Source organism: Pseudomonas sp. PDM10, assembly GCF_014852295.1.
Lineage (GTDB): Bacteria > Pseudomonadota > Gammaproteobacteria > Pseudomonadales > Pseudomonadaceae > Aquipseudomonas.
Map to the genome: position 1 here is coordinate 403,003 of NZ_JACVBJ010000006.1, position 57,671 is coordinate 460,673.

Here is a 57,671-nt window from a genome sequence, read left to right on the forward strand (position 1 = left end):
CGCGGCAGGAACTCACCCAGAGAGCTGTAGCCCAGGCGCAAGTCGAAAGGACCGGCACCGGGATAGCGAATGGCATCGCTGGGACCGGGTTTGAGCTCGTAGCTCAGGGTGGCGGCGTATTGGCTGAGTTCCCGGGATTGAAACTTCGACGTGCGCATTTCCTTGGCCGCAGCCAACCCCAGGACAATCAGGATAATCAGCAACAACAACCAGAACGCCCACCAGCCGTGCTTTGTGCGACTGCTTCGGGGTTTTTCAGGTAAAGGCGTTTCGTCCATACGTCCAGTCGGAACCACATTTTTACTCGAATCGGTTTGCCACAAAACGCCCATAGTCGACTGATCCATTTACGCAGATTGAGAGGACTTGTCTGAAGCTTAGACGGTGGTTGGCGTTGGTGAAAAAATTGTGGATACACAAATATCATGGATCCACTTTGACTTGTGGCGAGGGCGCTTTTGTGGCTCGGGAATTGGTGAGGGGCTTTATGTGGTGAAGGGATTGGTGAGGGGATTTATGTGGTGAAGGGGATTTATGTGGCGAGGGGATTTATCCCCGTTGGAGTGCGAAGCGCTCCCTTTTACCCTTTCAGTCATACCGCATCCACAGGTTTTACGGTCGCTGCGCAACCGAACGGGGATAAATCCCCTCGCCACATAAATTTCCCTCACCACATAAATCCCCCTCACCACATAAAATCCCCTCACCACAGGGAGTTCGGTAGCCACAGAAGAGGAGTGACGTTACAACCAGCAGACATCCCATAGCGGGTAATCGCCGATTTTGTCTACGAGCCCTGCTCTCAAGGGATTTGCAACGATGTATCGAGCGAACGGCAGGAGTTCTTCTCCATCGCGGATTGCCCGGTCGTGATAGCCGGTTTGCCACAAAGAGCCACTTCGGCCTGTCGTTTTGTTCACTGCCTGGGCGCATCGGGATTTGGTAGCACCAATGACATTCCCTAAATTGTCGTCTTGCAATTGCATCAGCCAATGAAAGTGATCAGGCATAACCACCCAAGCGATTGAATTCACCAGCCCGGAGTCGTGAGCCCGGCGCAGTTCTGCGACAAGCAAACGCCCCAACCGCCAATCAGAAAATAGGGGTTGTCGATCGTGAACAACTGCGGTGATGAGGTAGGCACGACCGTTTTCGGAGTTTCTGCCTAAACGCAGGCGATGGGAGTTTGGTTGAGTAGGCAATCCATTGCTTCCTTACGTGATCGTCAAGTGACGCTTTCAGGCTAGTACGCAGTGGTCTGTATCGACGCTGAGACTTTTGAGTGAAATTTCTGATTGCTACGAAAGATTCACAGCAGTGGTGGGAGCACCTCTGTGGCAAGGAGATCGATGTGGTGAGGGTATTTATGTGGTGGGGGGGATTTAATGTGGCGAGGGGATTTATCCCCGTTGGAGTGCGAAGCGCTCCCTGTGTTCTTTCAGTCATACCGCATCCACAGGTTTTACGGCTGCTGCGCACCCGAACGGGGATAAATCCCCTCGCCACATTAAATCTCTCCTCACCACATCAATCCCCTCACCACAGAGGTTGGGGAGTCTGAAAGACCTGAACTAGAGCCATCGGCCGGTAACTTCTGCGCAGGCAGGGGCATGACGATGCACCATTACCGTGCAATACTCCGCGCCGTTTCATTGGCGAATAATCCTACGTAATGCAGGTAATGCCCCTCCGTAAACCGGACTTTTACCGAGAGTTCTCGCTAAATGTTGTGGTTTATAGAGTGAAAAACCCTATAGGAAGCTTTTTATACTGCACGCCCCGCTGATCTTGCAGGTTTTGTCCTACAAGACGGGTTTGCCCACGAAGCAGGCCTGGTTTCAGAAAAGCATTGGCTTACCGGTCAGCGCTTCGACACTCGGTGGTCATATCCAATAACAAGACGAGGTTGTACCCCTATGCCAGGCAATCACCTGTCCAATGGCGAGACCGCTCAAGGCGGCCCGCTCAAACGCGAACTCGGCGAACGGCATATTCGTTTGATGGCGCTCGGTGCCTGTATCGGCGTCGGCCTGTTCCTCGGTTCGGCCAAAGCCATCGAGATGGCTGGTCCGGCAATCATGCTTTCTTACATCATCGGCGGTCTGGCGATCCTGGTGATCATGCGCGCCCTCGGCGAGATGGCGGTGCACAACCCGGTCGCCGGCTCCTTCAGCCGGTATGCTCAAGACTACCTCGGCCCATTGGCGGGCTTCCTGACCGGTTGGAATTACTGGTTCCTGTGGCTGGTGACCTGCGTTGCGGAAATCACTGCGGTGGCGGTGTACATGGGCGTCTGGTTCCCCGATGTGCCGCGCTGGATCTGGGCGCTCGCCGCGTTGATCAGCATGGGCTCGATCAACCTGATCGCGGTGAAAGCCTTCGGTGAGTTCGAATTCTGGTTCGCCCTGATCAAGATCGTCACCATCATTGCGATGGTGATCGGCGGTATCGGCGTGATCGCGTTCGGCTTTGGCAATGACGGCGTGGCGCTGGGGATTTCCAATCTCTGGGCACACGGCGGCTTCATGCCCAACGGCGTGCAAGGCGTGTTGATGTCCCTGCAAATGGTGATGTTCGCCTACCTCGGCGTCGAGATGATCGGCCTGACCGCGGGTGAAGCGAAGAACCCGCAGAAGACCATTCCCAATGCGATCGGCTCGGTGTTCTGGCGGATTCTGCTGTTCTACGTCGGCGCGTTGTTCGTGATCCTGTCGATCTACCCGTGGAACGAAATCGGCACCCAGGGCAGCCCGTTCGTGATGACCTTCGAGCGTCTGGGCATCAAGACCGCCGCCGGTATCATCAACTTCGTGGTGATCACTGCGGCACTGTCATCCTGCAACGGCGGCATCTTCAGCACCGGGCGCATGCTCTACAGCCTGGCGCAGAACGGTCAGGCCCCGGCCGGCTTCGCCAAGACTTCGAACAACGGCGTGCCCCGTCGCGCGTTGCTGTTGTCGATCTTCGTGCTGTTATTGGGTGTGCTGCTCAACTACATGGTTCCGGAGAAAGTGTTCGTCTGGGTGACGGCGATTGCCACCTTCGGCGCGATCTGGACCTGGGTGATGATCCTGCTGGCCCAGCTCAAGTTCCGCCAAGGCCTGAGCGCCAGCGAACGTGCCGGCCTGAAATACAAGATGTGGCTGTATCCGGTCAGCTCGTACCTGGCGCTGGCGTTTTTGGTGCTGGTGGTCGGCCTGATGGCGTACTTCCCGGACACCCGCGTGGCGCTCTATGTGGGGCCGGCGTTCCTGGTGCTGCTGACGGTGTTGTTCTACATGTTCAAGCTGCAACCGACCAATGTGTCGCAGGGGGCGGCGGTGCGTGCTTCGTAAGGTGTAACGCCTGAAATGAAAAAGCCCCGGTCGTGATGATCGGGGCTTTTTATTGGCTGGCAATCATGTGTCGAGCAAGCTTTTGTGGTGAGGGGATTTATCGGAATGCCGCACCACCCCGTTGGGCTGCGAAGCAGTCGTAAATCCATAGCACTCGGTATACCTGACAAATCGCGACTGCTGGTTTTGGGGCGGCTGCGCCACCCAACGGGGATAAATCCCCTCACCACAAAATTCCCCTCACCACTGTCGATATCAAGCGGCGGCGACCTGAATCGGCTGATTCAGGCGTTTGTTGAATTCCAGCCACGCCCCCAGCAACGCCATCACCCCGGCCCCCACCAACGCGGTGAAAACCTGCATGGCAAACGCATCGTCGGTCAGGGCGTTGAGCATGTCCGCCAAGGGCGCCAACAGCACGCCGAGGCAGAAAACTTCCAGTGAGTAGCGCCCCATGCGGCAGCATTGCTGCGCGAGCCAGTTTTGCGTCCAGCCGTTGCCGGGCAAGAGCCTGGCGGTGACGTAGGCCAGCGCCAGGAAGTGCAGCAGACGGACCGGCGACAGATCGGTTTTGCTGATCGGGTACAGCAGGTTGCTCAGGCTGGCGGGCATCAGGGCATCGTGTATTTGCGGCCAGCGCAAGGAGACAGTCATCACCCCGGTCACCACCACGTACACCGCTGCGCTGACAAACAAGGGCTGGCGCAACAGCGGGCGAGTGTCGGGCAACCGTGGCCGCTGCCCGTGAATCGCCATAAAGCCGCCGAGGATAAACAGCAGTTGCCAGGTGACGGGGTTGAAGTACCACACACCGTCCTTGATGGCCGCCAGGTTCCAGCCAAACCGCGGTGCCAGCAAGTACACCGCCAATGACACCGCTACAACCGCCCACGGCTTGCGCACCAGCAACGGCAAGACCAGTGGCAATCCCGCCAGCAGCACGATGTACAGCGGCAGCGGGTCCATCAGGTTCGGCTTGAAGCGCAGCAGTAACTCATCAGTCAACGCTTGCTGGGGGTTGCTGATGAAGTGATGCATGCCCATTTCCTCCACCAGATCGCGGGTTTCCACATGGCTGTTGGCGAAGAACACGATGCCCATCAGCATGGCCAGCAGGAAAATATGGACCACGTAGAGCACCCAGGCGCGCCGCAGAATCTTCACGCAGGCGATCAGGTAACCCTCGCGCGCAAGGATTTTGCCGTAGGCCAGAACGGCTGCGTAGCCGGCGAGAAACACGAATATTTCTGCGGCATCGCTGAAACCGAGATTGCGCAGGGTGATTTGACCAAGGGGGTTGTGAGGCACGTGATCCCAAAAAATGAAGATCAGTGCCAGACCGCGAAAAAAGTCGATTCGGTGATCGCGCTCAAACGTCATGACGGCAGGCTCGTGAACGGGTGTCGGGATAAGGAGTAGCCGAAGGGGCCAAAGGAGTTGCGTGCCGCACATCGGCGGCGCGCAGGGTGGCGTGATTCGCGGGCAATTGCAAAACCGGGATATTACGGGATGTCTCCTGGCATTCAGGCAAGCCTTGACCGCTGGTCTGAAAGGTCCGCCCACCTGTGATTTCTGACAGTAGACAAGTTCAAAGTTTTATGACGTGAAACGGGAGAATCACCATGAGATTTTTGTGGAAAGGATTTTCCAGCTACACGGTAGTCGGGGTCGCCAACACGCTGATCCACTGGCAAATTTTTTTCCTGCTGAGCGTGGGGGCCGGCCTTAGTCAGGCGGTCAGCAACCTGGCTGCCTTCTGCGTTGCCGCCTCGTTTTCCTTCTACATGAACGCGCTGTATACCTTCGAAGCCAAGGCGTCGGTCGGCGGTTATCTTCTATTCTTGGGAGCTATGGGGGCGCTGAGCCTGGGCGTCGGCCATGCCGGTGACGTATGGAGACTTCATGGCCTGCTGACGGTGTTTATCTTTTCGGCATTGAGCCTGGTGCTTGGCTTTCTGTTTTCAAAGTACGTGGTCTTTCGCGAGCGCAGTGCATGAGAGTCTCGTTGATCGTTCCGGTATTCAATGAAGAACAGGCGATCAGCCTGTTTTATCAGGCCGTGCGTCGCGAGTTGAGGCTTGACCCGGCTGAGGTCGAAATCGTGTTCATCAACGATGGCAGTTCCGACCGCACGGCTGAGGAGGTCAAGGCCCTGGCGCAGGCCGATGAACAGGTCTTGCTGATCAACTTCTCGCGCAACTTCGGCAAGGAGCCGGCGTTGTTCGCCGGCCTGGAGTATGCCACCGGCGACGCGGTGATTCCCATGGACGTCGATTTGCAGGACCCGATCAGCGTCATCCCGCGGTTGATTGGCGAATGGCAAAAAGGCGCGGATGTGGTGCTCGCCAAGCGCCGGGATCGCACCACCGACAGTTACCTGAAACGCCACAGCGCTTCGCTGTTCTACCGTGTGCTGAACCGCATCGCTTACACCCGCATCGAAGAAAATGTCGGCGATTTTCGGCTGATGGATCGCAAAGTGGTCGACGTGATTCGCGCGCTTCCCGAGCACCAGTTGTTTATGAAAGGCGTGCTGTCATGGGCCGGGTTCAACACTGTGGTGGTGGAGTACGAGCGCGCCGAGCGAGTGGCGGGCACCAGCAAGTTCAATGGCTGGAAGCTCTGGAACCTGGCGCTGGAAGGCGTGACTTCGTTCAGTACGGTGCCGTTGCGCTTATGGACGTACGTCGGTGGCGGAATTTCGATCTTCGCGGTGCTCTACGCGGTGTACATGGTGCTGGACAAGATTTTCTTCGGCAACAGCGTCCCCGGTTACCCGTCGTTGATGACGGCCATTCTGTTTCTCGGCGGCGTGCAGTTGATCGGTATCGGCATCCTCGGTGAGTACGTCGGCCGCATCTACATCGAAGCCAAGCATCGGCCGCGTTATGTGGTGAAAGACATCATTGGCGGCAAAGACCGGCTCGGGTTTTAGCATGGGCAGGTTCAGCGACTTTTTCAGCAAGGAACTCGGGCGTCGGCAGGTCTGGCTGTTTTTTCTGTTGGCGACCTTGGTGTATGTGGTGCCGTTGCTCCTCGCGGACTATCCGTATATCGATGACAACTGGCGATCGTTGTCGGCCGGTTTGGCTTGGACGGGGCAGGGGCGGTTGTTCAGCGAGCTGTTCTACAACCTGCTGACGTTCAGCAATGCCGCGCCGAACATCTTTCCGCTGCCGCTGTTGATCGCCACACTGGCCATGGCCGCGGCGCTGACCAGTCTGACGTTTCATTACTACCCGCAACCGACGATTGCCTGCTGCCTGGTGACGCTACCGCTCTGGTACAACCCGTTCTTTCTGCAAAACCTGTCTTATCAATACGACGGGCCCGCCATGGCGTTGAGCGTGGTGGCGGTCATCTATGCGATCACGTTCCGTCCCCCCTCGCGCATTCAGCAGTGGCTGATGCCGTCCTTCCTGGTTGCCTTGGCGATAGGGCTGTATCAGGTGAGCTTCAATGTGTTTCTCGGGTTGTGTTGCGTGGAGGTACTCAGGGGCGCCAATGACAAACTGGCCTGGCCGCAATGGTGTGGGTTGATCGGCTGGAAAATCGCTCAGGCCTTCCTGGGCTGCCTGATTTACGCTGTCAGTGCTTATCCGTTCACTCAACACAATCGCACCCTGCTGCTGAACTGGAACGCGGAGCCGTTGCTGCAACTGCACGTCAACATCGCCAGGGTGCTGGAAAAAGTCGTGCTGCTGTTTCACGGCGGATTTACCTGGGTGTTCGCCGGGTTGTTGCTGTGCGCCATTGCAGGCGCGGTTCGCCTGGGGCTCAACGTCGTGGCGCGTCAGGACAGTACCGCGAACAAGATGCTGATCGGCCTGATCTGTGTGCTGGCATTACCGGCAGTGACCTTACTGATGTCGGGTATGGCGCTATTTTTCCGGGACTTCAATGAAGGCGCCAGGACCTTGATGGGCTTCGCGGTCCTGTTGGTGCTGTTGTTCTATTTGAGCCATCTGGCGCTGGCACGAATCCACCAGCGGCTGCCGCTGTTGTTGGTGATTCCGTTGCTGGCGATGCTTTCGCTGTCGTACGCCTACGGGCGCGTGCTGACGGTGCAGAAAGCCTTCGCGGCCAGCGCGCTATTGAGTCTTCAACACGACATCGTGTCGAATCGACAGCTGTTCGAAGCCAAGCGCATTTACATGTCAGTGACCTATTCCGATCACTGGTTGCTGGGGGCAGCAGGCTCGTTCAAGCAGATGCCGGTGTTGCACTATCTGCTGAACATCGACTTCTACATGCTGGCCGAGAACCTGCCGAAAGTGGGGATCACCAACGTCGTTGCGGAGAAGGAGCGACGTAACGCGACCCGGGTGGGTTATCAGGGTTATCCGCCGCTGGTGGAGAGCCAGTACTACCGGATTTATCTGATTGGCGATTACGGTTTTATTGTCATGAAAGAGCCAGCGCCGATTAAGAGGCTGCACTGGTGAAAGGTGAGGGGCACTGTTCGCGACGATATCGTTAGATGTGACCGTTGGTCTGGAATCCTCGCCTGCCTGTTATTTCTGTCAGTAGACCGCTACAGGGCAGTCACCTAGTTTGAAAGGCACCTGAAACAGGGATATTGGCAGGAGTCAGCATGAAAGCGTTATGGAAAGGATTCTGTAGCTACATGGTCATTGGCGTGGTCAATGCGCTCATCCATTGGCAGATTTTTTTCGTACTCACCGTCGCCGCCGAACTCAGTCAGGCGATCAGCAACCTTATCGCGTTTTGCGTCGCCGTCTCCTTTTCCTTCCATGTGCATGCGCTTTACACCTTTGACAGGAAGGCGATGGTGCTGGGCTATCTGTTGTTCAGCGCTGTCATAGGTGTCGTGAGCTATGGCGTCGGACATATCGCAGATCTGTGGCAGGTGCATGGTTTGGTGACGGTGACATCGTCTTGGTTGTTGTACCTGATTGGCGAGTTCTTCTTTTCCAGGTTTGTGGTGTTGCGTGGGTGTGAGTCATGAGGGCTTCTCAGCCGACAATCCCGATGTTTGGGCCGCTTCACGGGCGAACGGTTTCAATGTATTGGGGGTTGATGAAATCCCGAGCGATGACTTTCAGCATGCTGTCCTTCCTTGGTGTTAATCCAACCTCCCGATGAGGTTGGCGTTCAATCGTTGTTTACGCAGCAGCCAACTCATTCGGTTCAAAACTATCCGCCCGCGCCATCTGCCACATCCGCGAGTAAAACTCGCCATTCACTTCCCCGGTCAACAATTCCCCCGGTTTCAAGAACACATGCAACTGCGAGAACAATTTGATCTCGGTCGCCGACATGCGCCGTACCAGATGCTTGGCCGATAGCTGCGAAGGATGTTCCAACCCGGCAGCGGCGAGCATTTCGGCCAGGGCCTTGAGCGTGTTGCGGTGGAAGTTGAAGACGCGTTGGGCCTTGTCCGGGACGACGAGTGCGCGTTGGCGCAGTGTGTCCTGGGTGGCGACACCGGTCGGGCATTTGTTGGTGTGGCAGCTTTGCGACTGGATGCAGCCGATGGCGAACATGAAGCCACGCGCCGAGTTGGCCCAGTCGGCGCCGATGGCCAGGACGCTGGCGATGTCGAAGGCGCTGACAATCTTACCGCTGGCGCCGAGTTTGATTTTGTCCCGCAGGTTCAGGCCGACCAGCGTGTTGTGCACGAACAACAGGCCTTCGCGCATTGGCACACCAATGTGGTCGGTGAATTCCACGGGCGCGGCGCCGGTGCCGCCTTCCTTGCCATCGACCACGATGAAGTCGGGAAGGATGCCGGTTTCCAGCATGGCCTTGGCGATGCCCATGAATTCCCACGGATGCCCCAGGCAAAACTTGAAACCCACCGGTTTGCCGCCGGACAGTTCGCGCAACTGCTGGATGAAATGCATCAACTCGATCGGCGTGGAAAACGCGCTGTGCCGCGACGGCGAGATGCAATCTTCGCCCATCAGGATGCCGCGGGTTTCGGCGATTTCCCGGGTGACCTTGTGCTTGGGCAGGATCCCGCCGTGGCCGGGTTTGGCGCCCTGGCTCATCTTGATTTCGATCATCCGCACTTGCGGCGTCTGCGCTTGTGCCGCGAAGCGTTCAGGGTCGAAGCGCCCGTCAGCGGTGCGACAGCCGAAGTAGCCGCTGCCCAGTTCCCAGGTCAGGTCGCCGCCGTTTTCCCGGTGAAAGGCGCTGATGCTGCCTTCACCGGTGTCATGGGCGAAGTTGCCGAGTTTCGCCCCCTGGTTCAACGCCCGAATGGCGTTGGCGCTGAGGGAGCCGAAGCTCATGGCCGAGATGTTGAACACCGACGCCGAGTACGGCTGCGTGCACTGCGGGCCGCCGACCGTGACCCGGAAACTGCTCGGGTCGCTCAACGGCGCCGGGCGCATGGAGTGGCCGATGAATTCGAAACCCGACTGATACACATCGATCAAGGTGCCGAAGGGTTTGTCGGCGCTTTCGTTCTTGGCCCGTGAATAGACCAGCGAACGCTGAGCCCGGGAGAAGGGCAGGGCGTCGCTGTCGGACTCGAGCAGGTACTGGCGGATTTCCGGGCGAATACCCTCCACCAGATAGCGGATGTTGCCGAGAATCGGGTAGTTACGGCGCACGGCGTGAGGGCTTTGCAGCAGATCGAACAGGCCCACGAGGCTGAGAATGCCGGTGGCGACGGTGATCGGCCAGAGCCAGTCGTGCTCCAGGAAGGGCAGGCTGGCGAGGGTAAACATCACACAGACGGCAAAGAAGGCGTAGCGGCTCAGGAGTGACAGGCTCATACGGTTTCCTTGGGTTCGGACTCAATGGGTTGCAAGCCTGTGGCATGGGCTTTTGTGGCGAGGGGATTTATCCCCGTTGGGTTGCGAAGCAGCCCCAAAACTATTCACCGCGGTTTAACTGAAAGACCGCATGCATAGGTTTTACGACTGCTGCGCAGTCGAACGGGGATAAATCCCCTCGCCACAGGAAATCTATCGACACAGGAAAGCATTTCAAGGCTGTTTCAGGCATTTTGTGCCTGGAGAAAAATCGAAAACAGCTCCGACTGGGATTTGATCCCCAGTTTGCTGTACATGTGTTTCTTATGGACTTTCACGGTTTCAACAGAGATTTCCAGCTTACGGGCGATTTCTTTACTGGAGCAACCGCTGAGCATCAAGCGTCCGACATCCAGCTCCCGGGCGGTCAATTGCGCGCCTTTGAGTTGCTGCACCGACGCCTCCAGCTGCACGCGCCAGTCGACTGGCGGTGGTGCTGGCGCGAGGGCCACGACTTCGTTGATTTCGTAGGGCAGGCGCTGACGCAACAGGCCGAGCACCCAGGGCTGGATCAGCGACAGCAAGGCAATCTGCTGGCCGCTGAAACGTTGCTTGCTGCCCAGTGACAGGCACAGCGTGCGGTCGCCTTCGAGTTGGCAATTGAACTGGATTTCATCGGCCACCACATTCAGACGAAAGTAGCGCTGGTAATACTCGGTCAGCTCGAAATGCTCCGGCGCCACTTCCGACAGGCGATAAAGCCCGGTGCGCGACTGCTCGCGACAGGCGATGTAGAACGGATCGAGCAGGTACAAACCGCGCAGATAGTCCTGGAACAACTGATCAGGACTGCCGTCCGCGCCCGGGCATTCGGCGAACACTTGCGGGTGCTGATCGGCGCTGAAAAGCAGCGCCACCCAGCTGTCGAAGGTCACGTACTGATCCAGCAACCGTACCAGCTGCGTCCAGAAATTGGGCTTGTCCAGGGCGTCGATCAGTTGCCCGACCGAGCGGTGCCACGCGATGTCGTCTAACGAAAGTGTCATGCCTCTACCCCTATCGGGTTACCCCAGCGGCGTGATTTCCCGGCCGGTGGCTTGCTGCGCATACTGGCGCACAGACACCGACCGGGCAATCTTTCTGCCAGCCTGGTCAAGAACAAGGAATACCCATGAAAGTCGAACTCGCCCAGTTGGCGGGCCGTGACAACGACACGGCTTACAACCTCGACCGCGCGCTGAAGGCGATGGCGGCCTGTGCTGCCGATACGCAGCTGATCGTGTTTCCCGAAACCCACCTGATGGGCTTTCCGACCCTCGAGGCGTTGGCCGAAACCGCCGAACCGCTGGACGGTCCGACCGTCAGCGCGGTGCTGGCTGCGGCCCGTGAACGCAATATCGCCGTGGTGATCGGCATGGCCGAGAACGACAACGGCCGCTTCTACAACACCACGCTGCTGATCACCCCCGAAGGTGTCGCGCTGAAATATCGCAAGACGCACCTGTGGGCATCGGATCGCGGGGTGTTCGAGGCTGGCGACCGTTACGCCACGTGTGAGTGGAACGGTGTGCGGGTCGGCCTGCTGATTTGCTACGACATCGAATTCCCGGAAACCGCCCGGGCCCTGGCGCAATTGGGGGCCGAACTGTTGATCGTCACCAACGGCAACATGGACCCTTACGGCCCGACTCACCGCACCGCGATAATGGCCCGCGCCCAGGAAAACCAGGCGTTTGCGCTGATGGTCAACCGGGTGGAAGAGGGCGATGGCGGGTTGGTGTTTGCGGGCGGCAGTGCGCTGGTGGATCCGCTGGGGACTTTGTTGTTCGAGGCCGGGCGGGAGGAGGGGCAGTTTGCAGTGGAGCTGGACCTGAATCAGCTGACGGCGGCGCGACAGGATTATCGGTATCTGGATGATCAGCGGCTGCGGTTGCCGGGGGAAGTGGTGGAGCAGATCGGCGGTGTTCGGGAGTTATTGATTCCTGAGCGTTAAACCAAGCCCTCACCCTAACCCTCTCCCGGAGGGAGAGGGGACGGACCGAGGTGCCTGGACGATTGACTGCGAACTGCGAGAGCGAGTCGAACTCAGGATTTGAAAAGCATGGAGGTCGAGCTCCCTTTCCCCTCTCCCCCGTGGGGAGAGGGGACGGACCGAGGTGATGCGAAGCTCTACATCGACCTGAATAACCGAGTCGAACTCAGGATTTGAAAGCATGGAGATCTGCCCCCTTTCCCCCTCTCCCCCGTGGGGAGAGGGCTGGGGTGAGGGGTGGCTTTTGAAGTAGACGTAATTTTTTGCCGAACTCGGCTCTGCCATAAATCTAATAAATTCGGAGTAGTCGCTCATGGCTCATTTGCAACGCACCCTGTCATTGGGGTCGGTGGTGCTGTTCGGCATCGCCTACATGACGCCGATCATCGTGCTCGGCACCTTTGGCATCCTCGCTCAATCCACCGCCGGCATGGTCCCGGCCGCTTACCTGGCGGCGCTGGTGGCGATGTTTTTCACCGCCATGAGTTACGGCCGAATGGCCTCGGCGTTTCCCGTCGCTGGCTCGGCCTATAGCTATGTCCGCAAGGCGATCAGCCCGAAACTCGGTTTCATCGCCGGTTGGGCCGTGCTGCTCGACTACCTGTTCCTGCCGATGGCGATCTGGCTGATCGGCGCGGCCTACCTCAACTCCGCGTTCCCGGCCGTGCCGCAGTGGATCTGGGTGCTGGCGTTTATCGGCATCACCAGTGCGATCAACATCGTCGGCCTGAAACTGGCCAACGGCATCAACGCATTACTGATGCTGGTGCAGTTCCTGGTGCTGATCGCCTTCGTGGCGCTGTGCGTTCATTACGTCGGTGGTGATGCGAGTACGCCGTTGTGGTCGGTCAAACCGTTCTTCAACGGTGATATGCAGATGCCGCTGATCATGAGCGGTGCAGCCATCGCCTGTTACTCATTCCTCGGGTTTGACGCGGTCAGCACCCTGACCGAAGAAACCCGCGACCCGCGCCGCACCATCCCGCGAGCGATCATGCTGATCACCCTGATCGGCGGGTTGATCTTCGTCGGTGTGTCGTACTTCGTGCAGATCGCGCATCCGTCGTTCCAGTTCGACAGCGTCGACTCGGCAGCCTATGAAATTGCCCGCAACATTGGTGGTGACCTGTTCGTGTCGATCTTCCTGATCGGCCTGATCGTCGGCCAGTTTGCGTCGGGCTTGTCGGCGCAGGCCAGCGGCTCGCGGCTGTTGTTCGCCATGGGCCGTGACGGTGTGCTGCCAAAATCGTTCTTCGGCACCTTGCATGAACGCTTTGGCACGCCGGTCAACAGCATCCTGCTGTGCGCCGTGGTCGCGTTGCTGGCGCTGAAACTGGACGTGACCACCTCGACCTCGTTCATCAACTTCGGCGCGTTCCTGGCGTTCAGTCTGGTGAACCTGTCGGTGATCTTTCACTACTGGATCGGCGGTGAGCACAAAGGGCTGCGTGAATTCGTGTTGTTCCTGCTGTTCCCGTTTATCGGTCTGGCGGCGGATTTGTGGCTGATGGTCAGCCTCGATCACCTGGCGATCTATCTGGGGGTGAGTTGGCTGGCGATTGGCGTGGTGTACCTGGCGGTGCTGACTGGCGGCTTCCGTCGCCAGCCACCGGAGATGGATTTCCAGGAAGCCACCTGACCCCCACCCCCTGTAGGAGCAAAGCTTGCTCGCGATTGCGGTGTGTCAGTCGACATTAATAGTGAATGACACACCGCAATCGCGAGCAAGCTTTGCTCCTACAGGGGGGGTCAGAGATTGGATTGGTGAATCGGCAACTGGACCCTGAAGGTTGTGCCCACGCCCACTTCACTGCGCACCGTGATATCCCCCCGATGTTTTTTCACGATGCCATAGGACAGGGACAACCCCAGTCCCGTCCCCTGGCCCACCGGTTTGGTGGTGAAGAACGGGTCGAAGATTTTTTGCAGGCAGTCCGGCGCAATGCCGGCGCCGGTGTCTTCGACCTCGATCCACACCGTTTCCGCTTCAAGCCCGGTGCGCAAAGTGATGGTGCCGCGCTCCGGGCCGATGGCCTGAGAGGCGTTGACGATCAGGTTCATGATCACCTGATTGATTTGCGAAGGCAGGCATTCGATGTCGGGCAACGCCTGATATTCCTTGAGCACATCGGCCTTGTACTTGAGTTCGTTGGCGACAATGTTCAAGGTCGATTCGATGCCCTGTTGCAGATTGGCCCACTGCCATTCCTGATTGGAGTCCACTCGGGAGAAGTCCTTCAGGTCCTTGACGATCTGCCCGACCCGGTTGATGCCGTCCTTGGATTCCTTGATCAGCAGCGGAATGTCCTCGCGCAGGAACTCCAGCTCGACCCGTTCGCGCAGTTGGTTCAAACGCTCGATGAGCTCGCTGGAGCCGATCGCCTCTTCCGCATCGCGATAGGCGTCGAGCATTTCCTGCAGTTGTTTGAAGTAGCCGTCCAGGGTGCCGAGGTTGGAGGAAATGAAGCCGATGGGGTTGTTGATTTCATGGGCGACGCCAGCCGCGAGTTGCCCCAATGAAGCGAGTTTTTCCGATTGCACCAATTGGGTTTCCAGCTGTTTGCGCTCGTCGACTTCCCGCTGCAATTCAACGCTGGTTTCTGTCAGTTGCCGGGTTCGGCGTTCGACCATTTGCCCTAAATGGTCCATCTGCACGCTGGCCCGTTCGGTCATGTCCCATTTGGTCAACAGGGTGTTGGCCATCTGCTGGACTTCAATGTTGTCGAACGGCTTTTTCAGGATTAGCAGCCGGTCATGTGCGTTCAATCGATCGAGCAGTTCATCCCAGGAATAGTCGGAATAGGCGGTGCACACCACCACTTGCAGGCGTGGGTCGGCCTGCCACAAATGTTCGATGGTCTGCGCACCGTCCCAGCCCTCGGGCATGCGCATGTCGACAAAGGCCAGGGCGTAGGGGCGGTTTTCCTGCAAGGCCCATTTGAGTTTGCCCAGGCCTTCCTGGCCGCCATAGGCCGAGTCGAGCTCGAACAGTGCACGGGTTGATTTCACTTCGCTGCCAAACAGCTCGGCCTCCATCTCGTCCAGTTCGACGGTCTGCTCCGGCATGGGCGTGAGAATCTTGCGGAAGTCCACGTGAATGGACGGGGTGTCATCGATCAGCAGAATGCGTCGATTCGAAAGCTCGCTCATGCTTCCTCCTTGACGGTTTTCAGCGGTATCTGCAACGTGAACAGCGCACCCTTGCCCGGTCCGTCGCTGTGGGCGGTGAGGTGGCCGTTCATTTCGATGGCGGCCAGGGCGCAGCTGTGCAGGCCGAAGCCGTGGCCTTCCTTGCGGGTAGTAAACCCGTGGGAAAAGATGCGCGTCATGTTTTCCTCGGCGATGCCTTCGCCGTCGTCCTTGACGCTGACTTGCAGGATCTTGTCTTCGACGATTTTGACCCCCAGGGTCATTTGTCGTGGGCGATTGGTGAGGTCGGACATGGCGTATTTGGCGTTGCTGATCAGGTTGATCAGGATCAGCAGCAACCGGTGCTTGTCCCCCATGACCTGCGGCACATCGCCGTATTCCTTGACCACCGTGACGTGGTGTCGGGTCAGGGCGCCGGAGTTCATGCGCAGGGCGTCTTCCAGCAATTCGCTGATGTGCAGCGGTTCCATCAGGCTGTTGGCGCCTGCGTAGGACTGCTGGGTGGCGACGATGTCCTTGATGTGGTCCACGCTTTTGGTCAGCTGGGCCAGTTCGTCGGTCATGCCTTGTTGTTCCAGGGCTATCGCGTCCACCAGTTGATTCAGGTAACCGGGTAGCAACTTGCCTTTCGGGTCGTCGGTCAGAAAGGTGCCGAGGTCACCTTGATGGTCGTTGATCAGCTGCATGGCCTTGCCCAGGCCCAGCGCCTTGCTGCCGCGCAGTTTGCGGCTCACCAGGTCGGCCGAAATGTTCACGCTGTTGAGCACGTTGCCGACGTTGTGCAGCACATTGGTGGCGATCTCGGCCATGCCGGCCTGGCGCGCGGTGTCGAGCAGTTCGCTCTGGGTATCCTTGAGTTCGCGGGTGCGCTCTTCAACCCGCAGCTCCAGGTCTTCATTGGCGGTTTGCAGGGCTTTGTTGACGCGGTTGATCACCGTGAAACTGCGCATCAGGTGAATCGCCAGGTACACCAGTAACAGCACCAACAGTACGGAAAACACCAGCATGTAGAAGTGATAACGCTGATTGGCCGCGTCGGTCCGCTGCTGGTCGGTGTTCAGCAGGTTGGTAATGTCGTCCAGGCGTTCGGCCACGGGAACGGCTTCGATGTTTTCCAGTAACCGATTGACCACCGGCTGCTCACGCAGGATCAGTGAAATATGGTTGTTGAGAATATCGATCGGACTGTGGAACTGTTCAGGTAGACGCTGTTTGTTCACCCCCATTTTGTTCAGCCCCAACAGGATGTCGGCCGCCTTGTCGTCGGAGGTGACCTGAGCGAACTCCAGGCTGCTGAGCAACAAGTCATACGTATCGGTGGCGATGTTCTGAAGTTGCAGTTTGTCTTCGTCCGCCAACCGGGCCAACTGTTCCTGAATGTCGTCCTCGGCGGTGGGCAGGAACGCCAGTGAGTTGCGCAGCACGGCGTTGTGAGACTTGAACTGCTCCACCAAGCGGGTCTTTTCCTGAATGGCGCTCAGGTACGCATCATGGCTGGTGCGCCAGACGGGCGAGTCGTTGCGGCCATGGCTCGACTCCATGGTGTCGAACCGCTCCCAAAGGTCCGTTATCTCGGTCAGTGGCGAGACCAACGGATCATAGTTGTGACTGATGGCGATCCTGGCCTTGAGGATCTCGGTTTCCCATTGTGCGTTCAGCTGTTTGATCCGGCCGATCAGGTCCCGGGATTCGGCGTAGGTTATCGTCTGGTTCGAGCTGGATTTGAGGTACAGAAACAGCAGCACTGAAGCCAGCATCAGGGCCACGACGCCGAGCAACGCCAGGTTGCGGCGGTTAGACGTTTTCATAAGGGCTTGCCTCCCCATTCACCGGTCAGGGTCTTGAGGAATTTGATGATCAGCGTTTTATCGTCGGCAGAGGGAATACGACCGAGCTGGAACTTGAACATCACATCCACCGCTTCTTCAAGAGTCTTGGCCGAGCCATCGTGAAAGTACGGCGCGGTCACGGCGACGTTGCGCAGGCTCGGGACCTTGAACACGTTGCGGTCCTCTTCGTCTTTGGTGACCAGATAGCGGCCCAGGTCGGCTTCGGTGGGGTTGCCCCGAGTCTTGAAGTAGTCGCCCATGACCCCGAACTTCTGGAACATGTTGCCGCCGATGTTGACGCCCTGGTGGCAGGCGATGCAGCCGTAGTCCTTGAAACGTTGGTAACCGTATTTCTCGTCGAGGGTGAGAATGTCGGTATCGCCTTGCAGGTATTGGTCGAAACGCGAGTTGGCGCTGATCAGCGTGCGTTCATAGGTGGCCAGGGCATTCTGCACATTGTTCATGGTCACGCCGTCCGGGTAGGCGTTGGCGAACGAGGTCTGATAAGCCGCATCGGCGGTCAGCATCTGCACCACATGCTCCCAGTTACTGCCCATTTCACTGGGGCTTTGCACCACGCCGTGGATCTGGGTTTCCAGTGTGTCGGCGCGGCCGTTCCAGAATTGTCGGAAATTCAGGCTGGCGTTGAACACGCTGGGGGTGTTGATCGTCACTGGAACGCCGTTGAACCCGAGGGAAAACGCCTTGTTGTCGGCACCGCCATTTTCCAGTCGATGGCAACTGGCGCAGGACAGTGAATTGTTGACCGACAAGCGTGTCTCGTTGAACAACTGGCGACCGAGCTCGATCCGCAGCGGATTTTGCTGGGGCACCGCCGGCAGTGGTTTGAGCGGCTCATCCAGCGGTGCGGCGCCAGCGCTCAGGCAGAAGCCGAACAACGGCGCCAATAGCAGACGGTGAAAAGAAGGCGACATCTGATGATTCCTTGGCTTGGGCCTGCGCATCGCTCACGTGGCTGCGGATGAAGAGGGCTTCACCGACCCCAGATACCGGACGAAGGCGTCCGGCGCCACGGCTTTGCTGAAGTAGTAACCTTGACCCTCTTCACATTGATGTGACTTGAGGAAGTCCAGTTGTTCGAGGGTTTCCACCCCTTCGGCAATGATGGTCAGCTTGAGGCTCCGGCCCAGGCTGATGATGGCGCTGACCAGCGCGGCGTCGCTGCTGTCGCGGCTTAAGCCGCGAATGAACGACTGGTCGATTTTCAGCACGTCGATGGGAAAACGCCGCAAGTAGCTCAGGCTGGAATAACCGGTACCGAAGTCATCGATGGCCAGTCGTACGCCCATCACCTTGAGCCGGGCCAGAGCGTTTACCGTGGTTTCGACGTTCTGCATCAACACGCCTTCGGTGATTTCCAGCTCCAGCAAGGCCGGTTCCAGACCTGTTTGTTTGAGGATCTGTTCGATGCCGTCGACAAAGTCTCGCTGACGGAAATCGATGGCCGACATATTCACCGACATACAGATTTTCGGCAGCCCCGCGGCCTGCCAGGCGCAGGCTTGTCGGCATGCCTCGGCCAGCACCCATTTGCTCAACGGCACGATCAAGCCGCTGTCTTCGGCAATACTGATGAAGTCTGAGGGGTAGACCAGGCCATGCCCCGGTTTTTGCCAGCGAATCAACGCCTCGGCACCGACCACCTGGCCACTGACCAGGTCCAGTTTGGGCTGGTAATGCAGGACAAATTCGTTGCGTTCCAGCGCCAGGCGAATGCCGCTCTCGATGCTTTGCTGATCCCGGGCGCGCTGGTTCATCTCGTCGATGAAAAACCTGAAATCGTTCGGGCCGCTTTCCTTGACGTTGCGCATCGCGGTTTCGGCTTTCTTGATCAGCGCGATGGCATCGAAGCCGTCGTCCGGGTAAATGCTGATGCCCAGGCTGGCGGTCACGCTGAGGTCGTGGCCGGCAATGTGCTGGGGTGCGCGGATGGCGTTCAAGAGTTTTTCGGCGATGCCCTTGGTCTGCTGGGGATGGCGGACGTCGGCGAGGATCACCACGAATTCATCGGAACCGTAGCGAAACACCGAGTCGGACTCGCGCACCGTCGCCACCAGATTGCGCCCGACCTGTTTAAGCATTTCGTCACCGGCCGGATGACCCAGGGCGTTGTTGATGCGCTTGAAGCGATCGAGGCCCAGAAACATCACGGCCAGTTGTTTGTCATGGCGCCGGGACAGGGCCAGGGACTGGTTCAACCGGTCACCGAGCAAGGTGCTGTTGGGCAGCTCGGTCAGTACGTCGTACTGCAACAGGTGCGACACCTTGAGCAGTTCGTGGACCCGCGCCTCGATGGTTTGCTCCAGGCTCAGGACCTTCATCGCCGCGTCCTGCGCCATCTGCCATTTCCAGGTCAGTGCACTGGCCATCTGACGGATTTCCAGGCTGTCGAAAGGCTTTTTCAGCACCAGCAACTGGTCGCCGAATTCCAGTCGTTCGGCCATGTCTTCCCAGGTGTAATCGGAAAAAGCGGTGCACAACGCGATTTGCAGGTGAGGGTCGGCCTTCCACAGTTGTTCGATGGTTTCCAGGCCGTCCCAGCCCGGTGGCATGCGCATGTCGGTGAACGCCATGGCATAGGGGCGACCTTCGGCCAGTGAGCGCGTGACCAGTTCGAGGGCTTCCTGGCCCTGGTAGGCCGAGTCGAGCTGGAACGTCAGCCGATCAAGCTGCACGGTGCCGAACAGGGCTTCTTCAGCGCTGGCGAGGGTCTGTTCGCCGCCGGGTTCCTCACCTTCGATCTCGGCGCCAAGAATCTTGCGAAAATCCTCATGAATCGAGGGCGTGTCGTCGATGATCAAGATGCGCCGGTTAGTCCGCACGAAAGGCGTTTTCATCCTTTGTCCTCCGTGGAGCGCGGCGAGTTTTCCAGAATCGGCCCGATGTCATGGTTCGGGGGCACGATGCTGCCGGCCTTCAGCAGCTCGGCGGCCTGCTGGCTGCTGACCGCTTTGCTGAAGAAGTAACCCTGGGCGTTCATCGGTGAACCGGTGGCCATCAGCGAGCTGCGCTGCTCCTGGGTTTCGACGCCCTCGGCAATGATGCCGATCCCGACTTCACGGGCGAAGTTGATGATGGCGCGCAAGGTGTTCGCGCTGGCCGGATCGCGGGCGGCGGTGTCGATGAAGGCCTGAGCGAGTTTCAGGTGATTGACCTGGTAGGTCTTGAGGTAGTCGAACGAGGAGTACTCGGTGCCGAAGTCGTCGATGGCGATCTTCACCCCCAGTTCACGCAGGCGCGGCAGCACATCGTTGTGGGTCCATTTGGTCTGGGCCAGTGTCGCTTCCGTGACGTCGAAGCGCAGGTCCCAGGGGCAGAGTTCCCAGCGCGCGGTGGTGCGCAGCACGTCATAGATCAGTTCGGGACCACTTTTTAGTTGCGCCAGGGACAGCTTGATCGCAATCACCGGCGGCGCCATTCCCTCATCGCGCCATTGACGCATTTGCCGGCAGGCGCGATCCAGCACCCAGTGACCGAGCGCGACGATGGTGCCGGTCTTTTCCGCGGCAGGCAGGAACGCCGGGGCTTCCAGCAAGCCGCGCTCAGGGTGGTTCCAGCTGACTTGCGCTTCCATGCCGAGGATTTTGCCGCTGGTCAAGTCCACTTCCGGCCAGTAATGCAGTTCGAGTTCTTCGTGTTCGATGGCCGTTCTCAGGTCGCTGGCGATGGTCATGCGTTCGACCACCTCCTGATTGATCTCCTCGGAGTGGAAGTGGTACTGGTTGCGGCCCTTTTCCTTGGAGCGATACAGCGCCATATCGGCTTGGGTCAGCAAGCCGTCGGCGCTGGTGCTTTCCGGGGTACAGCTGCTGATACCGATACTCACCGAGACCCGCACATCATTGCCGGCCAGGGAATAGGGCAGTACCAACGTATCGCGGATTTTGGCGGCCAGGGCTGCGGATTGGGTCGGGTCGCTGACGTCCAGTTGCAAGATCGCGAACTCGTCACCGCCGAGGCGGGCCACTACATCGTTTTCGCGCACACAGTCCTTGATCCGGCGGGCAACCTCTTGCAACAACAGGTCGCCCACGGGATGGCCGAGGGTATCGTTGATGCGTTTGAAGTGATCCAGGTCCAGGTAAAACATGGCGAACGGTGCCGCCCCCCGACGCGCCGAGGCGAATGCCTGGTGCAACCGCTCGATCAGCGTCGCCCGGTTGGCCAGCCCGGTCAGCCCGTCGGTGCGGGCCAGCAGGGCGATTTTCTCTTCGGCCAGTTTACGTTCGGTGATGTCGATGATGATGCCTTCGACTTCCAGCAAACGGCCTTCATCGTCGCGCACCGGGATGTAGCGGTTTTCGACCCAGCGCCAGGCGCCTTCGCCAGTGCGCATCCGGAATTCGATGGAAGCGCCTGCCGCATGACGGTCCAGCACCCGGGCCATGGCGGTGTCGACCTTGGTTTGATCATCGGGATGGATCAGTTCCTGGGCCCAGTTGGTCGAGGTGACCAGTTTCGCCGCGACATGACCGTATTTGGTGATGTTGTGCGAGATGTACATCAACGGAAACGACGGTTCGCCGCGTAACCGATACAGAATGGTCGGGCTGTTTTGCACGATGATGTTGGCGTCGGACAGCTCTCGGGTGCGTTCTTCGACCGCCTGTTCGAGCAGCGACATCTTCAGCTCTGCGTCTTCGGTCATTTGCCACTTGGCCGTCAATGCGCTGGCCATCTGGCGGATTTCGATGGCATCGAAGGGTTTTTTCAGAATCAGCAGGCGATCGCCCAGTTCCAGGCGTTCGTCGATGTCTTCCCAGGAATAGTCGGAATAAGCGGTGCAAAGCGCCACTTGCAGCTTGGGATCGACCTGCCACAGCCGTTCGATGGTTTCCAGCCCGTCCCAGCCTGGCGGCATGCGCATGTCGATGAAGGCCATCGCGTAGGGCATGTCGTTGGCCAGCGCCGTCTCGACCTTGTCCAGGGCTTCGAGGCCCTGAAACGCCGAATCGAGCACGAAGCTCTGCAGCGATAGCGCCGCAGGAGTGCCGAACAGGGCATTTTCGGCGCTGATCAGGCTGTCGTCTTCGATCGATGGGGGACTAAGGATCTTGGCAAAGTCCGCATGAATCGAGGCTGTGTCGTCGACGATAAGAATCCGTCGGTTGGTCCGCGCCAGCAGCGTATTTATCGACATACGCCAGTACCGGCGGCAGCTTGATGCGGTTTTCGCATGGGGGCTTCCTTTCCAAGATCACCTGACCGAACGTGCAGATTTGGATCCGAGTCAGCTCAGCATAGTCGCCTGTCCAGCACTTCGCGCAACTCAATGAGCTGAATCATTTCTGTTGGCGGGCTGAAAATCATCTAGCCTGTAGGTCAGGCTCCGGCAATAGGGGATGTTTGCCTCGGGGCCTGCCACAACGATGTGCCCGTTTTTCTTGAGGTGACGCCATGGAAGAGCAACTCCCCACGACTTTGAACGATAAACCCAAGGTGCTGCTGGTCGATGACGAGGAGTCAATCCTCAACAGCCTGCGTCGCCTGTTACGCGGCCAGCCCTACGAGTTGCTGCTGGCCACCAGCGGTGGCCAGGCGCTGGAGATCATGGAGCAACACTCCATTGACCTGGTGATGACCGACGCACGCATGCCCAATATGGACGGCGCCACGCTGCTGGCCCGCATCCATCAGCTTTACCCGACGACCACCCGGATTCTGCTCACCGGCTACGCGGACATGCCGACGATCATCAAAGCGATCAACGAAGGGAAGATTCACCGCTACATCAGCAAACCCTGGAGCGACGAGGAAATGCTCCTGACCTTGCGCCAGTCCCTCGCTCATCAATACTCCGAGCGCGAACGCCAGCGTCTGGAGCAGTTGACCCGGTTGCAGAACGACCAGTTGAAGTCGCTCAACATCACCCTGGAAAAACACGTCGCCGCCCGCACTGCCGAACTGCAGCAGACCGCCGACATGCTCGACCTGGCCTACGAAGAGCTCAAGCACAGCTATGTCACCGGCACCGAGGTGTTCTCGCTGCTGGCCAACCTGCGCCTGCCGCCGGCCAAACAGACCAACCGCCAGATCATCGAACTGGTGCGGGTGTACTGCAAACTTCATGGCTTGGACGAGGGCACCAGTCGCGACCTGACCATGGCCGCGGCGCTCTACAACATTGGCAAGCTGAGCTGGACCGACAGCATGATGACCGCACCCGCGGACCTGCTGCACCACAGCGATCGGGAGCGTTATCGCGGTTATCCCAAGCAGAGCGAATCGCTGTTGATGACGCTCGATCCGATGAAGGACGCCGCCCGTCTGATTCTTCATCACCAGGAGCGCTGGGACGGCAGCGGCTTCCCCGACCGGCTCAAGGGCGAGGCGATTCCGTTCGGTTCGCGGCTGTTGAAACTGGCGGTGGATTTCATTGAGTTGCAGCGTGGGCTGATCCTCGAGCGGCAGATGAACAGCGATGAAGCGCTGGTCTACATCCGCAGCTATGCCGGGCGACTCTACGATCCCGAGTTGGTAGAGGATTTCATTCAGGTCTGTGCCGCCTACCTGAGCGATGTCTCGTTGGCCGATCCGTCGGTCAAGGTGCTGACCACACGGGAAGTGGCGGCGGGCATGATCCTGGCGCGCAACCTCAATGCCGACAACGGCATGCTGCTGCTCAATGCCGGCAAGGTGTTGAACGGGCCACTGGTGGAGAAGTTGATCGCCTTCGAAGCCATGGAAGGCGCGAAATACAGCATTTTCGTGAAGGTGCCGGAAGACGTTGCGGTTCTCGAGGCCAGTTAGTTTTTCCAGACTCTACAAAAATCCCTTGTGGGAGCGAGCCTGCTCGCGATAGCGGTGTGTCAGTCAATACCGCCATCGCGAGCAGGCTCACTCCCACAGTGGGCAGTGGTGCTTTGACGATGTTTTTCGGCGTGACGAGGCAGCGGAGCCATGTGATCCTTGCGCCTTTTGCCAAGGGCGATCCTGATCCATGACGCTGTCATCCGCTGCTTCACCCCGCCTCATCCGCATCGCCGCTGCCCTGTTGATCGGCCCGGACGGGCGCACGCTGTTGGTCCGCAAGCGCAGCACCGAAGCGTTCATGCAGCCGGGGGGCAAGATCGAAGCCCATGAGCAACCGGTCCAGGCGCTGGCCCGTGAACTTGAAGAAGAATTGGGCCTGGTCATCGATCCGGCACACGCCACTTATCTCGGGCAATTCTCGGCAGCGGCCGCCAATGAGCCGGGTTTTACCGTCCAGGCCGAACTCTTTCAGCTGACTATCGATTCAGACGTATCGCCGGCGGCGGAGATCGAAGAGGTGCGCTGGATCGACCCGGCCACTGACGGCAATGTCACGCTGGCGCCATTGACACGGGACCTGATCCTGCCGTTTTATCGAGCCTTGTTAACCGAACTGCCTGATTATTCCCGGACAAAGGACTGCCCATGATCCCGCTTCAAGACTTGCTGATTTTCGCCGCTGCCGCGTTGCTGATGGTGCTGACGCCGGGGCCGAACATGATTTACCTGATCTCCCGTTCGATCTGCCAGGGCCGCAAGGCCGGTGTGACCTCGTTGCTCGGTGTGGTCGCGGGGTTTTTCGTGCACCTGTTCGCGGCCGCTGCCGGTTTGACCGCGGTGTTTCTGGCGGTGCCGATGGCCTACGAAGTGCTGAAGTGGGCTGGCGCGCTGTACCTGATGTGGTTGGCGTGGCAAGCCGTCAAACCGGGTGCGCGTTCACCGTTCGAAGCACAGCAGTTGCCGCCGGACTCGTCGCGCAAACTGATCACCATGGGTTTTCTGACCAGCGCCCTGAACCCGAAGATCGCCGTGTTTTATTTGTCGGTGTTTCCGCAGTTCATTACGCCTGAGCATGGCTCGGTGTTCACGCAAAGCATCACGCTGGGGCTGACTCAGATCGGCGTCAGTTTCAGCGTCAATCTGCTGATCGCGCTGTTCGCCGCGGGCATCGCCTCCTGGTTCGTCAACAACCCGTCCTGGCTGGCGGTGCAGCGCTATTTCATGGGGTTCGTGCTGTCGGCGCTGGCAGTGCGACTGATGCTGGAACAACGACGGATGGCTTGAACATGTGGATTGAACGGCTTGATGCCAGTCATGCTCTGGATTATCGGGCGCTGATGCTCGAAGCCTATGACCTGCATCCCCAGGCGTTTACCTCCAGCGTGCGCGAACGTGCTGTGATGCCATTGAGTTGGTGGGAATCACGCCTGAGCAGCAAGCTGGACGTGGTATTCGGCGCGTTCGAAGGCGGTGAGTTGGCGGGCATCGTCGGGCTGGCCTTCGAGCCTCGGGAAAAGGCCCGGCACAAGGCGACATTGTTTGGCATGTACGTATCGGGCAAGGCCCGGCAACGCGGGGTCGGTTATCACCTGGTGCAGGCTGCCCTGGCTGAAGCGCAGGACCATAAAGGTCTGAGGCTGATCCAGCTGACCGTCACCGCTGGTAATGAGGCCGCGTTCAAGTTGTACCAGCGTTGCGGCTTCATCCAGTTTGGCCTCGAACCTTTGGCGGTACGCGTTGGCGAAGACTACTTCGACAAAGTCCACATGTGGCGGGAACTCTGAATCTGGGGATCACATACATGATCGTTCCCACGCTCCGCGTGGGAATGCCTCAACGGACGCTCTGCGTTCGGCCCTTGAAGGGACGCGGAGCGTCCCGGGCTGCATTCCCACGCGGAGCGTGGGAACGATCGGTAGGGGAGGGTGTGCTATCTAACCGCGCTGACGCCATCCAGTGTCGAGAACGATGTGTCCTTGGCCGTCAGCAGGAAGTCGCGCATGTACGGCGCATCCAGCATGTCGGCGCGAATCCCGGCGTACAGCGTCGCAAACAAACCTTTCTCGCCCAGCCGCTTGGCCTTCACATAACCCCGTGAGCTGTATTCATGCAGCGCCCAATGGGGCATGCCGCACACGCCGCGGCCGCTGGCCACCAATTGCATCATCATCACCGTCAGTTCCGACGTGCGGACCTGCGCCGGTTCGATATCGGCCGGTTCGAGGAAACGGGTGAAGATGTCCAGCCGATCACGCTCCACCGGGTAGGTGATCAGCGTTTCGGTGAGCAAATCTTCCGGGACGATGTAGGCCTTGCTCGCCAAACGGTGCTGATTGGCGACCGCGAGCATCGCTTCATAGGTGAACAACGGCACGTAAGTGATCCCGGCCAGTTCCAGCGGGTCGGAGGTCACCACCAAATCCAGATCGCCACGGGCCAGCGCAGGCAGCGGGGCGAATGAGAACCCTGAGGCCAGGTCCAGCTCGACTTCCGGCCAGGCATCGCGGAACTGGTCGATGGTCGGCATCAGCCACTGAAAGCAACTGTGGCACTCGATCGCCATGTGCAAACGCCCGGCAGTGCCACCGGCCAGCCGCGCGATATCGCGTTCGGCGCCGCGCAGCAACGGCAGAGTGGCGTCGGCCAGTTGCAGCAGACGCAAACCGGCGCTGGTGAAGCGCACCGGTTTGGTCTTGCGCACGAACAACGGCATGCCCATGCGCTCCTCCAGTTCCTTGAACTGGTGGGACAGGGCCGACTGCGTCAGGTGCAAGCGGTCGGCCGCATCCACCAGGCTATCGGCTTCGCGCAACGCGTGCAGGGTCTTCAGGTGACGGATTTCAAGCACCGGGGGCTCCATGAGGAAAACTTGTGATCAACACGAAAAGGTTGAGTTTGTCTCATGTTGGGTTGGCTGTCGACAATAGCGCCATGTTTTACAGCAACTTTTATGGGAGCAATTTCACATGGCCTTGGCACACACACTGGGTTTCCCGCGCATCGGCGCTGACCGCGAACTGAAAAAAGCCCTCGAATCCTACTGGAAGGGCGATCTGGATCAGGACGCGCTGAAAAGCGTCGGGCGCCAATTGCGCGCCACCCATTGGCAATTGCAGAAAGACGCCGGCATCGACCTGCTGCCCGTGGGCGACTTCGCCTGGTACGACCAGGTCCTGACCCACTCCTTGACCTTCGGTGTGATTCCCGAGCGTTTCGACAGCGCCAAGGACTCGCGCGGCCTGCCGACCCTCGATACCCTGTTCGCCATGGCCCGTGGCGCCACGACGGCCTGCTGCGGCGGCGAACACAGCAAAGCGCAATACGCCCAGGAACTGACCAAATGGTTCGACACCAACTACCACTACCTGGTCCCGGAGTTCACCGTTGACCAGCCGTTCAAGCTGAGCTGGGAACAGTTATTCGACGAAGTCGACGAGGCGAAGACCCTCGGCCACAACGTCAAACCGGTGATCATCGGTCCACTGACGTACCTGTGGCTGGGCAAAGCCAAAGGCAATGACTTCGACAAACTCGACCTGCTGGAACGCCTGCTGCCGATCTACGGCGAAATCCTCGGCCGCCTCGCCGCTCAGGGCGTGGAATGGGTGCAGATCGACGAACCGATCCTGACCCTTGACCTGCCTCAAGCCTGGAAAAACGCCTTCGAGCGCGCCTATCACATTCTTCAATATTCGCCGCTGAAAAAACTGGTGGCGACCTACTTCAGCGGTTTGGAAGACAACCTCGGCCTGGCGGTCAGCCTGCCGGTACAAGGCCTGCACATCGATGCCGTGCGCGCCCCGGATCAACTCGGCCAGGTGCTGGACCGTCTGCCGACCTACAAGATTCTCTCGGTGGGCCTGGTCAACGGTCGCAACGTCTGGCGCTGCGAACTGGAGCAAGTGCTCGCGCAACTGCAACCGGCCCAGGAACGCTTTGGCGACAACCTGTGGGTCAGCAGTTCCTGCTCGCTGCTGCACAGCCCGGTGGATCTGGATCGCGAAGACAAACTCGACCCGGAACTGAAAAGCTGGCTGGCATTTGCCGTGCAGAAGTGCGGTGAAATCGCCGTGCTGCGCGATGCCCTGAACGACCCGCAATCACCCAAGGTGCAAGCCGCCCTCGCCGAAAGCCGTGGGATTCAGGCCAGTCGCGCCGAGTCGCCGCGTATCCACAAAGCCGAGGTGCAGGCACGGATAAGCGCCATCAATGACAAGGACAGCCAACGGCACTCGCCATTCGCCAAACGCATCGAGCAGCAACGTGCGCGATTGAAACTGCCGGCCTTCCCGACCACCACCATCGGCTCGTTCCCGCAGACCGGTTCGATTCGTCTGGCACGCCAGGCGTTCAAGCAAGGCAAGCTGTCAGCCAACGATTACACCGACGCCATGCACAGCGAAATCCGTCACGCCGTGCAAGTCCAGGAACGCCTGGGGCTGGACGTGCTGGTTCACGGTGAAGCCGAACGCAACGACATGGTCGAGTACTTCGCCGAGCAACTGGACGGCTACCTGTTCACCCGTTTCGGCTGGGTGCAAAGCTACGGTTCGCGCTGTGTGAAACCGGCGATCATCTATGGTGACCTGAGTCGGCCGAACGCCATGACGGTCGACTGGATCACCTATGCGCAAAGCCTGACCGACAAGGTTATGAAAGGCATGCTGACCGGTCCCGTGACCATGCTGATGTGGTCGTTCCCGCGTGAAGACGTCTCGCGCAAAATCCAGGCGCAGCAACTGGCGCTGGCCCTGCGTGACGAAGTGGTGGACCTGGAAGCTGCCGGTATCAAGATCGTGCAGATCGACGAAGCCGCTTTCCGTGAAGGCTTGCCGCTGCGCCGTGCGCAATGGCAGGAATACCTTGACTGGGCGGTAGAAGCGTTCCGCTTGAGCGCCTCTGGTGTCCGGGACGAAACCCAGATCCACACCCACATGTGCTACAGCGAATTCAACGACGTGATCCAGTCCATCGCGGCGATGGACGCCGATGTGATCACCATCGAAACCTCGCGCTCGGACATGGAATTGCTGGAGGCTTTCGAGGCCTTCGACTACCCGAATGACATCGGGCCGGGCGTGTATGACATCCACTCGCCACGGGTGCCGGACACGGCGGAAATGGTGAAATTGATGAGCAAAGCCGTGAAGCGAATTCCGGCTGAGCGGTTGTGGGTGAACCCCGATTGCGGGCTGAAGACCCGGGCTTGGCCGGAGACTGAGGCGGCGTTGGTGAACATGGTGGCGGCGGCGCGGCAGTTGAGGGGGCAGTTGGCATAGGTCAGGGCACAGGCCTACTGAATGGTTACTTCATCAGCAGGCCTGTTTCATTACGGGGTGTCAGAGGTTCTGGAAGTGCTGCAAGGCTAACGGCCTGCCGATTTCACCACGCCAGATAGAGTCGACCGGCGCACCGGTTTGCGCCTGCTTTTGTTGCCATTGCAGGCCGAGCTGGCGTTGTTGCGCTGTTTTGAGATGAGCTCTGACGAACTCGTCGAAGCGCGGTTGGGGCTTGTTGTAGTGAAAATGGGCATACCACAGGGGCTGTGTCGGAGTTTGCGTCAGGTCGAGCACTTCGTATTCCTGCAGGAAGTCCCTGCGCCCGTCCTTCAGGCGTGCGAGCTCGGTCAATTCACCGTTCTTGCGAATCTGCACCGCACCCTGTTTGAGCAGATAGTCCAGATACCCTTCTGTGGGTGTCTGGCTGATGAGGGAGTGCCGGATGCGCAAGTCTTGTCCTTTGCGCGTCAGTTCGGCAGCCTTTTCTCGCAGTTGCCCGATGAGAGGGGCCTGGGGGTCGAGGCGTTCGATCTGGCTGGCGCGCAGGCGAAGCTCGGTGGCTTCAGTCAGCATCATGTGTTCAAGGTCGACGGGCAGCATTTTTTGCCTGGCATAGGCTTCGACCTTGTCCTGGTACGCCGCCTGGGTGTTCAGGCGACTCTTTGCCTCCGCCAACAAAGGCCTGACATCCGTGGGGGCATGCTGTTGGCTGACCCGCAGGGGATTGTCCTGCAGACGGTATTTGCCGTTTAACCCTGGCAACCAGTTTTCGGTATAGCCATCGATGCCCTTGAGTGTGAATCGATCCTGGCCGCTGATCACGTCACCGATCAACAATTGACCTTGTTCGGTTTCAAAGATCTGTTTCACGATAGGCCCGGTCGGCCGTGGCACAGATGTTTGCCTGATGGCCTGGCGAGCTCGTTCGGCGGTTTTTTCTATGCCGTCCAGGAGCAGCGGGACATAGGTGAGATCGAAATGTTGAGGATAGCTGGCCGTCCATGCGGTCAGCTCCTTGCGAAATTGATCGTAGGCCGCCAGACACTCTTCAAGAATCCTGGTGCGTTCCGCGGGGCGGGCGTTCACTTGGTGAAGACAGTGTTGGGTAGCCAGGACCCGATCGATCCTGGCCCGTGCGTCAGCCATCTGGGTTTGCAGATAAAACCAGGAGACATCATTAACCGCATCAAACCGACTGACGACTTGCAAGTATTGACCCGTTTTCAGGTACTGCCGGTTCTCCGGCAGCAATGCGGCTGCCATTTTGTTTTTTTCTGTCGCTACGACTCTTCGTTGAGCGTCATTGGTGATGCGTTTGCTCCATTCATCAATCTGTGCGCTGGTCGCGTCGATCAATTCGAGCGCCTTGACCATCCCTACCCGTGCATTTTTGCGCTGTTGCAGAAGGCTCAATATGGGCTTGAAGTCTGTGTTGGGCAGAGTATCCGACTGGTTTGCAAAATCGTCGAGTTCCTCCAGGTGCTGAGCGATGCGCCTGGCGCCAAACCTCAACCGGTGCAGTGAGCGGTCCACTATCACCCAGGCCATTCGGCTTTTTACGTCGTTAATACCTGCCCGTTTGTTGCCATGGCTCAACGGCAACAGTTCTTCGAGTTCCAGGTAACCGGTTTTGGCCAGTTCTATTTCTTTCAGGCAAGCGGCGTCCAGGTGCTTGATTTGTGCCATGTGGGTTTGAGGTGGGCTGATTTTGTAGCGCTCCAGCGCCTCATTTGTGCGCTTGCTCAGGGTGCTCAGTTGCTCGATCCTGGTATCGGTGCTGGCTGTCAGTGCTTGTTGGCGCCGAAAAAACCGATCGACCCACCAACGCGGCAGTCGCTCGCGGATGACCGTCGGCCAGATCGGATCAAGCCTGTTGGCCAGGTAACTTTGTACCCCACCCCCTCCCGCCAGGCCGCCATTGAAGGCCGTCCCGTAAACGGCGAAATGAGTGTTCCATTGCCCGCTCGCATCGAGAGCTACGGGTTGTTTATAGCTTTTGAGCTCAGTCCCGCTCAGCCGCCAGGCCCCGTCATGCAATTCCACCTTGTAGATGATTCCGTACCTGACAATGAAGTCACCGTCGGCGTGTCGATAGACATTGCGATAAACGCCGTCCGTACCGGGTTGAAGGCCCACCAGGGAAACAGGTTTTTCGTAGTGATAGCCAGCGAATCGGGCTGCGATATGCCGGGCCTCTCGTGCCGATATCAGCGGTGTGGACGAAGCGTCAGTGCCTCTGAACATCCTGCTCAACTGGCGATGAAACGTTCGTGTGCGGATCGCGCTGAGCCGCAAGCTGAAACCCGAAAGAAAGTCCATGCCTGCATCGATCAACGCCTGCAAAACCATGGTTATTTCAGCCATGCCTTGCACGTGATTACCTTTGCGAAAGGCCGCGACGGCTTGATTGGCGCTGTTCCAGGCATCATAGAGGCCGACACCGGTACCGATGATGGGCAAGACGCCAATGGCCATTTTCAAATAGGTGAACACCTTCTCGCCCTTGACCGCGTATTGCTCCAGAAAGAGTTCGCTGTTGGAGCGTGAGGTGTTGCGATGAGCCAGGATCAGGCGGCCCATCTCGGCATGCAATAGATGGGCTGGCAATGAAGTGCTTTTGGGCCACGGGCGCCCGACACCGATGATCCCGTCGAAGTTTTTCAGCAAGGCTTGCGTGATGCGGCCCAAGTGATTTGCCTTCAGGCCATCAAGGGCGCGCTCTGCCAGATAGTTGGCCATTTCACTGCCAAGGCACAGATCGAACAACGCCTTTCGAGCTTGCTCCAGACTGTTGTATCGGCGCAGGAACCCGCCGTCCGGGGTGTCGGGCAGGTACAGCAGCGTAAGTCCGCTGATTTTCTCCTCAATGAAGGTAATGCCCGACAGGGTGGTTGGCTTGTAATCCGTATCTTTGCCACCCGCACTCAGGAAGGCGGGCAGCAGTACGATCTGCTGGCCATTGGCGGACCAGTCCTGCGCCGTCGCAGCCTCAATCGCGACGTTGAGGATTTGCCACTCGGTGGCGTTGATTGCACCTCGCAGGAGGGCAAAGCGTCCCTGAATGGCGAGTTGCAAGCGGTAGGGTTCGAGCAGGCATTCGTGGTGGTATTCACGTTCGAACGCCGATGCTGTCGCAGGTCCGCTGTAGGTGCTGCGTATCAGCTCTTCGTAGTGCTGCGCCAGATCGAGTTCCGGCACGAGGGCGCACAGGTACGGCAGGGTGATGCCTTTGACCAGCGCATTGCGCTCGGTATCGGAGTCGGCGGTGACTTCGACACGCATGAAGCTCAAGCGCTGCTTGATGCTGTCGTCGATGTTCAGCAGCGCCAGTTCATGGATCGACAGTTTGCTGCGGCTTTGGCTGGCGACCCACACGGTTTTGGTCGGCGTTCCCGGTGCGCCTGGGGCCACGGTGAAGTGTTGTTCGGATGTCACTGCATCAGGCAGGTCCAATTGCACGGCGAAGCTGTGCTGGAGTGAGAAATCCTTGCGCAACCTGGCATCGATGCGTTTGGCGGCGAAGTCACTGACCAGCGGCAAAGTGAGCTCGTGTAACGCGTGGGCGCGTTGCAAGGCTGGCACATAGCGTTCAATCAATGCATTGAGCTGCAAGCGTTCACCCGGTGACGCCTGGGTGAGCCATTGGGGGAACTGGCGGGTCAATCGTGCGCTCAGGTTTTGCTCGACGATTTGTGCAAAAGCGAGGTCGCGGTTCTGGTGGCTGGGCACCTGCAGGGCGGCAAGCGTCTGCTCGCGTAACTGTCCCAGTGCGTTCGCGTGTTGTGCGGGTTGGGAATCGATGGGGTATTGCTGGCGGATCTCCGCTGCGCGGCGTTCGAAGGTCGAGACTTGTTGATGCAAGCTGTACTCGAAAGGGTCGGTGGCGATCGGGGTCAGGTGCAACGCCGCGTGCCCGTCGGCGGCATGCAGTTTAAACAGGGAACGCTCCATTTCCCGGCGATTGGCGAACCGTTGCAAGCCACCGCCAGCACCGGTGCAGTAGAGCAACAGGCTTTGCGTCGAGGACGGGTCTTGCAGCGTCGCGGTGTCGGCGAAAACCAGCAGCCCCTCCAGCTCCTGGCGCTGCGAAACGGTTTCAATGTCGCCGGTTTCGCTGACCGATAAGGTCACGAAGGCAGCGGCGCTCTGATCCGAGCGATCGGCGCTGGCAGGTGTTTTCAACATGGCTTCAAGCAGGCTGTGTTCGGCGGTATCGATCTGCTCCAGCTTGAGTTGGATGTTGGCCTCGGCTTGCAGGGCCTTGAGTCTCGCCTGATAGAGTGCGGTGTATTGAATGTTGATCGTCGACGTATCGAAAACGCGCTCGCGCTCCAGCAGGGCGGATGCCGCGGTCATGGCGGCCTGCTCGGCCTCGTCCAGGGATGCAAACAGGGCCTTGAGCGCTGTCACCTGTGGATTGTCGAACGTCTCCTGATCGTGTTTTTTCAGCATGTTTTCGATGGCGCTGTATTGCTGCCTGAGTGCGGCCTTGCGCACGAACAAAGAGAATTCGTGCCCCGGATTACCGAGCGGGAAGGAGGGGACGAGCGCCTGATCGTCCTGCTCGTGTACCGGCGCGGAGAGGTCCGGCGCTTCGCTAAAGCCTCCTTTTGCGCGGCGTTGCGCGTCGACTTGATTGACAGCGAGCAGTGCATAGGCCACCTGTTCGGCAATGTCGTCGCCAAGGCCGGTGCATGCGCTTTCCAATTGAATGGCATGCAAACGCTCCAGTAATTGGGCTGCACCGACCTCCAGCGGGGCACTCGGGTTGTTGTAGTCGACGACGCTGTGACCGTCAGTCGTGACACTCCAGGGGATTTCGTGTTGATGCCTGATCAGCCAACTGTCCAGCTCGCTGCGCTGACTGAAGTGCAACAGTGCGGGCCGGTGGGTGGGCAAATACAGCAACTGCTCGGTGGATTGTCCCCCGTAAAGACTGATGCCCAGCACACCAGGAAGTTTGGCGAAACGATTGTCAGCGCGTTGCAGGGCCAACTGTTCGGCGATGACTCGCTGGCCTGCCACTTCGGACTTTCCGTCGACAGGATCGAGGATCGCCAGCAGCGGCTTTAACTGCTCGGTACTTAACGCACCCTCGGCGAGGGCCAGTTGGCCTGCCGCGTCAACGTGTGTGCGGTACAACCGGGCGGCCAGGTGCCGTCTTGATAATGGCGAGCCATTGGCCCGGCCGTTCCAGTACGTGTTCCAGCCGTCCGTCAGGCGCTGCTTCAGACCCAGGGCCTTGAGTTGTTTGAGCAGCTCGCCGGCAGAGGTGGCGAAGTGTCGATGGCTGCGATCGATCCCCGTCACCCGACAGGTGGGGAGATGCCGCGGGTCCAGATCCGGTTGTTGCAGCAGGAAGGCGCAGGCTTCTGTCAGGCTGCAACGGCGCGAAGAGCGCTCGGCGGTGGCCGGAAAAAACAGGCCGACCCGCTCGCCATCCAGATCCAGTTGCTGCTTGAGCGTTTGCGTCAACAGGCTGTGAACGCTGGGGGAGGTCGCCATGAGCTTGAGCATTTGCTGCTGGCTGTCTCGCCAGCGCTGCGAGGCCTGGAGGAACAAATGTTCATTCTGCATCGCCGGGGCGGTGGCGAGTGCGAGGCCAAAATCGCTGAGGGTGACTGGGTCAGTGTTGTGATGTTGTTCGAGCATGGTGTGCCTGGCTTCAAAGTGGACGGTTGGCAGGCATTGAATGCGAAGGGGCTCGGGCGGTGGTGGTACGTAGTTATCGCATTGACCGTTCAGCGAACTTCATCAAACTGTCACGTAACTGTGGCAGCGCGCTTGAACAAACTTCATCAGACTCGCGCTCTACTGGAGTCCTGCGTTTCGGTGTTTTTCATGCGTGCACGATTTTTTTCCACAGCGGTTTTCCTGGCCGCGCTGTTGTTCGGCCTGCCGTCCTTGGCGGCGTCTCGTTGCGATATCAATGTTCCGACCGAACGGGTCGATCTGGCACAGGTGAGCCTGGCGTACCAGAGCATCGGCCGTGCCTCGGACCCTGCGTTGTTGCTGGTGATGGGCCTGGGCGGGCAATTGATTCACTGGCCGGACGAGGTGGTGGTCGCGCTGTGTCAGCAGGGTTTTCGGGTGATTCGCTATGACAATCGCGATGTCGGGCTCTCGACCTGGCGGCAAGCCCCCCCTGACGCCAACCTGACCTTCGAAGTGCTGCGCTACAAACTGGGTTTGCCGGTGTCGGCGCCGTACACCCTGACCGATATGGCAGACGATGCTTTTGGCTTGATGGATGCGTTGCACGTCGAGCAGTTCCACGTGCTGGGCGCGAGCATGGGCGGGATGATCGCCCAGCACATGGCGGCGATGGCGCCGCAACGGGTCGAGAGCCTGACCCTGATCATGACCAGCTCCGGGGCCGAAGGCTTGCCGGCGCCGAGTGCGGCGTTGGTGCAACTGTTGTCGCGTCGTGGGGCGCCCAATCGCGAGGTGGCACTGGAGCAGCAAGCCGATTTGCTGGCGGCGCTGGGCAGCCCGACGGTGAGCGATGATCGGCAAGTGCTACTGCATCAGGCGGCACTGTCTTATGACCGGGCGTTCAACCCCGAAGGCGTGAAGCGCCAGATCATGGCGATCCTCGCCGAGCGCAGTCGTGTGGCGCTGCTCAATCAACTGCGCGTACCGACGTTGGTGGTTCACGGCACCGCTGATCCGTTGCTGCCGGTCATGCACGGCGTTCATCTGGCGGCGCATATCCGCGGCAGTCAGTTGAAGCTGATTCCGGGGCTGGCGCATCGATTCCAGGAAGCGTTCAAGGCACCGTTGCTGGCAGCGGTGTTGCCGTATTTGCAGGCCCATCGCGAAGACTCCTCGCATTGGGCGCAGATTGATCCGGTGGCGGAACACAACCTCCTGTAACTCCCAAATCCAACTGTGGGAGCGGGCTTGCTCGCGAAGGCGGTGTATCAGTCAAGCAGATGGTGACTGACACGACGCCTTCGTCGGAACGCCGCCCGGAGCAAGCCCGCTCCCACAGGGGTTAGTGGAACGGCTGCCACCCCGGTCTCGTCGGGTGTATCGTTCGAACTTTCCGGCGCGTTCCAGTCTGCGAGGTGTGTGATGAGTCCCCCCCTGAAAATCGATTTCGTCAGCGACGTGTCCTGCCCCTGGTGCGTCGTTGGTCTGTATAGCCTGACCCGGGCCCTGGATTTGCTGGGTGACGAGGTGCAGGCCGAGATCCGTTTCCAGCCGTTCGAACTGAACCCGAAGATGGGGCCTGAAGGGCAGAACATTACCGAACACATCACCGAGAAGTACGGCTCGACGCCCGAGCAATCCCAGAAGAATCGCGAGATGATCCGCGCGCGCGGCGCCGAGGTCGGGTTTGCGTTTCGCACGGATGGTAACAGTCGCATCTACAACACCTTCGACGCCCACCGCTTGCTGTTCTGGGCGGGGCTGGAAGGGTTGCAGTTCAATCTGAAAGAGGCGCTGTTCAAGGCGTATTTCACCGAGGGCGGCAATCCGTCCGACCCTGGGCAGTTGGCGCAGATTGCCGAAAGCGTGGGGCTGGACCGGTCGCGAGCCGAGGCGATCCTGGCGTCGGACGAGTTCGCCAAAGAGGTTCTCGAAGAAGAGCAGGTGTGGCTGTCGCGAGGCGTCAGTTCGGTGCCAACGGTGGTGTTCAACGGACAATACGCCGTCAGTGGCGGTCAGCCGGTGGAGACGTTTGTCGGGGCGATTCGGCAGATCATGAGTGAAGCGAAGGGCGGGACGGTGAGCTGATCCTGTGGCACGCGCGGTCACTGTGGGAGCGAGCCTGCTCGCGAAGAGGGAGTGTCAGCTGGCATTAATGTCGACTGAAACACCGCCTTCGCGAGCAGGCTCGCTCCCACAGTGATTTGCGGTCAATTCTGGAAGTGAACCCAAACCGAAACCAGTACCGTAGCCGCCATCAACCAAGCCACCGCCGCCACCGCGAGCGAAGCCTCCAGCCGCATCCGGTCCACCATCACATACAACGTCGCCAGGTAGATGAAGTAAGGAATGATCGACCACATCCCAAACACGATGGTGGTTTTCAAATCCTCCAGCGAGCGACCCTTGCCGACGATGTAATGCGCAATCAGCGCAAAGGTCGGAAACAGCGGCACCAATCCTGCGATGTAATAGTTTTTGGTCTTGGCCAGTGCGGCGAGGATCACCACTACGGCTGCGCCCAGGGTTGCTTTGAGGATCAGGTCCATCAGTGGCTCAGCCCGTACTTCTTCACTTTGTCGAACAGCGTGGTCTTGGCCATCCCGAGTTCCAGACTGGCTTGGGTCAGGTTGCCGCCACTGCGCTGCAATGCGTCGCTCAGCAGGTTGCGTTCAAACGCTTCTACCGCTTCGGCGAAGGCCAGGCCCTGATTGCTGCCGCTGGCGCCGGATTTCTTGAAGGCCGGCAGACCGAGGGCAAAACGCTCGGCGACGTTGCGCAATTCGCGTACGTTGCCCGGCCAGTCGTGGCTCATCAGGTTCGACAGGGTCTGGTTGTCCAGGTCCGGCACGGCACGGTCGAAGCGCAGGGACGACTGCTGCAGAAAGTGCTCGAACAATTGCAGGATGTCTTCGCGGCGTTCGCGCAGCGGTGGCAATTCGAGGGTCACCACGTTCAAGCGGTAATACAGGTCGCTGCGAAACTCGCCCGCCTTGCTCGACTCGTCCAGATCGGACTTGGTCGCCGCGATCACCCGGCAATCCACCGCCACGCTTTGGTTCGACCCGAGGCGTTCCAGGGTGCGTTCCTGCAACACCCGCAGCAGCTTGATTTGCAGCGGTAGCGGCATGCTTTCCACTTCGTCGAGGAACAGCGTGCCGCCGTCGGCGTGTTCGATCTTGCCGATCCGGCGCTTGCCGGCGCCGGTGAAGGCGTTGGCTTCATGGCCGAAGATTTCGCTTTCGAACAGGTTCTCCGGCAGGCCACCGCAGTTCAGCGCGACGAACTGCTTGGTGTGCCGCCGACTGAAGTCGTGCAGGCAACGCGCAACCAACTCTTTACCGGTGCCGGTTTCGCCTTCGATCAGCACGTTGGCCGACGTATCGGCGACGTTGGCGATCAGTTCCCGCAGGTTCTGCATGGCGGGCGAGCGGCCGATGATCCGGCCTTCGAGGGAGTCCCGTTCCGCCAGTTGCCGACGCAATGAAGAGACTTCCCGCGCCAGGCTGCGTTGCTCCAGCGCACGGCGCGCTACATCGACCAGACGCTCGGGGGAGAAAGGTTTCTCCATGAAGTCATAGGCGCCTTTCTGCATTGCGCCGACGGCCATGGAGATGTCGCCGTGACCGGTGATCAGCACCACCGGCAGGCTGCGGTCGCGGGCCTTGAGTCGGGTCAGCAATTCCAGACCGTCGATGCCCGGCAGGCGGATGTCGCTGATGACGATGCCGGCGAAGTTGTCGCCGACCCGCTCCAGCGCTTCTTCGGCGCTGCCGACGCCCACGCAGGGAATGTCTTCCAGGGTCAGCGCCTGTTGGCAGCCGAGCAGCACATGGGGGTCGTCTTCGACGATCAGCACACTAAGGTCGTTGTTCATATTGGCTCGGCGTGAGTGGGGCTTACCAACGGTAAACTGAGGACGAAAGTGGTACCACCGCTGGCCGGGTGCTCGACACCCAGGTGCCCGCCAGTGGCGGCGGCCAGGCTGGCGGAAAGGGTCAGGCCAAGGCCCAGGCCCTGTTCGCCGGGTTTGGTGGTGAAGAACGGCTCGAACAAATGCTTGCGCGCTTCGGCGTCGATGCCGTGGCCGTTGTCGCGTACACGAAGGCGATATTTGCCATCGTACTCTTCGCCTTCGAGCCATAGTTCTGGCAGCGGCTGTGCCTGCATGGCGTCGAGGGCGTTGCCGACCAGATTGACCAGAATCTGCTCCAGACGGGTCTGGTCGATCTGCACCTGCACATCGGCGAAGTCTCGGTGCAGTTGCAGATGCGCGCTTTCCACGCGACCACCGAGCAGCTGCAAGGCTGCATCCACCCCTTTGCCGAGGCTGGCCTGACCTTTGTCGTCTCCGCGGCGAGCGAACGAACGCAGGCTCGCGGTGATCCGGCCCATGCGGTCGATCAGTTCATTGATGGTCTTGAGGTTGGTGCTGGCAACGTCCAGTTGACCGCGTTCCAGAAACCGCACGGTGTTGCCGGACAAGGTCCGCAACGCCGCCAGTGGCTGGTTCAATTCGTGGGCGATGCTGGTGGACATCTGGCCGATGGCCGCGAGTTTACCGGCCTGCACCAGTTCATCCTGGGCACGGCGTAGCGTCTCTTCAGCCACACGTCGTTCGCGGATCTGGCCCTTGAGCCGTTCGTTGCTGGCGCGAAGGTCGGTGGTGCGTTCGGTAATCCGACGCTCCAGTTGATTGTTGGCTTCCTGCAAGGCTTCCCGGGCGGCGAGGCGCGTGGCAATGACCTTGCGCCGCTCGTTCCAGGCGATCAGCAGGAACGCCACGAGGGCAAACGCCACCGCCACCAGAATCCCCTGATTGATCGCTTCGCGACGCAAATCCTGCAGGGGGGTGAGCAGGGTGAAATTCCACGGGGTATCGCTCAATGGCCGGGTTTGCGAGAGGTAGCTGATGTCCTCTTCATCGGATTCCACTTCGCTGTTGGCGGGGAAGGTCAGTTTTTCCTCGCCTTCGGCCAGTTGTTCACGGGCCAGCGGTTGCAGTTCGTTCAGTGGGAACCAGTAGTACTGAAGGCTGCGGGCCAGTTTTTCCTTGGTCTCGTCGCTCAGCGGTACAACCGATTTCAGGCGCCGTGCCGGATCGCTGGAAAGAATGATGATGCCGTTTTCATCGCTGACGAACGCTTCCAGCCGCGCGCGCTGCCAGCGTTCTTCCATGGCTTCGAGGCGCACCTTGACCACCGCGACGCCAATGATCTTGCCGTGTTCTTCCAGGCCATGAGCCAAGTAATAACCGGGCTCGCCGTTGGTGCTGCCGATGCCATAGAAGCGCCCCGGCTGACCGCGCACGGCATTCTGGAAATAGGCGCGAAAGGACAGGTCTTCGCCCAGGTAACTGTCGACATCGCGCCAGTTACTGGTGGCCATGACCCGGCCAGTGGTGTCCATCACGTAGATAGCCCGACTGCGGCTGCGCCGGTTCAGGCCTTCGAGGTATTCATTGACCGTCTGTCGGTGTTCTGGCGACGGGTCGGCCAACAGCGTCGAAACGCTGGATTCGAGTTCCAGCAGGCTGGGCAGGTAGGTGTACTTGCTGATCTCGCTCTCGACGGCGCGGGCGTGCAGTTCCAGCTGACGCTGGCCGTTCTCGCTGAGGCTGCGAATCCCGTAGTGTTCACTGACCCAGAAGCCGAGGTAACCCAATCCGATCATCAGGGCGATGACCAGCGGCGGCAGGAACAGATGGCGAATCAGACGGGGTTTCACGGCGAGTGATGGCGGCGCGGCGCGATAGAGATTGGTGTCGCATTTCATCACAGATGCCTTGGGTCAACCACAACACAAATCTCCAGACCACCACCGGCCCCTGTGGGAGCGGGCTTTTGTGGTGAGGGGCTTTAATGGTGAGGAGGTCCTGTGGTGAGAGGGTTCTGTGGCGAGGGGATTTATCCCCGTTGGGCTGCGCAGCAGTCGTCAACCCATCGCATACGGTTTGACTTTGAAGTGCTGGGGCCGCTTCGCAGCCCAACGGGGATAAATCCCCTCGCCACAGAATCCCCACTCACCACAGAACCACTCACCCCCCCCAAAAAATCCCTCATCACAAAAGCCCGCTCCCACATTTGGGGAGCGGTGCCTTTCTTAGTGCTGCAGAATCTTGGCGAGGAAGTGCTGCGTACGCTCGGCGCGGGCGTTGATGTCGCCGAAGAACTCCTCTTTCTTGCAGTCTTCGATGATCTTGCCCTGGTCCATGAAGATCACCCGGTCCGCCACTTTACGGGCGAAGCCCATTTCGTGGGTCACGCACATCATGGTCATGCCTTCGTGGGCCAGTTGCACCATCACGTCGAGTACTTCGTTGACCATTTCAGGGTCCAGCGCCGAAGTCGGTTCGTCGAACAACATGACGATCGGGTCCATCGCCAGCGCACGGGCAATCGCCACACGCTGTTGCTGACCACCGGAAAGCTGGCCCGGATGCTTGTGCGCATGGGCAGACAGCCCGACGCGCTCAAGCAGTTGCAGACCTTTCTTGGTGGCTTCTTCCTTGCTGCGGCCCAACACCTTGATCTGCGCGATGGTCAGGTTTTCGGTGATGGTCAGGTGCGGAAACAGTTCGAAATGCTGGAACACCATGCCCACGCGCGAACGCAGTTTCGGCAGGTCGGTCTTCGGGTCGGCGATGGACGTGCCATCGACCACCACGTCGCCTTTCTGGAACGGTTCCAGGGCATTGACGCATTTGATCAGGGTGGATTTGCCGGAACCGGACGGCCCGCACACCACAATCACTTCGCCTTTTTTGACCTCGGTGCTGCAGTCAGTCAGTACCTGGAAGTCGCCATACCACTTGTTGACATTCTTGATAGAGATCATACGGCAAACCTTTTTTGCAGACGCTTGACCAGCAGCGAGGCGGCAAAGCTGATTGTGAAGTACGTGAGACCTGCAAAGATCAGGAACTCGTTGGAGCGACCGATGATGTCGCCACTGGCACGGGAGGCGTTGAGGAAGTCCACCAGACCAACCGCGTAGACCAGCGAGGTGTCCTGAAACAGGATGATGCTCTGTTGCAGCAGCAGCGGGGTCATCTTGCGGAACGCTTGCGGCAGGATGATCAACCGCATCATCTGGCCATACGTCATGCCCAGGGCTTGGGCTGCACCCATCTGACCCTTGGAAATCGACTGGACGCCGGCCCGGACGATTTCGCAGAAGTACGCCGCTTCGAACATCATGAACGCCACGATGCACGAGGCGAACGCGCCGATCGGGGTGTCTTCGCCGGTGATCCAGCGCAGAACGAACGGCACCGCCAGGTAGAACCAGGTGATCACCAGCAGCAGTGGAATCGAGCGGAAGTAGTTAACGTAGGCGCCAGCAATGTTCGACAGCAGTTTGCTGTGGGACAGGCGCATCAGCGCCAGGATCGTGCCGAGGATGATCCCGCCGACGACGCCCAGCGCCATCAATTGCAGGGTCATGACCATGCCGTTCCACAAGCCCGGCAGGGACGGGATGATGCCCGAGAAGTCGAATTCCATCATTTACCCCCTACGGAGATCAGGCCCGGTACGGCGACTTTCTTCTCGACCATGCGCATCAGCAGCATCAGGCCCATGTTCAGGGTGAAGTAGATCAGCGTTGCCAGGGTGAAGGCTTCGAACAGGTTGGCGGAGAACTCGGCGGTCTGTTTGGTCTGCGCGAGCAACTCCATCAGGCCGATCAGCGACGCCACGGAAGAGTTCTTGAACACGTTCAGGAATTCCGAGGTGAGCGGCGGAATGATGATCCGGTAAGCCTGGGGTAGCAGCACGTTCCAGTAGATTTGCGGCAGTTTGAAGCCCATGGCGCGAGCGGCGGATTCCTGGCCGCGAGGCAGCGCCTGGATACCGGTACGCACTTGTTCGCAAACACGAGCGGCGGTGAACAGGCCCAGGCAGACGACGACGCTGAGGTAAGCCGAGGTGGTCGGGTTCAGGTCCTGCTTGTACCAGTCTTGCAGGTTCTGAGGCAGCAGGTCGGGCACCAGGAAGTACCAGATGAACAGCTGAACCAGCAGTGGCACGTTACGGAAGAGTTCGACGTAACAGGTCGCAATGCCCGATACGATGCGGTTCGGCACGGTGCGCATGACGCCCAGCATCGAGCCCAGCAGCAGGGCAACGATCCAGGCCACGACGGCGATGGCGATGGTCCAGCCCAAACCGGAGGCGTACCAGTCGAGATACGTCTCGCTGCCCACTCCGGTGGACTTGAAGAACACGCCCCAGTCCCAGTTGTAATTCATTAGGGTCTCCCCTCAGATCGATCGATGTACAAGTGCCCGCCTGGGGAAGCTCCGTTCCCGCCCTGATCGTGAAGATCAGGCACACACGAGCGGCTCGACAGCCACCGGTTCGAGTGTTTCCAAAAATGCCAGCAGGGAGTGACTATCCCCCGAAAGGGCAGTGGCCCTTTCAGGAGATAAGGTTAGTCAGAAATCAGGATTTCTTTTCGTCAGCCGCTTTATCGGTCGGATTGGCGATCAGGGCCTTGAGCTCGTCGCTCATCGGGAACATGAGGTTCAGATTTTTTGGCGGGATTGGCTGCATGAACCATTTTTCGTAGATCTTGTTGATCTCGCCGGACTTGTAGGTCGCGATGATTGCGTCATCCACAGCTTTCTTGAATGGTGCGTCACCCTTGCGGACCATGCAGCCGTAGATTTCGTAGGACTGTGCAGTACCGGTCACGGCCCAATCGGTTGGCTTCTTGGCCTTGGCCATTTCACCGGCCAGCAAGGCGTCGTCCATCATGAAAGCCACGGCGCGGCCGCTTTCCAGCATGTTGAACGACTCGCCGTGGTCTTTGGCGGAGATGACGTTCATGCCCATTTGCTTGTCGGCGTTCATCGACTTGAGGATGCGCTCGGACGTGGTGCCAGCGGTGGTCACGACGTTCTTGCCTTTCAGGTCCGGGAAGTCCTTGTAAGGCGAATCTTTCTTGGACAGCAGCTTGGTGCCGATTTCGAAGATGCCGACGGAGAAGTCAACTTGCTGCTGACGTTCGACGTTGTTGGTAGTGGAGCCGCACTCGACGTCCACGGTGCCGTTCTGCACCAGCGGGATACGGGTTTGCGAAGTCACGAGGTTGTATTTGACCTGGAGGTTCGGCATGTCCAGGTCTTTTTTGATGGCTTCAACGATTTTCAGCTGGATATCGTGGGAGTAGCCAACCGGTTTGCCGGAAGCGTCCGCGATGTAGGAAAACGGAATGGAAGCGTCACGATGCCCGAGGGTGATAACGCCGGACTCTTTGATCTTCTTCAGGGTGCCGGTGAGTTCGGCGGCGAAAACTGGAGTGCTGATCAGAGCGGCAGCAATGGCTGCGCCCAGGAGATGGGGAACGATGCGCATCAAATTTTCCTCGACATTGTTTTTATATGGAGCCAGTTCATCGGCTCTTTTTTGTGCTTCGAATGCTTGCCGGCTCCTGAAGGGTTGGCACAGCTGTCATTCGTCCAAGAGTGTAGAGCATGACTCGTGCCAGGCCAGGATGAGTAGGGCAACCTATTGATTTATAAGGTTATTAAATATTTATGGCGAGGGTTTTGATGTTTGGAAATCCGGTTAACCGAATCGACCGACTGGTCGCGTTCGGAAAACCGAATGCAATCTCTCGTATTGCACCTATCCCCTGTGGGAGCGAGCCTGCTCGCGATGAGGTCGGCACATTCAACATTGATGTTGCCTGACATTCCGCTATCGTCGGAACGCCGCCCGGAGCCGGCTCTCTCCCACAGGAGATATGTAATGTTTGGCAGAATGCAAAAAGCCCCTGAATCGTGAGGTTCAGGGGCTTTTGTTTAACCGGATCGACGATCAGGCCGCTTCGATCTTGCTGCGGTTCTGCTCGACTTTGTTCAGGTAATCCTTGAGCTTTTCCTGTTCCGCCGGAGTAGTGAACAACCCCAGCTTGCTGCGGCGCCACAGAATGTCGTGCGCGGTAGTTGCCCATTCTTCGCTGCACAGATAATCGACTTCACGGGTGTAGAGCCCGCCGCCGATGTGTTCGCCCATATCACTGAGATTCTGCACGCCTTCGAGCATGCGCCAGGTGCGGCTGCCGTAGGTGGTGGCCCAGCGGCGGGCGATTTCGGTCGGCACCCAGTCGAACTTGTCGCGGATCAAGGCGCACAAGGCTTGCGGGGTGGTCATGTCTTCGCCGCCCGGCAGGGGAGCGCTGGCGGTCCAGCTCGGCTTGATGTCTTTGAAGTACGGAGCCAGTTGCGCCAGCGCCGACTCGGCCAGTTTGCGGTAGGTGGTCAGCTTGCCGCCGAACACCGACAACAGCGGCGCTTCTTCGCCGGTGCCCGACAACGCCAGGGTGTAGTCGCGAGTGACAGCCGACGGGTTATCGGATTCGTCGTTGCACAGCGGACGAACGCCGGAATAGCTGTGCAGGATGTCGTCGCGGCTGATGCGTTTCTTGAAATGGGAATTGACCACTTTCAACAGGTAATCGATTTCGCTTTCAGTGATCGCCACTGCAGCCGGATCGCCGGTGTACTCGCGGTCGGTGGTGCCGATCAGGGTGAAGTGGTTCAGGTATGGAATGGTGAACACGATGCGCTGATCTTCGTTTTGCAGAATGTGCGCGTGTTCGCCTTCGTACAGTTTCGGCACGATCAGGTGGCTGCCCTGGATCAGGCGGATGCCGTACGGCGATTCCATCTTCAGGTCGTCACGAATGAACTTGGCGACCCACGGGCCGGCGGCGTTTACCAGTGCCTTGGCGCGGATCGAAAACAGACTGCCATCGGCGCGTTCCAGATGCAGGTGCCACATACCCTTGGTGCGACGGGCGCTGACGCAGCGAGTCTGGGTGTGAACGTGGGCGCCTTTTTCGCGGGCGGCCATGGCGTTCAGCACCACCAGTCGGGCATCGTCAACCCAGCAATCGGAGTATTCGAAGCCTTTGGTGATTTCGCTTTTCAGCGGGCTGTCCGGGCCGAACTTCACGCTTTTCGAACCTTCGAGTTTTTCCCGCTTGCCAAGGTGGTCATAAAGGAATAGACCGGCGCGGATCATCCAGGCTGGACGCAGGTGTGGACGGTGCGGCAGCACGAAGCGCATCTGCTTGACGATGTGCGGGGCCTTGGCCAGCAGCACTTCGCGTTCGGCTAGGGCTTCGCGCACCAGACGGAATTCGTAATGTTCAAGGTAGCGCAAGCCACCGTGGATCAGCTTGCTGCTGGCTGACGAGGTGTGGCTGGCCAAGTCGTCTTTTTCGCATAGAAACACCGAAAGACCGCGACCGGCGGCATCCGCTGCGATCCCCACGCCATTGATCCCGCCACCGATGACGGCGATATCGTAGATCTCAGCGAGAGGGGGCGTAGGCAAGGTAGAAGTGGGCATCGGCTAGCCTCGGGCTTTTATGATTTTCTGTATTGGAATTCGAACATTAATGTTCATTTGCGAAAATGGTAGCCCATAAAGTCGCCCGCAGCCAGTTAACTTCGATTGAAAATACTGATCGAAGGGCCGTGAAAGGAAAATTTTCGAACATTGAGAGAGTGAAGAGGGGAGATTTGCCGCGACTTCTGTAGGAGCATGGCTTGCCCGCGATGGCATACTCGAGGCCGCCATCGCCGGCAAGCCGTGCTCCTACAGGTTATTTAACCGCTTTCGCGGTTAAACGACTTCTAGCCGAATCTTGTGCTGGCTCAACAACTGCGCCAACGCCGGCACAGGCTGCTGATCGGTCACCAGGCAATCAATCAAACTGATAGGCCCCAGACGAATCATGGCGTTGCGCCCGAATTTGCTGGAGTCCGCCGCGAGGATGACCTTTCGGGCATTGGCGATGATCGCCTGGGACACCCGAACTTCCTGATAGTCGAAGTCCAGCAGACTGCCGTCTTCATCGATACCGCTGATGCCGACCAAGGCGAAATCAACCTTGAACTGGTTAATGAAGTCGACACTGGCCTGACCGACCACACCACCGTCGCGCCGCACGTTGCCACCGGTCAGCAGGACATCGAAGTCGTCCTTGGCGCTGAGCATCGAAGCCACATGCAGGTTGTTGGTGATGATCTTCAGGTGATTGTGATTGAGCAACGCCCGGGCGATGGATTCGGTGGTGGTGCCGATATTGATGAACAGCGAGGCGTGATCGGGGATTTGAGCCGCAATGGCTTCACCGATACGCTGCTTTTCATCGCGCATCTGATCGGCACGCATGGCGTAGGCGGTGTTTTCGACGCTGGAATCGTAGGCTGCGCCGCCGTGGTAGCGACGCAACAAATTAGCTTCCGCGAGCTGATTGATATCGCGGCGGATGGTTTGCGGTGTAACGACGAACAGCGTAGCCATTTCCTCGATGCTGACATAGCCGCGTTCGCGGACCAGTTCGAGGATTTGCTGCTGACGGGGAGGCAGATTCATGGGGCTTCCTTTGGGCTGCCGTGCAAAAATTTGCCCATGATGACGCAGGAATCTGCTCCCTGCCAGTTTCCAAATAACGTGAAAGCTACTGCGCTCGGCAATCCTGCGTTAAAAACAGGCTCGGACTGCTCATTTACAACCTCGTAAAGTCGGGTGCGACCCCAGCCGGTCCTCGCCTGTTTTTGCCTTGTCTTGCCTTCGCTCGCTACGCTTTCACGCTATTTGGACATACAGATACGAGTACTCAGCCCGGCTTATTCAGCGCCTTCATGCGGTTCCCAATCGCGGGTGCGGCTGACGGCTTTTTTCCAGCCGGCGTAGAGTTTTTCCTTCGCGGTTTCGTCCAGGGTCGGTTCGAATTCGCGCTCGATCACAGCCTTGCCGCGCAACTCGTCCAGGCTGCCCCAGAAGCCACACGCCAGACCGGCCAGGTAAGCCGCGCCCAGTGCGGTGGTTTCGCGCATTTGCGGACGTTCGACCTGAGTGCCGAGGATGTCGGCCTGGAACTGCATCAGGAAGTTGTTCGCGACTGCGCCGCCGTCGACACGCAGGGATTTCAAGCGTTCGCCGGAGTCCTGTTGCATGGCATCGAGAACGTCGCGGGTCTGGTAGGCAATCGACTCCAGGGCTGCACGAATGATGTGATCCACGCGTACCCCGCGAGTCAGGCCGAACAATGCGCCGCGGGCATACGGGTCCCAGTACGGAGCGCCCAGACCGGTGAAGGCGGGTACCAGGTACACGCCGTTGCTGTCCTTGACCTTGTTGGCAAAGTATTCAGTGTCGTGGGCGTCGTTGATGATTTTCAGTTCATCACGCAGCCATTGAACGGTGGAACCACCGTTGAACACAGCACCTTCCAGCGCGTAAGCCACTTCGCCGCGCGGGCCGCAAGCGATGGTAGTCAACATGCCGTGCTTGGATTTCACGGCTTTGTCGCCGGTGTTCATCAGCAGGAAGCAGCCGGTGCCGTAGGTGTTTTTCGCCTGGCCTGGCTCGACGCACATCTGGCCGAACAGGGCCGCTTGCTGGTCACCCGCGATACCGCCGATAGCGATGCCGCTTTTGGTGTGGCCGTAGATTTCGGACGAGGATTTAACTTCCGGCAGCATCTCGCGCGGAATATCCAGAACCTCCAGCATCTTCGCGTCCCACTCAAGCGTGTGGATGTTGAAGAGCATGGTGCGCGAGGCGTTGGTGTAGTCGGTGACGTGCACTTTGCCGCCGGTAAATTTCCAGATCAGCCAGCTGTCGATGGTGCCGAACAACAGTTCGCCTTTGCGCGCGCGTTCGCGGCTGCCTTCGACGTTGTCGAGGATCCACTTGAGCTTGGTGCCGGAGAAGTACGGGTCAGTGACCAGGCCGGTGGTGTCGCTGATGTATTGCTCGTGACCGTCGCGCTTGAGCTGCTGGCAGATCTCGGTGCTGCGGCGGCACTGCCAGACGATCGCGTTGTAGATCGGGCGGCCGGTGGTCTTGTCCCAGACCACGGTGGTTTCGCGCTGGTTGGTGATGCCGATGGCGGCGACCTGGTCGTGATGCAGGCCGGCTTGAGCCAGGGCCTCGACCATCACGGCGCTTTGGGTGGCGAAGATTTCCATCGGGTCGTGTTCAACCCAGCCGGCTTGCGGGTAATGCTGTGCGAATTCGCGCTGGGCGGTGCAGACCACGTTCGCGTCGCGGTCGAAAATGATCGCGCGGGAGCTGGTCGTACCCTGATCGAGGGCAATGATGTAGTTCTTATTCTGAGTGTCGGTCATGTCGATTGCCTTGGACGAAAAAAGGGGGAGTGAGGTCCGGCGCGTGATCTGATGGGCAGGATCACGCGCCAACGGTATCAAGAAGTTCTTGGTTTGCCGTCAATGGCCGGTACTGCTTCCTTTGTAGCAGGTAGGGCGCTGGGCAGATGGCGGGCAATCAGCCCGCGATACGCTGCAGCACCGAGGCAGGCACCGACAATCGGTGCAAAAATCGGAATCAGGAAATACGGGATATCGCGCCCGCCGGTGAAGGAAATTTCACCCCAGCCAGCGAAGAAAGTCATCAGTTTAGGACCGAAGTCGCGCGCCGGGTTCATCGCAAAACCGGTCAGCGGCCCCATCGAGCTGCCAATCACGGCAATCAGCAGGCCGATCAGCAGCGGAGCGAGCGGACCCTTTGGCAAGCCATTGTTGTCGTCGGTCAGGGACATGATCACGCCCATCAGGATGGCGGTGATGATCACTTCAACCAGGAAGGCTTGCGCCGTGGTCAAGGCCGGGTTGGGGAAGGTGGAAAACACCGACGCCAATTCGAGGCTGGCCTGAGTACCACGAACCATATGGTGAGTTTGTTCGTAATCGAAGAATAAATTGCTGTACAGCGTGTAAACCAACAACGCTCCACAGAAGGCCCCAGCGATCTGGGCGAGAATATAGAAAGTCAGTTTGCGTTTTTCGAAGTCAGCGAAAATGCTCAGGGCAATGCTGACGGCGGGATTGAGATGAGCTCCGGAAACGCCGGCAGTCAGGTAGATCGCCATGCTCACGCCGACCCCCCAGATGATGCTGATTTCCCAAAGGCCGAAGCCGGCACCCGCGACCTTGAGCGCGGCAACGCAACCTGTACCAAAAAAGATCAGCAGCGCAGTGCCCAGAAATTCGGCCATGCATTGGCTTGAGAGCGACGGTTGTTGTAAAGCAGTTGTCATTGAAAACCTCATTTTTGTTGTTGTCTGGCGCTTTTGCATCATGGTCAAAGCGCGATTTTCACCGAGACAGGATCCCCATCCTGTTCTCGGCCTGCTGCTGGGTGCTGCGATAGGAACATTCGTACAGTATTCAGATTCGAAAAAATATAGACAAGAAACGCTGATGTCAAAGGTCGAAAGTGAACCGTCAGTCACAATCGAACTATTAGTCACATGAATGACCGCGTCGTTCACGCGGCAGACCGAAGGTGGACGAACGGCATAAGGCACCGCCAAGCCTTTGAAATAACGCCGCAATAGAGCCTTTTATGGAGCAATGGCCTAGAATCCAGCGCAGTATTTTTCTACTGCCGCCCAGTCTGGAGCTGTCATGACCCCCGCATTGGATTTGTTGAAAAAAGTTCGTGCCGAACATCGCGTGCACAGTTACGAACATGATCCGAAGGCCGCGTCCTACGGGCTGGAGGCCGCGGAGAAGTTGGGGCTGGATCCGGCGCAGGTGTTCAAGACCTTGCTGGCGGCCAGCGAAAAAGGTGAATTGTTGGTGGCCGTGGTGCCGGTCGTCGGAAGTCTGGACTTGAAAGGCCTGGCTCATGCCGCTGGCGTGAAAAAAGTCGAAATGGCCGATCCTGCCGCTGCGCAACGATCCACCGGATACCTGCTGGGCGGCATCAGCCCGCTGGGACAGAAAAAGCGCTTGCGCACGTTTATCGATAATTCAGCTCAGCCCTTTGCCAGCATTTTTGTCAGCGCGGGGCGACGAGGGTTGGAAGTCGAATTGGCACCCGCGGTGCTGGCCGAACATACCCAGGCGAAGTTCGCCGATATCGGCCGCGCCTGACGCGGACTATCAGCCCGGCGCTGTATGGTGCAAATGTACGGGCTCTGTCACTGGTGCCGGGTTGTCGGCAGCGTCATGCTCGGTGGCCTGACAAAAGGAGAAGGGTTATGCAGCTTGAGTTTCATCAGGTCGATGCGTTCAGTGATCGGCCGTTCAGTGGCAACCCGGCGATGGTCTATCGCCTCGATGCCTGGCTTGCCGATGAGTTGATGCAGAAGATCGCCGCCGAGCACAACCTCGCCGAAACCGCTTTTGTGGTGCGCGAAGGGCAGGGCTGGCACATCCGCTGGTTTACCCCGACCACCGAAGTGCCGCTGTGCGGTCATGCAACCCTGGCCAGCGCTTACGTGCTGTTTGAAATCTATAAGGAACCGGTCGAGCGGCTGGACTTCATCTGTAAGTCCGGCCTGCTAAGCGTGAGCCGTGAGGGTGAGCGCTTGTGGCTGGATTTTCCGGCGCTCATCCCGTCGGAAGTGGGCGTGACCCTGGATGTCGAGCGCGCGCTGGGTGTGGAAGCGGTTGATGTGCTGGGGTCGAACGAGTTGTTCGTGGTGCTGGAGTCCGAGCAGGCGGTGCTCGAATGTCAGCCGGACATGGCGGCACTCGCGAAGCTGCCGTGGCCGGGGGCAATCGTCACGGCCAAGGGCAGCGAGCATGATTTCGTTTCCCGCTACTTCGCGCCGGCGATCGGCATCAACGAAGACCCGGTGACGGGGTCGACTCATTGCAGCCTGATCCCGTACTGGTCGAAACGCTTGGGCAAGTTGAGCCTGACGGCTTGTCAGCGTTCGGCTCGAGGCGGGGAGTTGTTCTGTCGGCTGGAAGGGGATCGGGTAAAAATCGGCGGGAATGCGACGCTCGTTGCGAGCGGAACGCTGATGCTGGGTTGATGCTGATCTTTGTAGGAGCAAAGCTCGCTCGCGATGAACGATGACGCGGTGCATCAGCTAAACCGCGGTGATGCTATCGCGAGCAAGCTTTGCTCCTACAGAAATGGGGTGTCAGTGGGCGCTGCTGTAACGGCGGACACCGGACTCGACGACCGGAATCTGCGCCGCCGTACTGCCCGATGCCTGAAACAGCACCAGGTGTTCAGCCGCGACACGAATGCCGACCTCTGAACCCACCTGATGATCGGCATGGCTCGGGAAAATCGATTCCAGCTGCGCGCCGGTCGGCAACTGCAAGCGATACAAGGTGGACGCACCCTGGAAAGACTTGCCGACAATCCGCGCCTTCAACGTGCTGTCCGGTGCATAAACGATATCGTCCGGACGCAGCAACACATCCACCGCCCCGCCAACCGGCCAGGTGTAGGCACGATTACCGCGTAACTCACCCAGCTCGGTCTGCACCGACTCGGGGCTGCTCAACTGACCGCGAATGAAATAACCCTGACCGATGAAGCTGGCGACATACGGCGTCAGCGGTTCGTGATACAGGTTGTAAGGCGTGTCCCACTGCTCCAGGCGACCTTCCTTGAAAACCCCCACATGATCACTCACCGCGAACGCTTCTTCCTGGTCATGCGTTACCAGAATCGCGCTGGTGCCACGGGCCTTGAGAATGTCGCGCACCTCATGGCTGAGCTTGCGTCGCAGCTCGCCATCAAGGTTTGAAAAGGGTTCGTCGAGCAGTAGCAGTTGAGGTTCCGGCGCCAGGGCGCGGGCCAGTGCGACGCGCTGCTGTTGACCACCGGACAGCTCATGGGGGAAGCGCTTGCCGAGGTTTTTCAGGTTGACCAGTTCCAGCAGCTCTTCGGTGACGCGATCCTTTTGCGGGTGCTTGCGGATCCCGAAGGCGATGTTCTCGGCCACGCTCAAGTGCGGAAACAGTGCGTAATCCTGGAACACCATGCCGATCCGGCGTTTCTCCGGGGCGAGGGTGAAACCGGCGCGGGAGATTGTCTCGCCCGCCAACTGGATTTCACCTTCGTGTACCGGTTCGAAACCGGCAATTGCCCGTAGCGTGGTGGTTTTGCCGCAACCCGAAGAGCCCAGCAGGCAACCGATGTCGCCGGCATTCAAATGCAGGTTGAGGTTCTGCACGACGCGCTGGTCTTGATAGCCGCAGGCGAGATTGCGCAGGTTCAACAGTAATGGATGGCTCATGCGTGGTGGTACGCCGGTTCGACGAGAAACTCGAGCAGGGCCTTTTGTGCGTGAAGACGGTTTTCGGCTTGATCCCACGCGACGGAGCGCTGGTCATCGAGCAGGTCGACGCTGATCTCTTCGCCACGGTGGGCCGGCAGGCAATGCATGAACAGCACGTCCGGTGCGGCCAGGTCGAGCAGGGCGCGGTTGACTTGAAACGGCGCGAACAGTTTCAGGCGCTTGGCGGTTTCCTCTTCCTGGCCCATGGAGGTCCAGACATCGGTGCTGACCAGATGGGCGCCGCGTACGGCATCCTTCGGATCGCGGACGATGGTGACCCGATCGCCGGCCTTGGCCACGAATTCAGGGTTGGGTTCAAAGCCTTCCGGGCACGCGACTCGCAACTGGAAGTCGAACTGGATCGCCGCTTCTATATAGCTGTTGCACATGTTGTTGCCGTCGCCGATCCAGGCCACGGTTTTGCCCTGGATCGAACCGCGGTGTTCGAGGAACGTCTGCATGTCGGCCAGCAACTGGCACGGGTGCAGGTCATCGGACAGGCCGTTGATCACGGGCACGCGGGAGTTGGCGGCGAATTCGGTCAGGGTGCTGTGGGCAAAGGTACGGATCATCACGGCGTCGAGCATGCTCGACATGACGATCGCGCAGTCGCCGATCGGCTCGCCACGGCCCAGTTGGGTGTCGCGCGGCGACAGGAAGATCGCCTGGCCACCGAGCTGGATCATGCCGGCTTCGAACGAAATACGGGTGCGGGTCGAGGACTTCTCGAAAATCATCCCGAGCACGCGGTTTTTCAGAGGCTCGAACAGTACGCCGCGGTTACGCAGGTCTTTGAGCTCAACGCCTCGACGGATCACGCTGACCAGCTCTTCGGGCGTGCAATCCATCAGGGAGAGAAAGTGCCTTGCGCTCATCATTGACTACCTTTTTGCAACAGACCGCAGATACTCAAAGCCTTGTTTAACTGAAAAACGGGCGAGACCTGCGGCGTAAGCCGCACGGGGCGACGAAATAGGGGAAGGCGCGATCTTATAATTAAATGTCGCGTCTTACCAATAGGGCTACGGTTTTTAGGGGATTTCAGAGGGGCTACGGGATGACCGCAGTAGCGCTTTTGAAGCCTGTTTCCTGACAGCAGCCTGTCATTTGTACACTGGGGTCACGGGGCTTTGCAATCAAACGGGGCGGGGACAGCATAGCGGCGGTCGGTTTCTGACCTGCCATTCGAAGCATTTGTGCTCGGGATCGATCGATGTGTCTGGTCTGAAACATTTGCTAAAGCAAAGTGGCGGGTTATAACTAACGCACGAACGACGCAGGAAGCCTTCGGAATGGAATCGAAAGAACGACAGTTAATGGAATTACTCGGCCTCACGGCTCGCTCGCTGACCCACCTCACCGCGTCCATGACCTCGATGTCCTTCGAGTTGATGCGCAGTGAAGACGAAGTGACCAAGGCCGCCGGCCGGCGGATGATCGACCGCATGGCAACCATCAGCACCGGGCTCGACGAGCACTGGCGGCTGATCGGTGAACTCACCGGTGTTCATCTCGCTCAAGAGCAGATCGAAACCATCCAGGAGATCCAGTTGCAGACGCCGCCGAAGCTGCCGCCCAACTGATCCCCTGCGGTCATCGGCTGGCCTGATGGCCGCCGATTCACAAGACGAACGTCGCTGGCGCAGCCGTGGATCAGGCGCCATAGTTTTGTTCCCGCGGCCGATATTGCCCGCCCAGAACAAGACAGAGACTGGCCATGACCAAGACTCTCCATCACCGTGCGTGCCACTTGTGCGAAGCCATCTGCGGCCTGACCATCGAAACCACCGAGGTCGAAGGCGCGGTGCAGATCACGTCGATCAAGGGTGACGCTCAGGATACCTTCAGCCGGGGGCATATCTGCCCCAAGGCCGTCGCCCTGCAAGATATTCAGAACGATCCGGATCGTCTGCGTCAGCCGATGCTGCGGGTCGGCAGTGAATGGCAGCCCATCGAGTGGGAAGACGCCTTCAACCTTGTCGCCGAACGTCTGGCGGCGATTCAGGAGCGTCACGGACAGAACGCGGTGGCGGTCTATCAAGGCAACCCCAGCGTGCACAACTACGGGCTGATGACCCACAGCAATTACTTTCTCGGCCTGTTGAAAACCCGCAACCGGTTTTCCGCGACCTCGGTCGACCAGTTGCCCCATCACCTGACCAGCCATTTGATGTACGGCCACGGTTTGCTGTTGCCAATCCCGGACATCGATCACACCGATTTCATGCTGATCCTAGGCGGCAATCCGCTGGCCTCCAACGGCAGCATCATGACCGTGCCGGATGTGGAGAAGCGCTTGAAGGCCATTCAGGCCCGCGGCGGCAAAGTGGTGGTGGTCGATCCGCGCCGCAGCGAAACCGCGGCGATTGCCGACCAGCATTTGTTCGTGCGCCCCGGTGGCGATGCGGCGTTGTTGTTCGGACTGCTCAATACCTTGTTCGCTGAAGGCCTGACCCGCGACAGTCATTTGCCGGTGGACGGTCTGAATGAGGTGCGCGAGGCGGTCGCGAATTTCACCGCCGAGGCCATGAGCCCACTGTGCGCGGTGCCCGCCGAACAGATCCGCCAACTGGCGCGGGACTTTGCGGCGGCGCCGACAGCAGTCTGTTACGGCCGCATGGGGGTCTCGACCCAGGCGTTCGGCACCTTGTGTCATTGGGTTGTGCAACTGATCAACTTGGTCACCGGTAATCTCGATCGCGTGGGAGGGGCGTTGTGCACCGAACCGGCGGTGGACCTGGTGGCATCGACCTCAGGTGGGCATTTCAATCTGTGGCAGAGCCGGGTCTCCGGGCGTCCTGAATACGGTGGCGAACTGCCGGTCTCGGCGCTCGCCGAAGAGATGCTTACCGAAGGGGAAGGGCAGGTTCGTGCGCTGATTACCGTGGCGGGTAACCCGGTGCTGTCGACGCCCAATGGCCGACAGCTGGAACAGGCGCTGGACGGATTGGAGTTCATGGTCAGCATCGACCTGTACATCAATGAAACCACGCGGTATGCCGACCTGATCCTGCCGTCCACATCGGCCCTGGAAAACGATCATTACGACACGACGTTCAATATGTTCGCGGTGCGTAACGTCACTCGGTTCAATCGCGCGATCCTGGCCAAACCTGAAGGTGCGTTGCATGACTGGGAGATTTTCGTAGGGCTGGCCAAGGCGTTTGCGGCAAAGACCGGTAAGGAACTGAAACCAACGATCCCGCCAGCGCAGATGATCGACCGTGGCTTGCGGATGGGGTTGTATGGCGATACTTCAGAACAGAAATTATCACTGGCGACCTTGTTCGATCACCCGCATGGTGTCGATCTCGGGGCGCTGAAATCCAACCTGACGCCTCGCCTGAAAACCGAAAACCAGCGCGTCCAGGCTGCGCCGCCAGCGATCCTTGCCGACCTGGCGCGCTTTGCCGCCTTGCAAGCACCCCCGGCCGATGAATTGCTGATGATTGGCCGCCGTCATGTGCGCAGTAACAACTCGTGGATGCATAACTATCACCGCCTGGTGAAGGGCAAGCCGCGCCATCAATTGCTGATGCACCCGGATGACCTGGCCAGCCGTGGGCTCAATGACGGGCAGCGCGTGCGGGTCAGTTCGCGGGTCGGTGTGATTGAAGTTGAAGTGCTCGGCAGTCTGGATATGATGAAAGGCGTGGTCAGCCTTCCGCACGGTTGGGGCCATGCGCGGCCAGGCGTGCAGATGACCATTGCCAGTGGTCAGCCGGGCTCCAGCGCCAATGACCTGACCGACGAATGTCTGCTCGATGAGTTGTCGGGCAATGCGGCGTTGAATGGCGTGCCAGTGACCGTGGCGGCGGCTTGACTGAGTCTGTCGGGGAGACCGAGCATGGCGCTCGGGTTTCCGTTACAATGCGCCACCGTGCCGACCCCTGAGTCGGAAAGTTCAGCCGAGGTGCTTCATGGATATCATCGAAACGATTAAAGAGCAGATTGCTAACAACACCATTCTGCTTTACATGAAAGGTTCGCCGAATGCCCCGCAGTGCGGCTTCTCCGCGAAAGCCGCGCAGGCCGTGATGGCATGTGGTGAAAAGTTTGCGTACGTGGACATCCTGCAGAACCCGGAAATCCGCGCCAACCTGCCAAAATACGCCAACTGGCCAACCTTCCCGCAACTGTGGGTGGGCGGTGAGCTGGTCGGCGGTAGCGACATCATGACCGAGATGGCTGCAGACGGTTCGCTGCAGACCACCATCAAGGCTGCTGTCGAAGCTGCTGCTGCCAACAAGACCGAAGCCTGATTCGGTCTTTGCAGGAGCCGAGCTTGCTCGCGATGCAGGCGCCGCGGTTTAGCAAGAGTACCGCGTCATTGTTCATCGCTGGCAAGCCATGCTCCTAAAAGAGCAGGCATTAAAAAGCCCCGCCTCTTAAAAGAATGCGGGGCTTTTTATTGTCTCGAGTTTAGCGGGCGCTAACTTACTCTTCGCCCATCTGCGATTGCAGATAGTTCTCAAGACCGACTTTATCGATCAGACCCAGTTGGGTTTCCAGCCAGTCGATATGTTCTTCTTCGGATTCAAGAATATCTTCGAGCAGTTCACGGCTGCCGAAGTCACCAACGGTTTCGCAATGAGCGATAGCCACTTTGAGATCCGCGTGACCGGTGCGTTCGATACGCAGGTCGCACTCAAGCATTTCCTGGGTGTGTTCGCCGATCTGCAGCTTGCCCAGGTCCTGGACGTTCGGCAGGCCTTCAAGGAACAGGATGCGCTTGATCAGCTTGTCCGCGTGCTTCATCTCGTCGATGGATTCGTGGTATTCGTGCTTGCCGAGCTTATTCAGGCCCCAATCTT

45 protein-coding genes and 1 pseudogene (2 of these 46 only partly in view) are annotated in these 57,671 nt (G+C 59.1%); 19 read left to right on the forward strand and 27 right to left on the reverse strand.

The genetic code is table 11. The features are described from left to right. Both IB252_RS22250 and IB252_RS22255 read right to left on the reverse strand, forming a co-directional pair. Positions 1-332, reverse strand: partial view of a transglycosylase domain-containing protein gene (locus IB252_RS22250; RefSeq protein ID WP_192410269.1) — the 5' end (the start) only. The gene continues 2,785 nt to the left of window position 1, outside the view; the window shows 332 of its 3,117 coding nt (coding positions 1-332); it begins with the start codon at positions 330-332; its stop codon lies off the left edge, out of view. Positions 333-743: 411 nt separating this feature from the next. Further along, positions 744-1,202: an REP-associated tyrosine transposase gene (locus IB252_RS22255; RefSeq protein WP_192410270.1), complete on the reverse strand. Its 459-nt coding sequence runs from the start codon at positions 1,200-1,202 to the stop codon at positions 744-746. A gap of 714 nt (positions 1,203-1,916) precedes the next feature. On the opposite strand from IB252_RS22255, the gene IB252_RS22260 reads away from it, so the two are divergent. Continuing rightward, positions 1,917-3,335 carry an amino acid permease gene (locus IB252_RS22260; protein ID WP_192410271.1) on the forward strand — a complete coding sequence of 473 codons (1,419 nt, stop codon included), beginning with the start codon at positions 1,917-1,919 and terminating at the stop codon, positions 3,333-3,335. 255 nt (positions 3,336-3,590) lie between these two features. Here IB252_RS22260 and IB252_RS22265 read toward each other — a convergent pair whose 3' ends face one another. Then, on the reverse strand, positions 3,591-4,715 hold the full coding sequence (locus tag IB252_RS22265) for an OpgC family protein (protein ID WP_192410272.1): 1,125 nt from the start codon (positions 4,713-4,715) through the stop codon (positions 3,591-3,593). Positions 4,716-4,957: 242 nt separating this feature from the next. Between IB252_RS22265 and IB252_RS22270 the strand changes: the two genes are divergently transcribed. The 4 genes from IB252_RS22270 to IB252_RS22285 all read left to right on the forward strand — a co-directional run bounded on the left by IB252_RS22270 (position 4,958) and on the right by IB252_RS22285 (position 8,304). Beyond that, a complete protein-coding gene (locus tag IB252_RS22270; protein WP_111452022.1) occupies positions 4,958-5,332 on the forward strand; it encodes a GtrA family protein in 375 nt (124 codons plus the stop codon). After that, a complete protein-coding gene (locus tag IB252_RS22275; RefSeq protein WP_192410273.1) occupies positions 5,329-6,270 on the forward strand; it encodes a glycosyltransferase family 2 protein in 942 nt (313 codons plus the stop codon). Before IB252_RS22270 ends, IB252_RS22275 begins: the two co-directional genes overlap by 4 nt. 1 nt (position 6,271) lies before the next feature. Next, on the forward strand, positions 6,272-7,780 hold the full coding sequence (locus IB252_RS22280; protein WP_192410274.1) for a glucosyltransferase domain-containing protein: 1,509 nt from the start codon (positions 6,272-6,274) through the stop codon (positions 7,778-7,780). 149 nt (positions 7,781-7,929) lie between these two features. Beyond that, on the forward strand, positions 7,930-8,304 hold the full coding sequence (locus IB252_RS22285) for a GtrA family protein (protein ID WP_192410275.1): 375 nt from the start codon (positions 7,930-7,932) through the stop codon (positions 8,302-8,304). Between the two features lie 157 nt (positions 8,305-8,461). On the opposite strand, the gene IB252_RS22290 is transcribed toward IB252_RS22285, so the two are convergent. After that, positions 8,462-10,081 carry an FMN-binding glutamate synthase family protein gene (locus IB252_RS22290; protein ID WP_192410276.1) on the reverse strand — a complete coding sequence of 540 codons (1,620 nt, stop codon included), beginning with the start codon at positions 10,079-10,081 and terminating at the stop codon, positions 8,462-8,464. Between the two features lie 224 nt (positions 10,082-10,305). After that, positions 10,306-11,106, reverse strand: a complete 801-nt coding sequence (locus IB252_RS22295; RefSeq protein WP_192410277.1) for a helix-turn-helix transcriptional regulator — start codon at positions 11,104-11,106, stop codon at positions 10,306-10,308. Between the two features lie 125 nt (positions 11,107-11,231). Between IB252_RS22295 and IB252_RS22300 the strand changes: the two genes are divergently transcribed. Then, complete coding sequence (locus IB252_RS22300; protein WP_192410278.1) at positions 11,232-12,053, forward strand: carbon-nitrogen hydrolase family protein; 822 nt, start codon at positions 11,232-11,234, stop codon at positions 12,051-12,053. Positions 12,054-12,405: 352 nt separating this feature from the next. Then, positions 12,406-13,731 carry an APC family permease gene (locus IB252_RS22305; protein WP_192410279.1) on the forward strand — a complete coding sequence of 442 codons (1,326 nt, stop codon included), beginning with the start codon at positions 12,406-12,408 and terminating at the stop codon, positions 13,729-13,731. A 110-nt stretch (positions 13,732-13,841) separates the two neighbouring features. Here IB252_RS22305 and IB252_RS30645 read toward each other — a convergent pair whose 3' ends face one another. The 6 genes and pseudogenes from IB252_RS30645 to IB252_RS22330 all read right to left on the reverse strand — a co-directional run bounded on the left by IB252_RS30645 (position 13,842) and on the right by IB252_RS22330 (position 22,232). Next, on the reverse strand, positions 13,842-14,504 hold the full coding sequence (locus tag IB252_RS30645) for an ATP-binding protein (RefSeq protein WP_412548181.1): 663 nt from the start codon (positions 14,502-14,504) through the stop codon (positions 13,842-13,844). A 57-nt stretch (positions 14,505-14,561) separates the two neighbouring features. Further along, positions 14,562-14,648, reverse strand: a pseudogene (locus IB252_RS30650) (hypothetical protein); the annotation flags it as partial. Between the two features lie 590 nt (positions 14,649-15,238). Beyond that, the gene (locus IB252_RS22315) at positions 15,239-17,050 is read right to left on the reverse strand and encodes a DAHL domain-containing protein (RefSeq protein ID WP_111452014.1); all 1,812 of its coding nucleotides are present in this window, start codon (positions 17,048-17,050) and stop codon (positions 15,239-15,241) included. Continuing rightward, a complete protein-coding gene (locus IB252_RS22320; protein ID WP_192410281.1) occupies positions 17,047-18,006 on the reverse strand; it encodes a cytochrome-c peroxidase in 960 nt (319 codons plus the stop codon). The genes IB252_RS22315 and IB252_RS22320 overlap by 4 nt, the downstream gene beginning before the upstream one ends. A gap of 33 nt (positions 18,007-18,039) precedes the next feature. Beyond that, positions 18,040-19,929, reverse strand: coding sequence for a putative bifunctional diguanylate cyclase/phosphodiesterase (locus IB252_RS22325; RefSeq protein ID WP_192410282.1), 1,890 nt, complete (start codon positions 19,927-19,929; stop codon positions 18,040-18,042). Continuing rightward, positions 19,926-22,232: a putative bifunctional diguanylate cyclase/phosphodiesterase gene (locus tag IB252_RS22330; protein ID WP_192410283.1), complete on the reverse strand. Its 2,307-nt coding sequence runs from the start codon at positions 22,230-22,232 to the stop codon at positions 19,926-19,928. Before IB252_RS22330 ends, IB252_RS22325 begins: the two co-directional genes overlap by 4 nt. 257 nt (positions 22,233-22,489) lie before the next feature. On the opposite strand from IB252_RS22330, the gene IB252_RS22335 reads away from it, so the two are divergent. The 4 genes from IB252_RS22335 to IB252_RS22350 all read left to right on the forward strand — a co-directional run bounded on the left by IB252_RS22335 (position 22,490) and on the right by IB252_RS22350 (position 25,629). Next, the gene (locus tag IB252_RS22335) at positions 22,490-23,842 is read left to right on the forward strand and encodes an HD domain-containing phosphohydrolase (RefSeq protein WP_192410284.1); all 1,353 of its coding nucleotides are present in this window, start codon (positions 22,490-22,492) and stop codon (positions 23,840-23,842) included. 190 nt (positions 23,843-24,032) lie between these two features. After that, the gene (locus IB252_RS22340; protein WP_192410285.1) at positions 24,033-24,494 is read left to right on the forward strand and encodes an NUDIX hydrolase; all 462 of its coding nucleotides are present in this window, start codon (positions 24,033-24,035) and stop codon (positions 24,492-24,494) included. Further along, on the forward strand, positions 24,491-25,129 hold the full coding sequence (locus tag IB252_RS22345) for a LysE family translocator (RefSeq protein WP_192410286.1): 639 nt from the start codon (positions 24,491-24,493) through the stop codon (positions 25,127-25,129). Before IB252_RS22340 ends, IB252_RS22345 begins: the two co-directional genes overlap by 4 nt. A 2-nt stretch (positions 25,130-25,131) precedes the next feature. Beyond that, positions 25,132-25,629: a GNAT family N-acetyltransferase gene (locus tag IB252_RS22350; protein WP_192410287.1), complete on the forward strand. Its 498-nt coding sequence runs from the start codon at positions 25,132-25,134 to the stop codon at positions 25,627-25,629. Between the two features lie 146 nt (positions 25,630-25,775). On the opposite strand, the gene metR is transcribed toward IB252_RS22350, so the two are convergent. Then, positions 25,776-26,693, reverse strand: a complete 918-nt coding sequence (metR, locus tag IB252_RS22355; protein WP_008155262.1) for a transcriptional regulator MetR — start codon at positions 26,691-26,693, stop codon at positions 25,776-25,778. A 118-nt stretch (positions 26,694-26,811) separates the two neighbouring features. On the opposite strand from metR, the gene metE reads away from it, so the two are divergent. Continuing rightward, complete coding sequence (metE, locus tag IB252_RS22360) at positions 26,812-29,124, forward strand: 5-methyltetrahydropteroyltriglutamate--homocysteine S-methyltransferase (RefSeq protein WP_192410288.1); 2,313 nt, start codon at positions 26,812-26,814, stop codon at positions 29,122-29,124. Between the two features lie 60 nt (positions 29,125-29,184). Here the strand turns inward: metE and IB252_RS22365 are convergent, their stop codons facing one another. Further along, on the reverse strand, positions 29,185-34,776 hold the full coding sequence (locus IB252_RS22365) for a dermonecrotic toxin domain-containing protein (RefSeq protein WP_192410289.1): 5,592 nt from the start codon (positions 34,774-34,776) through the stop codon (positions 29,185-29,187). Between the two features lie 189 nt (positions 34,777-34,965). On the opposite strand from IB252_RS22365, the gene IB252_RS22370 reads away from it, so the two are divergent. After that, entirely contained in the window at positions 34,966-36,000 is a 1,035-nt protein-coding gene (locus IB252_RS22370; RefSeq protein ID WP_192410290.1) for an alpha/beta fold hydrolase, read from the forward strand. A 201-nt stretch (positions 36,001-36,201) separates the two neighbouring features. After that, a complete protein-coding gene (locus tag IB252_RS22375; protein ID WP_192410291.1) occupies positions 36,202-36,867 on the forward strand; it encodes a DsbA family oxidoreductase in 666 nt (221 codons plus the stop codon). A 122-nt stretch (positions 36,868-36,989) separates the two neighbouring features. Here IB252_RS22375 and IB252_RS22380 read toward each other — a convergent pair whose 3' ends face one another. The 11 genes from IB252_RS22380 to IB252_RS22430 all read right to left on the reverse strand — a co-directional run bounded on the left by IB252_RS22380 (position 36,990) and on the right by IB252_RS22430 (position 49,863). Next, a complete protein-coding gene (locus IB252_RS22380; protein ID WP_178082235.1) occupies positions 36,990-37,319 on the reverse strand; it encodes a GlpM family protein in 330 nt (109 codons plus the stop codon). Positions 37,320-37,327: 8 nt separating this feature from the next. Next, complete coding sequence (locus tag IB252_RS22385) at positions 37,328-38,656, reverse strand: sigma-54-dependent transcriptional regulator (protein WP_008155247.1); 1,329 nt, start codon at positions 38,654-38,656, stop codon at positions 37,328-37,330. Beyond that, on the reverse strand, positions 38,653-40,554 hold the full coding sequence (locus IB252_RS22390; RefSeq protein WP_192410292.1) for a sensor histidine kinase: 1,902 nt from the start codon (positions 40,552-40,554) through the stop codon (positions 38,653-38,655). The genes IB252_RS22385 and IB252_RS22390 overlap by 4 nt, the downstream gene beginning before the upstream one ends. A 327-nt stretch (positions 40,555-40,881) precedes the next feature. Further along, positions 40,882-41,616, reverse strand: coding sequence for an amino acid ABC transporter ATP-binding protein (locus IB252_RS22395; RefSeq protein WP_074874020.1), 735 nt, complete (start codon positions 41,614-41,616; stop codon positions 40,882-40,884). Then, positions 41,613-42,284 (reverse strand): amino acid ABC transporter permease, encoded by a 672-nt coding sequence (locus tag IB252_RS22400; RefSeq protein ID WP_033053683.1) that lies wholly within the window; start codon positions 42,282-42,284, stop codon positions 41,613-41,615. The genes IB252_RS22395 and IB252_RS22400 overlap by 4 nt, the downstream gene beginning before the upstream one ends. Beyond that, entirely contained in the window at positions 42,284-43,030 is a 747-nt protein-coding gene (locus tag IB252_RS22405; protein ID WP_111451999.1) for an amino acid ABC transporter permease, read from the reverse strand. The genes IB252_RS22400 and IB252_RS22405 overlap by 1 nt, the downstream gene beginning before the upstream one ends. 193 nt (positions 43,031-43,223) lie before the next feature. Then, positions 43,224-44,138, reverse strand: coding sequence for a glutamate/aspartate ABC transporter substrate-binding protein (locus IB252_RS22410; protein WP_111451998.1), 915 nt, complete (start codon positions 44,136-44,138; stop codon positions 43,224-43,226). A gap of 465 nt (positions 44,139-44,603) precedes the next feature. Beyond that, the gene (gene glpD, locus IB252_RS22415; RefSeq protein ID WP_192410293.1) at positions 44,604-46,142 is read right to left on the reverse strand and encodes a glycerol-3-phosphate dehydrogenase; all 1,539 of its coding nucleotides are present in this window, start codon (positions 46,140-46,142) and stop codon (positions 44,604-44,606) included. Between the two features lie 276 nt (positions 46,143-46,418). Next, entirely contained in the window at positions 46,419-47,174 is a 756-nt protein-coding gene (locus IB252_RS22420; protein WP_027922833.1) for a DeoR/GlpR family transcriptional regulator, read from the reverse strand. A 254-nt stretch (positions 47,175-47,428) separates the two neighbouring features. Further along, positions 47,429-48,934 (reverse strand): glycerol kinase GlpK, encoded by a 1,506-nt coding sequence (gene glpK, locus IB252_RS22425; RefSeq protein WP_033057460.1) that lies wholly within the window; start codon positions 48,932-48,934, stop codon positions 47,429-47,431. Between the two features lie 77 nt (positions 48,935-49,011). After that, positions 49,012-49,863, reverse strand: coding sequence for an MIP/aquaporin family protein (locus IB252_RS22430; RefSeq protein WP_192410376.1), 852 nt, complete (start codon positions 49,861-49,863; stop codon positions 49,012-49,014). A gap of 370 nt (positions 49,864-50,233) precedes the next feature. Here IB252_RS22430 and ybaK point away from each other — a divergent pair, with 370 nt between their 5' ends. Both ybaK and IB252_RS22440 read left to right on the forward strand, forming a co-directional pair. Further along, positions 50,234-50,704 carry a Cys-tRNA(Pro) deacylase gene (ybaK, locus tag IB252_RS22435; RefSeq protein ID WP_007971306.1) on the forward strand — a complete coding sequence of 157 codons (471 nt, stop codon included), beginning with the start codon at positions 50,234-50,236 and terminating at the stop codon, positions 50,702-50,704. Positions 50,705-50,811: 107 nt separating this feature from the next. Further along, positions 50,812-51,594 carry a PhzF family phenazine biosynthesis protein gene (locus tag IB252_RS22440; protein ID WP_192410294.1) on the forward strand — a complete coding sequence of 261 codons (783 nt, stop codon included), beginning with the start codon at positions 50,812-50,814 and terminating at the stop codon, positions 51,592-51,594. 111 nt (positions 51,595-51,705) lie between these two features. Here IB252_RS22440 and IB252_RS22445 read toward each other — a convergent pair whose 3' ends face one another. Beyond that, the gene (locus IB252_RS22445; RefSeq protein ID WP_129438036.1) at positions 51,706-52,815 is read right to left on the reverse strand and encodes an ABC transporter ATP-binding protein; all 1,110 of its coding nucleotides are present in this window, start codon (positions 52,813-52,815) and stop codon (positions 51,706-51,708) included. Next, positions 52,812-53,732 (reverse strand): ornithine carbamoyltransferase, encoded by a 921-nt coding sequence (gene argF / locus IB252_RS22450; RefSeq protein WP_033053690.1) that lies wholly within the window; start codon positions 53,730-53,732, stop codon positions 52,812-52,814. Before argF ends, IB252_RS22445 begins: the two co-directional genes overlap by 4 nt. A gap of 417 nt (positions 53,733-54,149) precedes the next feature. Here argF and IB252_RS22455 point away from each other — a divergent pair, with 417 nt between their 5' ends. The 3 genes from IB252_RS22455 (at position 54,150) to grxD (ending at position 57,119) form a co-directional block, all read left to right on the forward strand. Continuing rightward, a complete protein-coding gene (locus IB252_RS22455) occupies positions 54,150-54,440 on the forward strand; it encodes a hypothetical protein (protein WP_192410295.1) in 291 nt (96 codons plus the stop codon). Between the two features lie 134 nt (positions 54,441-54,574). Then, positions 54,575-56,680: a molybdopterin oxidoreductase family protein gene (locus tag IB252_RS22460; RefSeq protein ID WP_192410296.1), complete on the forward strand. Its 2,106-nt coding sequence runs from the start codon at positions 54,575-54,577 to the stop codon at positions 56,678-56,680. Positions 56,681-56,777: 97 nt separating this feature from the next. Continuing rightward, on the forward strand, positions 56,778-57,119 hold the full coding sequence (gene grxD, locus IB252_RS22465; RefSeq protein WP_007943565.1) for a Grx4 family monothiol glutaredoxin: 342 nt from the start codon (positions 56,778-56,780) through the stop codon (positions 57,117-57,119). A gap of 175 nt (positions 57,120-57,294) precedes the next feature. On the opposite strand, the gene bfr is transcribed toward grxD, so the two are convergent. After that, positions 57,295-57,671, reverse strand: the 3' portion of a protein-coding gene (bfr, locus tag IB252_RS22470) for a bacterioferritin (RefSeq protein WP_008155586.1). The gene runs 97 nt beyond the window's last position; only the last 377 of its 474 coding nucleotides appear in the window; its start codon lies beyond the right edge, outside the window — the gene reads right to left on this strand; the stop codon is at positions 57,295-57,297.

Bases quoted from the DNA above. Each gene is read 5' to 3' on its own strand.
- IB252_RS22260 (WP_192410271.1), top strand. From the start codon at position 1,917: ATGCCAGGCAATCACCTGTCCAATGGCGAGACCGCTCAAGGCGGCCCG.
- IB252_RS22265 (WP_192410272.1), bottom strand. From the start codon at position 4,715: ATGACGTTTGAGCGCGATCACCGAATCGACTTTTTTCGCGGTCTGGCA.
- IB252_RS22270 (WP_111452022.1), top strand. From the start codon at position 4,958: ATGAGATTTTTGTGGAAAGGATTTTCCAGCTACACGGTAGTCGGGGTC.
- IB252_RS22275 (WP_192410273.1), top strand. From the start codon at position 5,329: ATGAGAGTCTCGTTGATCGTTCCGGTATTCAATGAAGAACAGGCGATC.
- IB252_RS22280 (WP_192410274.1), top strand. From the start codon at position 6,272: ATGGGCAGGTTCAGCGACTTTTTCAGCAAGGAACTCGGGCGTCGGCAG.
- IB252_RS22285 (WP_192410275.1), top strand. From the start codon at position 7,930: ATGAAAGCGTTATGGAAAGGATTCTGTAGCTACATGGTCATTGGCGTG.
- IB252_RS22290 (WP_192410276.1), bottom strand. From the start codon at position 10,081: ATGAGCCTGTCACTCCTGAGCCGCTACGCCTTCTTTGCCGTCTGTGTG.
- IB252_RS22295 (WP_192410277.1), bottom strand. From the start codon at position 11,106: ATGACACTTTCGTTAGACGACATCGCGTGGCACCGCTCGGTCGGGCAA.
- IB252_RS22300 (WP_192410278.1), top strand. From the start codon at position 11,232: ATGAAAGTCGAACTCGCCCAGTTGGCGGGCCGTGACAACGACACGGCT.
- IB252_RS22305 (WP_192410279.1), top strand. From the start codon at position 12,406: ATGGCTCATTTGCAACGCACCCTGTCATTGGGGTCGGTGGTGCTGTTC.
- IB252_RS30645 (WP_412548181.1), bottom strand. From the start codon at position 14,504: ATGCTCGACGCCTATCGCGATGCGGAAGAGGCGATCGGCTCCAGCGAG.
- IB252_RS22315 (WP_111452014.1), bottom strand. From the start codon at position 17,050: ATGAAAACGTCTAACCGCCGCAACCTGGCGTTGCTCGGCGTCGTGGCC.
- IB252_RS22320 (WP_192410281.1), bottom strand. From the start codon at position 18,006: ATGTCGCCTTCTTTTCACCGTCTGCTATTGGCGCCGTTGTTCGGCTTC.
- IB252_RS22325 (WP_192410282.1), bottom strand. From the start codon at position 19,929: ATGAAAACGCCTTTCGTGCGGACTAACCGGCGCATCTTGATCATCGAC.
- IB252_RS22330 (WP_192410283.1), bottom strand. From the start codon at position 22,232: ATGTCGATAAATACGCTGCTGGCGCGGACCAACCGACGGATTCTTATC.
- IB252_RS22335 (WP_192410284.1), top strand. From the start codon at position 22,490: ATGGAAGAGCAACTCCCCACGACTTTGAACGATAAACCCAAGGTGCTG.
- IB252_RS22340 (WP_192410285.1), top strand. From the start codon at position 24,033: ATGACGCTGTCATCCGCTGCTTCACCCCGCCTCATCCGCATCGCCGCT.
- IB252_RS22345 (WP_192410286.1), top strand. From the start codon at position 24,491: ATGATCCCGCTTCAAGACTTGCTGATTTTCGCCGCTGCCGCGTTGCTG.
- IB252_RS22350 (WP_192410287.1), top strand. From the start codon at position 25,132: ATGTGGATTGAACGGCTTGATGCCAGTCATGCTCTGGATTATCGGGCG.
- metE (WP_192410288.1), top strand. From the start codon at position 26,812: ATGGCCTTGGCACACACACTGGGTTTCCCGCGCATCGGCGCTGACCGC.
- IB252_RS22365 (WP_192410289.1), bottom strand. From the start codon at position 34,776: ATGCTCGAACAACATCACAACACTGACCCAGTCACCCTCAGCGATTTT.
- IB252_RS22370 (WP_192410290.1), top strand. From the start codon at position 34,966: ATGCGTGCACGATTTTTTTCCACAGCGGTTTTCCTGGCCGCGCTGTTG.
- IB252_RS22375 (WP_192410291.1), top strand. From the start codon at position 36,202: ATGAGTCCCCCCCTGAAAATCGATTTCGTCAGCGACGTGTCCTGCCCC.
- IB252_RS22385 (WP_008155247.1), bottom strand. From the start codon at position 38,656: ATGAACAACGACCTTAGTGTGCTGATCGTCGAAGACGACCCCCATGTG.
- IB252_RS22390 (WP_192410292.1), bottom strand. From the start codon at position 40,554: ATGAAATGCGACACCAATCTCTATCGCGCCGCGCCGCCATCACTCGCC.
- IB252_RS22395 (WP_074874020.1), bottom strand. From the start codon at position 41,616: ATGATCTCTATCAAGAATGTCAACAAGTGGTATGGCGACTTCCAGGTA.
- IB252_RS22400 (WP_033053683.1), bottom strand. From the start codon at position 42,284: ATGGAATTCGACTTCTCGGGCATCATCCCGTCCCTGCCGGGCTTGTGG.
- IB252_RS22405 (WP_111451999.1), bottom strand. From the start codon at position 43,030: ATGAATTACAACTGGGACTGGGGCGTGTTCTTCAAGTCCACCGGAGTG.
- IB252_RS22410 (WP_111451998.1), bottom strand. From the start codon at position 44,138: ATGCGCATCGTTCCCCATCTCCTGGGCGCAGCCATTGCTGCCGCTCTG.
- glpD (WP_192410293.1), bottom strand. From the start codon at position 46,142: ATGCCCACTTCTACCTTGCCTACGCCCCCTCTCGCTGAGATCTACGAT.
- IB252_RS22420 (WP_027922833.1), bottom strand. From the start codon at position 47,174: ATGAATCTGCCTCCCCGTCAGCAGCAAATCCTCGAACTGGTCCGCGAA.
- glpK (WP_033057460.1), bottom strand. From the start codon at position 48,934: ATGACCGACACTCAGAATAAGAACTACATCATTGCCCTCGATCAGGGT.
- IB252_RS22430 (WP_192410376.1), bottom strand. From the start codon at position 49,863: ATGACAACTGCTTTACAACAACCGTCGCTCTCAAGCCAATGCATGGCC.
- ybaK (WP_007971306.1), top strand. From the start codon at position 50,234: ATGACCCCCGCATTGGATTTGTTGAAAAAAGTTCGTGCCGAACATCGC.
- IB252_RS22440 (WP_192410294.1), top strand. From the start codon at position 50,812: ATGCAGCTTGAGTTTCATCAGGTCGATGCGTTCAGTGATCGGCCGTTC.
- IB252_RS22445 (WP_129438036.1), bottom strand. From the start codon at position 52,815: ATGAGCCATCCATTACTGTTGAACCTGCGCAATCTCGCCTGCGGCTAT.
- argF (WP_033053690.1), bottom strand. From the start codon at position 53,732: ATGAGCGCAAGGCACTTTCTCTCCCTGATGGATTGCACGCCCGAAGAG.
- IB252_RS22455 (WP_192410295.1), top strand. From the start codon at position 54,150: ATGGAATCGAAAGAACGACAGTTAATGGAATTACTCGGCCTCACGGCT.
- IB252_RS22460 (WP_192410296.1), top strand. From the start codon at position 54,575: ATGACCAAGACTCTCCATCACCGTGCGTGCCACTTGTGCGAAGCCATC.
- grxD (WP_007943565.1), top strand. From the start codon at position 56,778: ATGGATATCATCGAAACGATTAAAGAGCAGATTGCTAACAACACCATT.